The sequence below is a fragment of the Pseudomonas sp. Lb2C2 genome (assembly GCF_052112205.1).
In the GTDB taxonomy this organism is placed as follows: domain Bacteria; phylum Pseudomonadota; class Gammaproteobacteria; order Pseudomonadales; family Pseudomonadaceae; genus Aquipseudomonas; species Aquipseudomonas kilonensis.
Genome location: NZ_JAUTYW010000009.1, coordinates 225,431 through 280,643 on the forward strand (window position 1 = coordinate 225,431; position 55,213 = coordinate 280,643).

Annotated in this window: 55 protein-coding genes and 1 pseudogene (1 of these 56 only partly in view); 34 read left to right on the plus strand and 22 right to left on the minus strand. The window is 61.4% G+C overall.

Features of this window, described 5'->3' with window-relative positions; all coding sequences use genetic code 11:
• Nucleotides 1-196 precede the first annotated feature (196 nt).
• Nucleotides 197-418: pseudogene (locus Q7F16_RS25690) on the plus strand (GntR family transcriptional regulator); the annotation flags it as partial.
• 15 nt (nt 419-433) lie between these two features.
• Nucleotides 434-1,285: an urea carboxylase-associated family protein gene (locus Q7F16_RS25695; protein WP_409556534.1), complete on the plus strand. Its 852-nt coding sequence runs from the start codon at nt 434-436 to the stop codon at nt 1,283-1,285.
• A 177-nt stretch (nt 1,286-1,462) separates the two neighbouring features.
• Here the strand turns inward: Q7F16_RS25695 and Q7F16_RS25700 are convergent, their stop codons facing one another.
• A complete protein-coding gene (locus tag Q7F16_RS25700; RefSeq protein WP_014337248.1) occupies nt 1,463-1,630 on the minus strand; it encodes a DUF2897 family protein in 168 nt (55 codons plus the stop codon).
• 120 nt (nt 1,631-1,750) lie between these two features.
• Complete coding sequence (gene eat / locus Q7F16_RS25705; RefSeq protein WP_409556535.1) at nt 1,751-3,115, minus strand: ethanolamine permease; 1,365 nt, start codon at nt 3,113-3,115, stop codon at nt 1,751-1,753.
• 395 nt (nt 3,116-3,510) lie between these two features.
• Here eat and kdpF point away from each other — a divergent pair, with 395 nt between their 5' ends.
• The 6 genes from kdpF to Q7F16_RS25735 all read left to right on the plus strand — a co-directional run bounded on the left by kdpF (nt 3,511) and on the right by Q7F16_RS25735 (nt 11,832).
• The gene (gene kdpF / locus Q7F16_RS25710; protein WP_033033323.1) at nt 3,511-3,600 is read left to right on the plus strand and encodes a K(+)-transporting ATPase subunit F; all 90 of its coding nucleotides are present in this window, start codon (nt 3,511-3,513) and stop codon (nt 3,598-3,600) included.
• An 8-nt stretch (nt 3,601-3,608) separates the two neighbouring features.
• Nucleotides 3,609-5,303 carry a potassium-transporting ATPase subunit KdpA gene (gene kdpA / locus Q7F16_RS25715; RefSeq protein WP_046063041.1) on the plus strand — a complete coding sequence of 565 codons (1,695 nt, stop codon included), beginning with the start codon at nt 3,609-3,611 and terminating at the stop codon, nt 5,301-5,303.
• 11 nt (nt 5,304-5,314) lie between these two features.
• Nucleotides 5,315-7,369, plus strand: coding sequence for a potassium-transporting ATPase subunit KdpB (gene kdpB, locus Q7F16_RS25720; RefSeq protein ID WP_409556536.1), 2,055 nt, complete (start codon nt 5,315-5,317; stop codon nt 7,367-7,369).
• Between the two features lie 204 nt (nt 7,370-7,573).
• A complete protein-coding gene (gene kdpC, locus Q7F16_RS25725) occupies nt 7,574-8,119 on the plus strand; it encodes a potassium-transporting ATPase subunit KdpC (protein ID WP_409556537.1) in 546 nt (181 codons plus the stop codon).
• A 298-nt stretch (nt 8,120-8,417) separates the two neighbouring features.
• On the plus strand, nt 8,418-11,069 hold the full coding sequence (locus tag Q7F16_RS25730; RefSeq protein ID WP_409556538.1) for a DUF4118 domain-containing protein: 2,652 nt from the start codon (nt 8,418-8,420) through the stop codon (nt 11,067-11,069).
• Nucleotides 11,070-11,133: 64 nt separating this feature from the next.
• Entirely contained in the window at nt 11,134-11,832 is a 699-nt protein-coding gene (locus Q7F16_RS25735) for a response regulator (RefSeq protein ID WP_018603023.1), read from the plus strand.
• A gap of 182 nt (nt 11,833-12,014) precedes the next feature.
• Here the strand turns inward: Q7F16_RS25735 and Q7F16_RS25740 are convergent, their stop codons facing one another.
• Complete coding sequence (locus tag Q7F16_RS25740) at nt 12,015-13,052, minus strand: patatin-like phospholipase family protein (protein WP_014337255.1); 1,038 nt, start codon at nt 13,050-13,052, stop codon at nt 12,015-12,017.
• Between the two features lie 207 nt (nt 13,053-13,259).
• Between Q7F16_RS25740 and Q7F16_RS25745 the strand changes: the two genes are divergently transcribed.
• From Q7F16_RS25745 to Q7F16_RS25755, 3 genes are all read left to right on the plus strand, one after another.
• On the plus strand, nt 13,260-13,550 hold the full coding sequence (locus tag Q7F16_RS25745) for a hypothetical protein (protein WP_014337256.1): 291 nt from the start codon (nt 13,260-13,262) through the stop codon (nt 13,548-13,550).
• A 105-nt stretch (nt 13,551-13,655) separates the two neighbouring features.
• Nucleotides 13,656-14,411, plus strand: coding sequence for a CHAD domain-containing protein (locus Q7F16_RS25750; RefSeq protein ID WP_409557325.1), 756 nt, complete (start codon nt 13,656-13,658; stop codon nt 14,409-14,411).
• 149 nt (nt 14,412-14,560) lie between these two features.
• Nucleotides 14,561-15,358 (plus strand): acyl-CoA thioesterase, encoded by a 798-nt coding sequence (locus tag Q7F16_RS25755; RefSeq protein ID WP_046063748.1) that lies wholly within the window; start codon nt 14,561-14,563, stop codon nt 15,356-15,358.
• Between the two features lie 27 nt (nt 15,359-15,385).
• Here Q7F16_RS25755 and Q7F16_RS25760 read toward each other — a convergent pair whose 3' ends face one another.
• The 3 genes from Q7F16_RS25760 to Q7F16_RS25770 all read right to left on the minus strand — a co-directional run bounded on the left by Q7F16_RS25760 (nt 15,386) and on the right by Q7F16_RS25770 (nt 18,461).
• The gene (locus Q7F16_RS25760) at nt 15,386-15,760 is read right to left on the minus strand and encodes an Mpo1-like protein (protein ID WP_046063749.1); all 375 of its coding nucleotides are present in this window, start codon (nt 15,758-15,760) and stop codon (nt 15,386-15,388) included.
• Between the two features lie 258 nt (nt 15,761-16,018).
• Nucleotides 16,019-17,500 (minus strand): methyl-accepting chemotaxis protein, encoded by a 1,482-nt coding sequence (locus Q7F16_RS25765; RefSeq protein ID WP_409557326.1) that lies wholly within the window; start codon nt 17,498-17,500, stop codon nt 16,019-16,021.
• Nucleotides 17,501-17,651: 151 nt separating this feature from the next.
• Nucleotides 17,652-18,461 carry a TatD family hydrolase gene (locus tag Q7F16_RS25770; protein ID WP_409557327.1) on the minus strand — a complete coding sequence of 270 codons (810 nt, stop codon included), beginning with the start codon at nt 18,459-18,461 and terminating at the stop codon, nt 17,652-17,654.
• Between the two features lie 235 nt (nt 18,462-18,696).
• Here Q7F16_RS25770 and Q7F16_RS25775 point away from each other — a divergent pair, with 235 nt between their 5' ends.
• The 3 genes from Q7F16_RS25775 (at nt 18,697) to Q7F16_RS25785 (ending at nt 22,189) form a co-directional block, all read left to right on the plus strand.
• Nucleotides 18,697-20,118: a transglycosylase SLT domain-containing protein gene (locus Q7F16_RS25775; protein WP_046063752.1), complete on the plus strand. Its 1,422-nt coding sequence runs from the start codon at nt 18,697-18,699 to the stop codon at nt 20,116-20,118.
• Nucleotides 20,119-20,218: 100 nt separating this feature from the next.
• Entirely contained in the window at nt 20,219-20,653 is a 435-nt protein-coding gene (locus Q7F16_RS25780) for a DoxX family protein (RefSeq protein ID WP_018603042.1), read from the plus strand.
• Nucleotides 20,654-21,880: 1,227 nt separating this feature from the next.
• Nucleotides 21,881-22,189, plus strand: a complete 309-nt coding sequence (locus tag Q7F16_RS25785) for a hypothetical protein (protein WP_024618163.1) — start codon at nt 21,881-21,883, stop codon at nt 22,187-22,189.
• A gap of 8 nt (nt 22,190-22,197) precedes the next feature.
• Here Q7F16_RS25785 and greB read toward each other — a convergent pair whose 3' ends face one another.
• Genes greB through Q7F16_RS25800 form a run of 3 tightly spaced genes read right to left on the minus strand, consistent with a single transcriptional unit; the run spans nt 22,198 to nt 25,917 of the window.
• The gene (gene greB, locus Q7F16_RS25790; protein ID WP_003199337.1) at nt 22,198-22,695 is read right to left on the minus strand and encodes a transcription elongation factor GreB; all 498 of its coding nucleotides are present in this window, start codon (nt 22,693-22,695) and stop codon (nt 22,198-22,200) included.
• A gap of 34 nt (nt 22,696-22,729) precedes the next feature.
• Nucleotides 22,730-25,234, minus strand: a complete 2,505-nt coding sequence (locus Q7F16_RS25795) for an ABC transporter permease (protein ID WP_079304298.1) — start codon at nt 25,232-25,234, stop codon at nt 22,730-22,732.
• Entirely contained in the window at nt 25,234-25,917 is a 684-nt protein-coding gene (locus tag Q7F16_RS25800) for an ABC transporter ATP-binding protein (protein ID WP_003199342.1), read from the minus strand. Before Q7F16_RS25800 ends, Q7F16_RS25795 begins: the two co-directional genes overlap by 1 nt.
• Before the next feature lie 10 nt (nt 25,918-25,927).
• Between Q7F16_RS25800 and Q7F16_RS25805 the strand changes: the two genes are divergently transcribed.
• The 3 genes from Q7F16_RS25805 (at nt 25,928) to Q7F16_RS25815 (ending at nt 28,092) form a co-directional block, all read left to right on the plus strand.
• Nucleotides 25,928-26,533 carry an arylesterase gene (locus Q7F16_RS25805; RefSeq protein ID WP_014337266.1) on the plus strand — a complete coding sequence of 202 codons (606 nt, stop codon included), beginning with the start codon at nt 25,928-25,930 and terminating at the stop codon, nt 26,531-26,533.
• A gap of 56 nt (nt 26,534-26,589) precedes the next feature.
• Nucleotides 26,590-26,883, plus strand: coding sequence for a hypothetical protein (locus Q7F16_RS25810; protein ID WP_003199347.1), 294 nt, complete (start codon nt 26,590-26,592; stop codon nt 26,881-26,883).
• Nucleotides 26,884-27,120: 237 nt separating this feature from the next.
• Entirely contained in the window at nt 27,121-28,092 is a 972-nt protein-coding gene (locus Q7F16_RS25815) for a L,D-transpeptidase family protein (protein WP_046063754.1), read from the plus strand.
• A 124-nt stretch (nt 28,093-28,216) separates the two neighbouring features.
• Here the strand turns inward: Q7F16_RS25815 and oprI are convergent, their stop codons facing one another.
• The gene (gene oprI / locus Q7F16_RS25820) at nt 28,217-28,468 is read right to left on the minus strand and encodes an outer membrane lipoprotei OprI (protein ID WP_003183784.1); all 252 of its coding nucleotides are present in this window, start codon (nt 28,466-28,468) and stop codon (nt 28,217-28,219) included.
• 635 nt (nt 28,469-29,103) lie between these two features.
• Between oprI and Q7F16_RS25825 the strand changes: the two genes are divergently transcribed.
• Nucleotides 29,104-29,385, plus strand: a complete 282-nt coding sequence (locus tag Q7F16_RS25825) for a GNAT family N-acetyltransferase (RefSeq protein WP_014337268.1) — start codon at nt 29,104-29,106, stop codon at nt 29,383-29,385.
• Between the two features lie 83 nt (nt 29,386-29,468).
• Here the strand turns inward: Q7F16_RS25825 and Q7F16_RS25830 are convergent, their stop codons facing one another.
• Nucleotides 29,469-30,545: a 3-deoxy-7-phosphoheptulonate synthase gene (locus Q7F16_RS25830; protein WP_003183777.1), complete on the minus strand. Its 1,077-nt coding sequence runs from the start codon at nt 30,543-30,545 to the stop codon at nt 29,469-29,471.
• A gap of 267 nt (nt 30,546-30,812) precedes the next feature.
• Between Q7F16_RS25830 and Q7F16_RS25835 the strand changes: the two genes are divergently transcribed.
• The 4 genes from Q7F16_RS25835 (at nt 30,813) to cysB (ending at nt 34,375) form a co-directional block, all read left to right on the plus strand.
• Entirely contained in the window at nt 30,813-31,766 is a 954-nt protein-coding gene (locus Q7F16_RS25835; protein ID WP_409557328.1) for a putative 2-dehydropantoate 2-reductase, read from the plus strand.
• 21 nt (nt 31,767-31,787) lie between these two features.
• Nucleotides 31,788-32,693, plus strand: a complete 906-nt coding sequence (locus Q7F16_RS25840) for a 5'-nucleotidase (RefSeq protein ID WP_003199368.1) — start codon at nt 31,788-31,790, stop codon at nt 32,691-32,693.
• A 96-nt stretch (nt 32,694-32,789) separates the two neighbouring features.
• Nucleotides 32,790-33,290: a universal stress protein gene (locus Q7F16_RS25845; protein WP_014337270.1), complete on the plus strand. Its 501-nt coding sequence runs from the start codon at nt 32,790-32,792 to the stop codon at nt 33,288-33,290.
• Between the two features lie 110 nt (nt 33,291-33,400).
• On the plus strand, nt 33,401-34,375 hold the full coding sequence (gene cysB, locus Q7F16_RS25850) for an HTH-type transcriptional regulator CysB (RefSeq protein WP_003199376.1): 975 nt from the start codon (nt 33,401-33,403) through the stop codon (nt 34,373-34,375).
• Between the two features lie 7 nt (nt 34,376-34,382).
• Here cysB and Q7F16_RS25855 read toward each other — a convergent pair whose 3' ends face one another.
• Nucleotides 34,383-34,865, minus strand: coding sequence for a GreA/GreB family elongation factor (locus Q7F16_RS25855; protein WP_003199378.1), 483 nt, complete (start codon nt 34,863-34,865; stop codon nt 34,383-34,385).
• Between the two features lie 2 nt (nt 34,866-34,867).
• On the minus strand, nt 34,868-35,254 hold the full coding sequence (locus Q7F16_RS25860; protein WP_046063756.1) for a hypothetical protein: 387 nt from the start codon (nt 35,252-35,254) through the stop codon (nt 34,868-34,870).
• A 121-nt stretch (nt 35,255-35,375) separates the two neighbouring features.
• Between Q7F16_RS25860 and earP the strand changes: the two genes are divergently transcribed.
• Both earP and Q7F16_RS25870 read left to right on the plus strand, forming a co-directional pair.
• Nucleotides 35,376-36,509, plus strand: a complete 1,134-nt coding sequence (earP, locus tag Q7F16_RS25865; protein ID WP_409557329.1) for an elongation factor P maturation arginine rhamnosyltransferase EarP — start codon at nt 35,376-35,378, stop codon at nt 36,507-36,509.
• 48 nt (nt 36,510-36,557) lie between these two features.
• Nucleotides 36,558-37,127, plus strand: coding sequence for an elongation factor P (locus tag Q7F16_RS25870; RefSeq protein ID WP_003199385.1), 570 nt, complete (start codon nt 36,558-36,560; stop codon nt 37,125-37,127).
• Between the two features lie 218 nt (nt 37,128-37,345).
• Here the strand turns inward: Q7F16_RS25870 and Q7F16_RS25875 are convergent, their stop codons facing one another.
• The 3 genes from Q7F16_RS25875 to Q7F16_RS25885 form a co-directional block, all read right to left on the minus strand.
• The gene (locus Q7F16_RS25875; protein WP_409557330.1) at nt 37,346-38,359 is read right to left on the minus strand and encodes an alpha/beta hydrolase; all 1,014 of its coding nucleotides are present in this window, start codon (nt 38,357-38,359) and stop codon (nt 37,346-37,348) included.
• A 35-nt stretch (nt 38,360-38,394) separates the two neighbouring features.
• Complete coding sequence (locus Q7F16_RS25880) at nt 38,395-38,814, minus strand: organic hydroperoxide resistance protein (protein WP_003199389.1); 420 nt, start codon at nt 38,812-38,814, stop codon at nt 38,395-38,397.
• Between the two features lie 342 nt (nt 38,815-39,156).
• Nucleotides 39,157-39,618 carry a MarR family winged helix-turn-helix transcriptional regulator gene (locus tag Q7F16_RS25885; protein WP_003199391.1) on the minus strand — a complete coding sequence of 154 codons (462 nt, stop codon included), beginning with the start codon at nt 39,616-39,618 and terminating at the stop codon, nt 39,157-39,159.
• 145 nt (nt 39,619-39,763) lie between these two features.
• Here Q7F16_RS25885 and Q7F16_RS25890 point away from each other — a divergent pair, with 145 nt between their 5' ends.
• On the plus strand, nt 39,764-40,513 hold the full coding sequence (locus Q7F16_RS25890; RefSeq protein ID WP_409557331.1) for a sulfite exporter TauE/SafE family protein: 750 nt from the start codon (nt 39,764-39,766) through the stop codon (nt 40,511-40,513).
• Here the strand turns inward: Q7F16_RS25890 and Q7F16_RS25895 are convergent.
• Nucleotides 40,503-41,357 (minus strand): LysR substrate-binding domain-containing protein, encoded by an 855-nt coding sequence (locus tag Q7F16_RS25895; protein ID WP_027912697.1) that lies wholly within the window; start codon nt 41,355-41,357, stop codon nt 40,503-40,505. The genes Q7F16_RS25890 and Q7F16_RS25895 overlap by 11 nt on opposite strands.
• A 97-nt stretch (nt 41,358-41,454) precedes the next feature.
• On the opposite strand from Q7F16_RS25895, the gene Q7F16_RS25900 reads away from it, so the two are divergent.
• Together Q7F16_RS25900 and Q7F16_RS25905 are read left to right on the plus strand one after the other, a co-directional pair.
• Complete coding sequence (locus Q7F16_RS25900) at nt 41,455-41,673, plus strand: DUF1127 domain-containing protein (protein ID WP_046063760.1); 219 nt, start codon at nt 41,455-41,457, stop codon at nt 41,671-41,673.
• A gap of 64 nt (nt 41,674-41,737) precedes the next feature.
• Complete coding sequence (locus Q7F16_RS25905) at nt 41,738-42,967, plus strand: winged helix-turn-helix domain-containing protein (protein WP_046063761.1); 1,230 nt, start codon at nt 41,738-41,740, stop codon at nt 42,965-42,967.
• A gap of 133 nt (nt 42,968-43,100) precedes the next feature.
• Here the strand turns inward: Q7F16_RS25905 and Q7F16_RS25910 are convergent, their stop codons facing one another.
• Entirely contained in the window at nt 43,101-44,447 is a 1,347-nt protein-coding gene (locus Q7F16_RS25910; RefSeq protein ID WP_003199400.1) for a class II 3-deoxy-7-phosphoheptulonate synthase, read from the minus strand.
• Nucleotides 44,448-44,589: 142 nt separating this feature from the next.
• On the opposite strand from Q7F16_RS25910, the gene Q7F16_RS25915 reads away from it, so the two are divergent.
• Nucleotides 44,590-45,345, plus strand: a complete 756-nt coding sequence (locus Q7F16_RS25915; RefSeq protein ID WP_003199402.1) for a spermidine synthase — start codon at nt 44,590-44,592, stop codon at nt 45,343-45,345.
• Between the two features lie 497 nt (nt 45,346-45,842).
• A complete protein-coding gene (locus Q7F16_RS25920; RefSeq protein ID WP_014337279.1) occupies nt 45,843-47,516 on the plus strand; it encodes a DEAD/DEAH box helicase in 1,674 nt (557 codons plus the stop codon).
• Between the two features lie 200 nt (nt 47,517-47,716).
• Here Q7F16_RS25920 and Q7F16_RS25925 read toward each other — a convergent pair whose 3' ends face one another.
• Nucleotides 47,717-48,484, minus strand: a complete 768-nt coding sequence (locus Q7F16_RS25925; RefSeq protein ID WP_409557332.1) for a DODA-type extradiol aromatic ring-opening family dioxygenase — start codon at nt 48,482-48,484, stop codon at nt 47,717-47,719.
• Nucleotides 48,485-48,588: 104 nt separating this feature from the next.
• Between Q7F16_RS25925 and Q7F16_RS25930 the strand changes: the two genes are divergently transcribed.
• Nucleotides 48,589-49,242 carry a thiopurine S-methyltransferase gene (locus tag Q7F16_RS25930; RefSeq protein WP_409557333.1) on the plus strand — a complete coding sequence of 218 codons (654 nt, stop codon included), beginning with the start codon at nt 48,589-48,591 and terminating at the stop codon, nt 49,240-49,242.
• Nucleotides 49,243-49,565: 323 nt separating this feature from the next.
• On the plus strand, nt 49,566-49,862 hold the full coding sequence (locus Q7F16_RS25935) for a hypothetical protein (protein ID WP_409557338.1): 297 nt from the start codon (nt 49,566-49,568) through the stop codon (nt 49,860-49,862).
• 476 nt (nt 49,863-50,338) lie between these two features.
• Here the strand turns inward: Q7F16_RS25935 and htpX are convergent, their stop codons facing one another.
• Both htpX and Q7F16_RS25945 read right to left on the minus strand, forming a co-directional pair.
• On the minus strand, nt 50,339-51,226 hold the full coding sequence (gene htpX, locus Q7F16_RS25940) for a protease HtpX (RefSeq protein WP_003183732.1): 888 nt from the start codon (nt 51,224-51,226) through the stop codon (nt 50,339-50,341).
• 303 nt (nt 51,227-51,529) lie between these two features.
• On the minus strand, nt 51,530-52,741 hold the full coding sequence (locus tag Q7F16_RS25945; protein ID WP_046063764.1) for a pyridoxal phosphate-dependent aminotransferase: 1,212 nt from the start codon (nt 52,739-52,741) through the stop codon (nt 51,530-51,532).
• Between the two features lie 220 nt (nt 52,742-52,961).
• Between Q7F16_RS25945 and msrB the strand changes: the two genes are divergently transcribed.
• From msrB to Q7F16_RS25960, 3 genes are all read left to right on the plus strand, one after another.
• Nucleotides 52,962-53,357 carry a peptide-methionine (R)-S-oxide reductase MsrB gene (msrB, locus tag Q7F16_RS25950; RefSeq protein ID WP_046063765.1) on the plus strand — a complete coding sequence of 132 codons (396 nt, stop codon included), beginning with the start codon at nt 52,962-52,964 and terminating at the stop codon, nt 53,355-53,357.
• A gap of 184 nt (nt 53,358-53,541) precedes the next feature.
• A complete protein-coding gene (locus Q7F16_RS25955; RefSeq protein ID WP_409557334.1) occupies nt 53,542-54,027 on the plus strand; it encodes a glutathione peroxidase in 486 nt (161 codons plus the stop codon).
• The gene (locus tag Q7F16_RS25960; RefSeq protein WP_018603147.1) at nt 54,024-54,485 is read left to right on the plus strand and encodes a MarR family winged helix-turn-helix transcriptional regulator; all 462 of its coding nucleotides are present in this window, start codon (nt 54,024-54,026) and stop codon (nt 54,483-54,485) included. The genes Q7F16_RS25955 and Q7F16_RS25960 overlap by 4 nt, the downstream gene beginning before the upstream one ends.
• On the opposite strand, the gene Q7F16_RS25965 is transcribed toward Q7F16_RS25960, so the two are convergent.
• Nucleotides 54,469-55,213, minus strand: the final stretch of a protein-coding gene (locus Q7F16_RS25965; RefSeq protein WP_046063766.1) for a hybrid sensor histidine kinase/response regulator. The gene runs 1,577 nt beyond the window's last position; only the last 745 of its 2,322 coding nucleotides appear in the window; its start codon lies beyond the right edge, outside the window — the gene reads right to left on this strand; it ends in the stop codon at nt 54,469-54,471. The genes Q7F16_RS25960 and Q7F16_RS25965 overlap by 17 nt on opposite strands.

Here is a 55,213-nt window from a genome sequence, read left to right on the forward strand (position 1 = left end):
ACGCAAACCGAGGCTGCGTAGCGATATGTTCAGGAGCGCCACCGCCACCGCCAACGTGCACATCTATAGTCGGGTTCAATTTTCCCAAGCTCGACTAGGTTGGGGGAAAGCGCTTACCGCGAACACCATCCGCGAAGCGCTACAACGTCTCGGCCAGGAAGGGCTGACCCATTGTGTGCGCAACAAAGAGGTGATGCGCAGCCCATTACTTGATGAGTTTTTCACCAATGTGGTTGCACAACTGCGTCTGGTATTTAGCTCCGCACCCGACGAGGCGTGTTTCCAGGCGCCGTGGCTAGCGCGTGACCGGTACATCCACGATTGCCTGGCCGAGGGCGACAAGCTTGCGGCCCACGAAGCCATGAGCCTTTACCTCGATGATTCCGAGCAACTGCTAACTCCCACCCATCACCACTGATCAAGGACCCGCGCCATGTACAAAGACTACCCAGCCGCCTACCAGGTCAGCAAAGGTTCAGCCCTGCAAGTGGACAAACCCTTCTACGACCGCATCCGCACCGCTCAAGACAAGCGCACGCTGATCGAACAGTTCGAGGTACCCATCCGCACCGGCCGCGCTTGGCACGTACCTGCCGGTCATGTGTTCCGCGTCACGACCCCGGTGGGCCCGCAGGTAGGAGACTTCAACGTCTGGAATGCCCATGATCCACGGGAACGCTTGTGGGCAGCGCGCACGCGCCAGCTTCAAGGCGCCCACGTCAGCACCCATGATCGGTTGTGGTCGAACCTGCCATTCCTGCGGCCCTTGGTGACCATCACCGATGACAGTCTGGCCGGCTATGGCATCGACGAGCATGGTGGACGGCTGCACGATCTACTGGGGACGCGCTGTGATCCGTATGTGAACAGGATGCTGACGGGGGAGGACTTCCATCATCACTGTCACTCGAACCTGACCCGGGCGGTGTTGCCCCACGGCCTGACGGAGTTCGATGTGCATGACGTGCTGAATATTTTCCAGTGCACGGGGCTTAATCATGACGACATGTACTTCATGAAGGCCTGTCCGGCGCAGAAGGGCGATTACCTGGAGTTTTTTGCCGAGATTGATTTGTTGTGCGCCCTGTCCACCTGCCCGGGTGGTGACCTGTCGCTGGCGATGTGGGGGCCGGATGCGCAGGATCCCCTTAGCGTCTGTCGCCCGCTGGGGGTTGAGATCTATCGGTTGGAGGATTCATTGCTGGAGGGCTGGAGCCAGCCTGAGCGTGCGGCGTACAGGGGGTTGCATGGCTTGCATATCGCCAAGGCAGATTGGGAGAAGTGATGCAGTAGGTGCTGGCTTTTTTGTGGCGAGGGGATTTATCCCCGCTGGGGCGCGCAGCGGCCCTCTTTCAAAAACCCAACCAGTTCATCAGGCACACTGGGTTGTAGGTTTTGGGGCTGCTGCGCAGCCCAGCGGGGATAAATCCCCTCGCCACAAAAGCGCTGAGTAGTGAGGTAATCAACGATCCTTGGCTTCCTTCGCATCCATTTCCGCATTGCGCTCGGCAACGCGCTTGCGTTGCTCATCGGTCAACTCGACCTTGTGGGCGGTGTCGCGCAGCATCATCAGACCACCTACGATCGAGCCGATTGCAACAATCAGAATCAACCAGGCATACCAGGGCATAGGGTTCTCCTTGAGGGGGCGATGGACGGACGAACATTTCGCCGATCCATCGCACCTACCACTTATGAGCGAAGGTTGTTCGCAGTGGTTCAATACTACGCCCGTTCGGTCGGATTCACCTCAAAGCCCGGTCAGCATCGCATCGGCGGGAGCGTCTGCACGCAGTTGTGCGGTGAGGATGAAGTAGACGAAACCCACCGCCATGAAGCCTAGGAAGATCAGCCCGATCAGCGCGTTGAACCAGGCCATCGCCACCAGGCACACCACGGCCAGTGCCAGGGCGATGCCCGGCACGATCGGATAGCCCGGTGCGCGGAAAGTACGTTCCAGGTTGGGTTCGGTTTTACGCAATTTGAACAGGCTGAGCATGCTCATGATGTACATGACGATGGCGCCGAACACGGCCATGGTGATCATCGCCGCGGTCAGGGTCATGCCGCCGAGGTTGATCAGGCCGTCGCTGTAGATCGCCGCTATGCCGATCAGTCCACCAGCGATGATGGCCCGGTGCGGGGTCTGGAAGCGTGACAGTTTGGCCAGGGAGGCGGGCAGGTAGCCGGCGCGGGCCAGGGCGAAGAACTGGCGCGAGTAGCCCAGGATGATGCCGTGGAAACTCGCCACCAGGCCGAACAGGCCGATCCACACGAGCATGTGCAGCCAGCCGGAGCTTTCACCGACCACGGTTTTCATGGCTTGGGGCAGGGGATCGTTGATGTTCGACAGGGTGCGCCAGTCGCCGACGCCGCCGGCAAAGAACATCACGCCCATCGCCAGGATTACCAGGGTCAGGATGCCGCTGATGTAAGCCTTGGGAATCGTGCGTTTCGGATCCTTGGCTTCTTCGGCGGCCATGGCCGCGCCTTCGATGGCCAGGAAGAACCAGATGGCGAAGGGAATCGCGGCGAACATGCCGGCGATGGCCGGTGCGCCGAATACATCGGAACCGGCCCAGCCGTTCAGGGCAAAGCTGCTGAAACTGAACGCCGGGGCCACGACGCCCATGAATACCAGCAGTTCGGCTACCGCCAAGACGCAGACAATCAGCTCGAATGTCGCGGCCAGCTTGACCCCGAGGATGTTCAGGCCCATGAATACGATATAGGCGCCGACCGCTGCGTGTTTCGGATCCAGCGCCGGGAATTGCACGTTCAGGTAGGCGCCAATGGCCAGGGCAATGGCCGGCGGGGCGAAGACGAATTCGATCAGCGTCGCCAGCCCGGCGATCAACCCGCCTTTTTCGCCGAAGGCCCGACGGCTGTAGGCAAACGGCCCGCCGGCATGGGGAATGGCGGTGGTCAGTTCGGTGAAGCTGAAAATGAAGCAGGTGTACATGGCCGCGACCATGAATGACGTCACCAGAAAGCCCAGCGTCCCGGCCACGCCCCAGCCGTAGCTCCAGCCGAAATACTCGCCGGAAATCACCAGGCCGACGGCAATACCCCATAAATGCAGGGTGCCCAGGGTGGGTTTGAGTTGTGTGTTCATCAGTGGCTCCCCTCGATCCATAGCAAAAGCGCTGGGGAGGGGCAGTGCAGTGGGCGTGCCAGTGTGGCGAGGGCGGTCGTAATGGGTGAAATCGTGTCGTATCGGGGATGTTCGCTGCCGGATGGCTTGGTTTTGTGCCCCAGTTCAGAGCGTCGGCGCCTGGGCTGGCCTCATCGCGAGCAAGCTCGCTCCCACAGGAGGGCTTCAGTGAACACAAATTCTCTATTCACCACAGATCCCATGTGGGAGCGAGCTTGCTCGCGATGAGGCCAGCCCAGCCAACACTTTTTACGGATTCTTTATCCGCCAACCTATCTCTCGATCTCGTTCCTTTACAGCCTCCCTGTCGACAATCACTCCACACACGGCACGACGCCGTACCACGGAGAAATCCCATGAATGTTCTGGATGGGGTGTCGCTGCTGCTGGCAGTGGCGCTGTTCATTTATCTGCTGGTTGCGCTGTTGCGCGCCGATCGGAACTAGGAGCGGCTATGCACGGTTATGACTACGGGCTGATCCTCGGCTTTTTCGCCCTGGTGCTGATTCCAGCACCGTTTCTGGGGCGTTTTTACTACCGGGTGATGGAAGGCCAGCGTACTTGGCTTTCGCCGATCCTCGGCCCGGTGGAGCGCGGTTGCTATCGCCTGGCCGGTGTCGACGCCACCGTTGAGCAGAGCTGGCAGAAATACACCCTGGCCTTGCTCGCCTTCAACCTGGCGGGTTTTGTCTTGCTGTTCGCCATTCTGCTGCTGCAGGGATATTTGCCGCTAAATACCGAGCAACTGCCCGGCATGGAGTGGACCCAGGCCTTCAACACGGCCGTGAGTTTCATGACCAACACCAACTGGCAGTCCTACAGCGGTGAAGCGTCCTTGAGCTACCTGAGCCAGATGGTCGGCCTGACCGTGCAGAACTTCGTCAGCGCCGCCACCGGCCTGGCCGTGCTCGTGGCGTTGTGTCGCGGCATCGGGCGCAAGTCCGCTGCGACGCTGGGTAACTTCTGGGTCGATATGACCCGCGCCACTCTCTACGGGCTGTTGCCGCTGTGCCTGCTGCTGGCATTGTTCCTGGTCTGGCAGGGCGTACCGCAGACCTTTGCGCACTATGTGCACGGGGTCACGCTGCAGGGCGTCGACCAGGTCATCCCGCTGGGGCCGGCCGCCAGCCAGATCGCGATCAAGCAATTGGGCACCAACGGTGGCGGTTTCTTCGGCGTCAACTCGGCGCATCCGTTCGAAAACCCGACGGCATGGAGCAACCTGTTCGAAGTCGCTTCGATCATCCTGATTCCCGCCGCGCTGGTGTTCACCTTCGGTCATTACGTCAAGGACCTGCGCCAGAGCCGGGCGATCATCGCCTGCATGCTTGCCCTGTTCCTGATTGGCGGCGCCACGTCACTGTGGGCCGAATACCAACCCAACCCGGCCCTGAACAACCCGGCCGTCGAGCAAGCGGCACCGCTGGAAGGCAAGGAGGCGCGCTTCGGCACCACCGCCACGGTGCTGTGGTCGGTGACCACCACGGCGGCTTCCAACGGCTCGGTCAACGGTATGCACGACAGTCTCAACCCACTCAGCGGCATGGTGTCGCTGGTGAACATGATGGTCGGCGAGGTGATCTTCGGCGGCGTTGGGGCCGGGCTCTACGGAATGCTGTTGAACGTGTTGATCGCGGTGTTCCTGGCCGGCTTGATGATCGGTCGCACCCCGGAATACCTGGGCAAGAAGCTGGGCGCCCGGGAAGTGCAACTGTTGGTGGCAACCCTGCTGGTGATGCCCGTCAGCGTGCTGGTGCTGGGGGCCGTCGCCGCAAGCCTGCCCGGGCCGGCCGCAGCGGTGAGCAATCCGGGTGCCCATGGTTTCAGCCAGTTGTTGTACGCCTACACCTCGGCGGGGGCGAACAACGGTTCGGCATTCGCCGGGTTTGGCGCTAACACACCTTTCCACAACCTGATGCTGGGCCTGGGCATGTTGATCGGCCGGTTCGGCTACATCCTGCCGGTGCTGGCATTGGCCGGTAGTTTGGCCTTGAAGAAGACCGCGCCGATTGGCCAGAACAGTTTTCCCACCCACGGCCCGCTGTTCGTGACCCTGTTGACCGTGACCATCCTGTTGGTGGGCGGCTTGACCTTCCTGCCGACCCTGGCCCTGGGGCCGATTGCCGAACACTTGAGCCTGGGCTTCTGAGGGATATGAAGATGAATATGCCGATGAGCAAAACCGTCGCCGCCAAGGCACCGGAACAACCGAAGACCCACCTGTCGGCCCTCTGGCGGCCGGCGCTGGTGCAAGCCTTCGTCAAGCTCGATCCACGCCAGTTGCACCGCGCACCGGTGATGCTGGTGGTGGAACTGACCGCGATCCTCACCACCGTGTTGTGCTTCATCCCCGACAGCGCCGTGCCGACGTTTGTCGCCGCGCAAATTGCGCTGTGGCTGTGGTTCACCGTGCTGTTCGCCAACTTCGCCGAAGCCTTGGCCGAAGGCCGCGGCAAGGCCCGGGCCGACAGCCTCAAGGCCGGCAGCGAAGGCCTCAACGCACGTCGCCAGACCGCGAGCGGTTTTGAAATCATCCCCGCCACCCGATTGCGCAAAGGCGATGTTGTACGCGTCGAGGCCGGCGACATGATCCCGGGCGACGGTGAAGTGATTGAAGGCATTGCTGCGGTCAATGAGGCGGCGATCACCGGCGAATCGGCGCCGGTCATCCGCGAGTCCGGCGGCGATCGCTCGGCCGTCACTGGCAATACGCGGCTGGTCTCCGACTGGTTGCTGATACGCATCACCAGCAATCCCGGCGAATCCACCCTGGACCGCATGATCGCCTTGGTTGAAGGCGCCAAGCGCCAGAAAACACCGAACGAGGTGGCGCTGGATATCCTGTTGATCGGCCTGACGCTGATCTTCCTGTTGGTGGTGGTGACGCTGCAACCGTTCGCCCATTTCGCCAACGCCAGCCTGCCGCTGGTGTTTCTGGTGGCGCTGCTGGTCACCTTGATACCCACCACCATCGGCGGGCTGCTGTCGGCCATCGGCATCGCCGGGATGGACCGGTTGGTGCGCCTGAACGTGATCGCCAAATCCGGCCGTGCGGTCGAGGCGGCGGGGGATGTGCATGTGCTGATGCTGGACAAGACCGGCACCATCACCTTTGGCAATCGTCGCTGTACAGCGGTCTATGCCGCCCCCGGTGTGAGTGCCAAGGAACTGGCCGAAGGCGCGCTGTTCGCCTCGTTGGCTGACGAGACGGCCGAGGGCAAGTCCATCGTCGAGTACCTGCGAGGTTTGCATTCACAGCCCGAGCCTGGCGTCGAAGCGCTGACGGCCGTGCCGTTCAGTGCTGAAACCCGTTTGTCCGGGGTCGACTATCAGGGCCGTATCTACCGCAAGGGCGCCGTGGACTCGTTGCTGGATTTCATCGGCTTTGCACGCAATGAGTTGCCGTCGGCACTGGCGCGGGAGGTCGACAAGATCGCCCAGAGTGGCGGCACGCCGTTGCTGGTGTGCGTGGACGGCAAGCTGCTCGGCGCGATCCACCTCAAGGATGTGGTCAAGCCCGGCATCCGCGAGCGCTTTGCCGAGCTGCGCAAGCTGGGGATTCGCACGGTGATGGTCACCGGCGACAACCCGTTGACCGCCGCGGCGATTGCCGCCGAGGCCGGTGTCGATGACGTGCTGGCAGAGGCCACGCCGGAGAAAAAACTGGCGCGTATCCGTCATGAGCAAAATGACGGTCGGCTGGTGGCCATGTGCGGAGACGGTGCCAACGACGCCCCGGCCCTGGCCCAGGCCGATGTCGGCATGGCGATGAACGACGGCACCCAGGCCGCGCGGGAGGCGGCCAACATGGTCGACCTCGACAGCGACCCGACCAAACTGCTGGACGTGGTGCAGATCGGCAAGGAACTGCTGGTGACCCGTGGGGCGCTGACCACCTTTTCCATCGCCAATGACATCGCCAAGTACTTCGCGATCCTGCCGGCGCTGTTCGCCTCGATTTATCCACAGCTCGGCGTGTTGAACGTGATGCACCTGAGCAGCCCGCAGAGCGCGATCCTGTCGGCCATCGTCTTCAACGCATTGATCATCGTCGTACTGATCCCCCTGGCCTTGCGCGGCGTGCGAGTGCACGCGGCAAGTGCGGCGGCGCTGTTGCGACGCAATCTGTTGATCTATGGCCTGGGCGGGATCGTGGTGCCGTTCGTGGGGATCAAGGCGATCGATATGTTGCTGACGGCGTTGGGTCTGGTTTGAGTCGTTGTGGCAGGTGAGGCCGTTGTGGCGAGGGAGCTTGCTCCCGCTGGGCTGCGAAGCAGCCCCAAAAAGCTGAATGCTATCTGCCCTGCACACCGCATTCGCTGATTTTCAGGGCTGCTGCGCAGCCCAGCGGGAGCAAGCTCCCTCGCCACAAATAGGTATGCCTGGAAATCAGCTGTTTTCTTATTCGAGGGTTTTGAGATGTCCACTCTGATTCGCCCGGCCTTGAGCCTGTTATTCCTGATGACCTTGATCACCGGTGTCGCGTACCCGCTGGTGGTCAACGGCGTGGCGCAAGTCGCCTTTCCCGTCCAGGCCAATGGCAGTTTGGTCGTCGATGCCGCCGGCAAGGTCCGTGGTTCGACGCTGATCGCCCAGGATTTCACCGGCGATGCCTGGTTTCATCCACGGCCATCGGCCGGTGCCTTTGCCACGGTCGCCAGCGGCGCCAGCAACTTTTCCCCGAGCAATCCGGCCCTGGCCACCCGAGTGATCGATGACGCTCACCAACTCCTGGTGCCCGGCCAGGGCCCGGTGCCGCTGGCATTGCTGACCACCTCCGCCAGCGGGCTGGATCCGCACTTGCCTCCGGCGGCGATTGCCTATCAACTGGCGCGTGTCGCCGCAGCGCGCAACCTGCCGGCCTCGACCTTGCAGCAACTGCTTGACGACAACACCGAGCAACCCTTGGTGGGACCTCCAGTGGTGAATGTACTGGCGCTGAACCTGGCCCTGGAAAAACTGTAAAACCTGTGGGAGTAGCGCCTGTGGGAGCAAAGCTTGCTGCAGCAAAAGCCTGCTGTAGCAAAGCTTGTGGGAGCAAAGCTTGCTCGCGATCAAGGCGACACGGTTCAACTGATGAACCGCGTTATCGTTCATCGCGAGCAAGCTTTGCTCCCACAGGTCCAGCTCCCATAAGCTTTGCTCCCACAGGTCCAGCTCCCACAGGCTTTGCTCCCACAGGTCCAGTTCCCATAAGCTTTGCTCCCACAGGTCCGACTCCCCACAGGGTGTTTGATCAATATTTGAAAGAGATTTCCACGCCATGAGCGACTCCGGCCGCGCCGACGCACTGTTAGCCAATCTGCCCCGCAACGACCGTGGTCGACTCAAGGTCTTTCTTGGCGCGGCCCCAGGTGTCGGCAAGACCTACGCCATGCTGCAAGCGGCCCACACCCAACTGCGTCAAGGCGTGAAGGTCATCGCCGGAGTGGTGGAGACTCACGGTCGAAGCGAAACCGAAGCGCTGCTCGGCGGCCTGGCGCAGCAGCCGTTGGTGCGCTCGGAATATCGCGGTGTGATGCTTGAGGAAATGGACCTCGACGGCCTGCTCGCCGCCCACCCGACCCTGGTTTTGGTGGACGAACTGGCCCACAGCAACGCGCCCGGCAGTCGCCATGCCAAGCGCTGGCAGGACATTCAGGAACTGCTCACGGCTGGCATCGATGTCTACACCACCGTCAATGTCCAGCACCTGGAAAGCCTCAACGACCAAGTGCGCGGCATCACCGGTGTGCAGGTGCGCGAGACGTTGCCGGATTGGGTCCTGCAGGAGGCCGATGAACTGCTGCTGATCGACCTGCCACCGCGTGAGCTGCTGGAGCGCCTGCGTGATGGCAAGGTCTACGTGCCGGAACAGGCCCGGGCGGCGATCGATGCGTTTTTCACCCAGACCAACCTCACCGCATTGCGTGAGCTGGCCATGCAGACCGCCGCCGCTCAGGTCGACAATGACCTGGCCCAGGGTTATCGACAACTGGGCCAGGCCGCGCCCGCGGTACGCGGACGCTTGCTGGTGGGGGTGGACGGTGACGTGCAGGCTGAACGTTTGGTGCGTCATGCCAGCCGCGTTGCACAGCGTCGGCATCTGCCGTGGAGCCTGGTGCATGTGGACAATGGCAGCGCCCGTGACGAGCCCTCGCGCCAGCGCCTGCAGAATGCCCAGCAACTGGCCGAACGCCTCGGGGGTGAAGTGGTGCTGCTGCGGGCCGGCGAAGTGGCCAGGACGCTGATCCAGCATGCCAGCGAGCGTCGCGCCACGCTGCTGCTGGTGGGGCAGTCCCGGCCGCGTTTGCGGCGGCGGATGTTCGGCGGGGGGTTGGCTTCACGCTTGCTGCGCGATGCCCGGGGCCTGGAAATCAACGTGCTGGACAGCGATGAACAGCCCCGTCCCGCCCGCGTGCGTTCGAACGCCGTCCAGACCGGGTTCGACTATGTGTTGGCGCTGACCGCGACCGTGGCGGCCAGCGCATTGGCCTGGGGTATTTCAGGGTGGCTGGCGCTGCCCAATATCTCCCTGGTGTTCCTGATGGCGGTGCTGCTGGTGGCGGTACGCAGCAGCCTCGGCCCGGCGCTGGCCTGCGCGGCGATGTCGTTCCTGGCCTATGACTTCCTGTTCATCCCGCCGAATTTTTCCTTCACCATCCAGCGCGAAGAAGACGTGCTGACGCTGGTGTTTTTCCTGCTCATGGCCGCCCTGACTGGCAACCTTGCCGCTCGTCAGCGTCGCCAGTTGCAGGCCCTGCGCGACACCCAGCAGGAAACCGGCGAGTTGCTCGACCTGTCCCGCAAACTCACGGCCGCCACCGACCGCCAGGCGGTGATCAGCGCTGCGGCGCAGCACCTCAACGGTTGGCACGACTTGCAACTGTGCCTGCTCAACCGCGACAACCAGGGCGGTTGGAAAATCGAGAGCGGTGAGCCGTTGACGTTCACCGAGGCCGAGCGCGCGGCGGCCGACTGGTCCTGGCAGCATGATCAGCCGGCCGGCGCCGGCACTGGGACATTGCCTTCCGGGCGTTGGTGGTGGTGGCCATTGTCGGCGGAGGGCGGGCCGCTGGCCTTGCTGGGCGTATGCCCGAAAGAAGGCAAGCCGTTGAGTGGCCAGCGTCGGCGTTTGCTGGCGGCCCTCAGTCAACCATTGGCCCAGGCGTTGGCCCGGGCGCAACTGGCTCAGGATCTGGAAGCGGCGCGCCTGCACGGTGAAACCGAGCAACTGCGCAGCGCCTTGCTGGCTTCAGTGTCCCACGATCTGCGCACACCGCTGACCGCCATGCGCGGCAGCATCGACAGCCTGTTGGCGCTGGGGGAGGCGATCCCGTTGGCCGATCGCCGTGAACTGCTCGAAGGCACCCGCGATGAGGCCGAGCGGCTGGATCGCTACATCCAGAACCTGCTGGACATGACCCGTCTCGGTCACGGTGCCCTGAAGCTGGCGCGGGACTGGGTAGCACCGGCCGACATCGTCGGCAGCGCGCTGAACCGCCTGCGGGCGGTGTTGGCACCGCTGGCGCTCAGTGTCGAGGTGCCCGCTGAATTACCCTTGCTCTATGTTCATGCGGCGTTGATCGAACAGGCCCTGGTGAACGTGCTGGAGAACGCTGCGCGATTTTCGCCGGCCCAAGGGCGGCTGTTGCTGAGCGCCGGGGCGACCGACAGCGAAGTGTTTTTTGCCGTGGCCGACGAGGGGCCTGGGATCCCTGAAGAGGAGCGGGCGAAAATCTTCGATATGTTCTATACCGCCGCGCGCGGTGATCGGGGCGGGCAGGGCACGGGGTTGGGATTGGCGATCTGCCAGGGCATGGTCGGTGCCCATGGCGGGCGCATCAGCGTGGCCGATGGTCTCGACGGGCGCGGCACCTGCATCACGTTGCACCTGCCCTTGCAGGCACAACCGGGCATGGACGATGAAGCTTGAGCGGCGCTGAGTTACTCTCGTCCTACCTGCTTGCCTTTTCACCTGAGTGCAACGAACGAACCCCATGAGCCAGACCGCGACCCTTTTGGTCATCGATGACGAACCGCAAATCCGCAAATTCCTGCGCATCAGCTTGAGTTCCCAAGGCTACAAGGTGCTGGAAGCCGGCACCGGCGCTGAAGGCCTTGCCCAGGCGGCGCTGAACAAACCCGATCTGCTGGTGCTCGACCTGGGCCTGCCAGACATGGACGGTCAACAAGTGTTGCGCGAGTTTCGCCAATGGTCGGCGGTGCCGGTGCTGGTGCTCTCGGTACGGGCCAGCGAAGCGCAGAAGGTCGAGGCGCTGGACAACGGTGCCAACGATTATGTGACCAAGCCGTTTGGCATCCAGGAGTTCCTTGCCCGCATCCGCGCCTTGTTGCGCCAGGCGCCGGCGGGCGAGCCACAGGAAGCCGCGCTGAAGTTTGGCCCGCTGACGGTGGACCTGGCCTATCGACGGGTGCTGCTGGACGGCAGCGAAGTGGCCCTGACCCGCAAGGAGTACGCCGTACTGGCGCAACTGGCGCGCCACCCGGGGCGGGTCATCACCCAGCAGCAACTGCTCAAGGACATCTGGGGCCCGACCCACACCGAAGACAGTCACTACCTGCGGATCGTGGTCGGTCACCTGCGCCAGAAACTGGCCGACGACCCGACCCGACCGCGGTTCATTGTGACCGAGGCGGGGGTGGGGTATCGGTTGTTGGGGGAGGGTGCTGTTTAGCCAAAAAGTTTCAAGCCAAGCACTGTTGTGGCGAGGGGATTTATCCCCGCTGGGCTGCGAAGCAGCCCCAAAAAAAGCTTCAGACATGATTTTTACCTGACACACCGAGTGTTCAGGTTTTAGGGCTGCTTCGCAGCCCAGCGGGGATAAATCCCCTCGCCACAGGAGGCCTGCGATCACATTCAGTTCTGTTCACTCTCATACCGATCCAGGGTGTCGCTGGCAATCTCCCGCCCCAACGCGATCAACTCCGGCGCCTTGTAGAACTCGAAGAACCGGCACACCCGTTTCGGCACGTTGATCAGCACATCCGGTGGGTAACCGGCGATTTTGTACTGGGCCAGCGAGGTCTGCATCACTTCGAAGCTCTGGTTGATCAAGTCCAGCAACGACGCCGGGCCGACGTTGTCGATGATGAACGAGCCAGTGGCGGATTTCGGTGCGCCTTCGTTCTCTGGCGCGGCGGCCGGTTGTTGGCCTTCGGGCTCGGCCGAGTCGATCCACGGGTTGATGTCCGCCGCTTCGGCCTTCAGGGCTTCCTGCTCCAGCAGCAACAACTGCTCGGCCTGCTTGCGGCGAAACGGCAGGCGCGAACCCAGGGAGCTGACCAGGGTGTCGAAGCGCCGCCGGAACGCGGCGGGGCGCGGGATCACCGGTAATCGGTACTGTCTCTGGTTGGTGGCGTTGAGGTTGACCGCGATGATCAGGTCGCAGTGGCTCGACACCACCGGCACGATCGGCAACGGATTGAGCAGGCCACCATCCACCAACATGCGGTTGCCTTGCATCACGGGCGTGAACAGGCTGGGAATCGCCGCCGAGGCGCGCATTGCCTGATGCAGGCAACCTTCCTGAAACCAGATTTCCTGCTGGTTGGTCAGGTCGGTGGCCACGGCGGTGTAGGGAATGCGCAGGTCCTCGATATTGATGTCGCCGACGATCTTGTGGATCTGCCCGAAAACTTTCTCACCGCGAATCGCCCCCAGGCGAAAGCTGACGTCCACCAGCCGCAGGACATCCAGGTAGTCGAGGCTTTCGATCCAGTCGCGGTAATCCTTGAGCTTGCCCGCGGCATAGATTCCGCCGACGACAGCGCCCATGGAACAACCGGCGATGCAGGCAATGTCGTAGCCACGTCGTTCGATTTCTTCGATCACCCCGATATGGGCATAGCCTCGGGCGCCACCGGAACCCAATACCAATGCGACACGTTTTGTCATGACCCGGCCTCTTGTCGAACAGACTTCAACAATGCACCCATCGACGGCTCGGCTCAATCGTTGTGGTGCAGGCGTCGTTTTTTGACACGCCGGCGTGGCATTTGCGTATTCTCATCCACACTGAATTTACACGGTCGGGTCTTGGCACTTTTTGCCGGCGCGACCGTCTTACCAGCACGACTGTTTTCCTGACTTGAGGTGTAATCGATGAAAGCCCGGATCTGCCTGCCCCTGGTGGCATCCCTGATGGTTCTGGCCCTGGCCGGTTGCGCAGGCAAAACCGCTTACCGTGACAGCTGCGGCAGCCAACTCGACAGCGCCTGGCGTGAACTGGACCTGGCCAAGGCCGAAGGTTTTGCCGGCACCGTCAGCTACTCCAAGGCCCTGTCCCTGCTGACGGGCGCCAAGACCCAGCAGCAATTCGAAGCATTCGAAGGCTGCGCCAAGAAAGCCGAGAAGGCACGTTTCTACATCCGCGAGTCCCGCGCCGGACGATAAAGGCCGCGACAAGCAATCAGCGGCAAGCTACAAGGGAAGGATGCAAAATCGCTTTCCACTTGTAGCTTGCGGCTTGATGCTCAAGGCTGTGTACGGAGTACGTCCATGATTGATCGGCTGGTGGCCCGCATACTGGGCCTGGAAGTCCGCCTGTTGGCCTGTCAGGCCCGCCTGAATGCCCATACCGACAGCGAAGCGCTGCATGACCTGCGCACCACGGTTCGCCGTTTGCGCAGCCTGCTTCGTCCATTGCGTGGGTTGCCCGGCGTCGAACAACTGGAAACGGCTGCTTCGGCGGTCGGCACCCTGACCACGCCTTTGCGCGATAGAGAAGTGTTGGCCGCTTACCTGGAGCAGCATGGCCAGGCCGAGGCGGCGCGGCGACGCCAGGTGCAAATGGCCGAGGCTTATCCCGCCGTGGCCGCGAGTGTTGAACTGGCGCAGTTGCTGATGATCCTCGACGCCTTCCCGCGCTTCATTCGCGCCGCCCAGCGTGAGGGGTTGCTGAAGGGCTTGCGCAAACGCATCGAAAAGCGCCTGGACAAACAGTGGAAGAAACTCGGCGAAGCCCTGCGCGATCCAGCCCATGACCGCCATCGATTGCGCTTGCTGATCAAGCGCGTGCGCTACGCCATCGAAGCCTACCCAGAACTCGACCGCCTGCCCGAAGCAGCCATGCCCCGGCTCAAGTCCGCCCAGGCCGCGCTGGGCGATTGGCACGATTGCTGGCAATGGCTGGCCAGGGCCAAGGAAGAAACCGATCTGCACGCTTGTGTGCCCACCTGGCACGCCACGATGGACAAGGCTGAGGCCAGGTCCGACAAGGTGCTCGACAAGCTGCTTGTCAGTTGCTTCAAATAATCCTGAACCCAGCACATCCCCCTCTGTGGGTTGGGGTTAATTCAAAGACTGCGGCTTTTCTGTCAGTCTCTTTGGCCGGAATGAGCCCTGTGCCGCCAGCCCGGGCTGGTTAAGATCCGTTCATCTTTTTCCCTGTTTTCGAGGTCGTCATGCGCTTTTCCGATTTGATCGATGCCGTGCGCCGGCAGCCAGGTGCGGTGAGCATTGCGCCTGAGTGGGGCCAGGGGCGGGCCAGTTTTGGTGGGTTGGTGGCGGCACTGCAATATGAGGCGATGCGTGCCCAAGTGCCGGCGGATCGCCCGGTGCGCTCGCTGGCGATCACTTTTGTCGGCCCGGTCGAACCCGATGTGCCTGTCAGTTTCGAAGTCGACGTGTTGCGTGAAGGCAAGGCAGTGAGCCAGGTGCTGGGGCGCGCGGTGCAGAACGGCCAGGTGGTGACCGTGGTGCAAGGCAGTTTCGGCGCATCGCGCTCGTCCGTAGTGGCGGTGCAGGCCGACCCCGCGCCAGAATTCAAAAGCGTGGAGCAATGCCAGGAACTGCCTTACGTCAAGGGCATGACCCCGGAATTCATGCGGCACCTGGCGATGCGCTGGAGTGTTGGCGGCTTGCCGTTCAGCGGCAATAAATCCCGGAGCATGGGCGGCTGGGTGCGCTTGCGCGGCGATGTGCAGGAGGAGCCGCTGAACGAAAGTCATATCCTGGCCTTGGTGGACGCCTGGCCGCCGGCCTTGTTGCCTCACCTTTCGCAAATGGCCCCGGGCAGCACGCTCACGTGGACCATCGAGTTCGTCCAGCCGCTGCTGGAGCTCACGACACTGGACTGGTGCAAGTACCTGGCTGAGATCGAACATGCCCAGGACGGCTACGGCCATGTCGCCGCGAAGTTCTGGAGCGCAGATGGCCGCTTGATCGCCCTGAGTCGGCAGACGGTCACGATCTTTGGGTAAGGCTGCTCCGGTTAAGACTTGCTTCGGTCAAGGCTTGCGGTGGTGACGGTGGCGCTCCCGCCAGGCGCGCCACCAGCCACCGCTGAGAAAGAACCGCGGAAAAGTCAGGAACTGTTCCACCAGCAGGCGTGACACGGCATCCTTGCGATCGCTGAACGGCTCGGAGGCCTGGGCCTCCAGGCTGTGTCCGTGACGTTGCAAGCCGAGCGCCGCGACCAGGCCGATGATGCCGATGGCGATATCACCCAGGCTCAAGCTGAACACCCCCGACACAATCAGCAGAAACGCGATGATGAACAGCGGCACGGCAATCAGGTGCAACACCAGGTTGGTGGGGTGCCGATGATTGTTGGGGTAGGCGCGCCATTGCCAGGCCGGAAGATTGGGGTGACGTTTGCCCATGATGCTGTTCCTTGAATGAAACTGAATAATCCAAGGATAGGTCCGGTCGGGCGGGGCGGCGAATGGCGGTTGGCTATCGAAGCGATAGGCGGCCATACAGTTTTGCTGTTGTGGCGAGGGACTTATCTGTGGGAGCAAGGCTTGCCCGCGATGGGCGCGATGCGGTCTTTGGTGAACCGAGGTTCCCCCATCGCGGGCAAGCCTTGCTCCCACAGAGAGAATCTCCTCACCACAGTGGGACTAGGGCAAGCCAGCGTTCTACAGTTTCAACTGCCCAATCGCCTTGCTCAACTCGCCCGCCAACGTCGCCAATTCGTGGCTGGTGGTGGCTGAGTCGACGGTCTGGCGCACGGTGTTCTCGGTCACGTCGCGAATGCTCACCACTGCTCGGTTCATTTCCTCGGCGACTTGGCTCTGCTGTTCGGCCGCGACAGCGATCTGGGTGTTGCTCTCGCGCATTTGCGCAACCGCTGCGGTGATCTGTGCCAACGCATCGCCGGCCTCGCGGGCCTGTTGCACGCAATCGTCGGCCTTGAGCGAACTCTCCTGCATGAAATCCACCGCGTCTCGAGTCCCGGCCTGCAGGGCCGAGACCATGGTGGTGATTTCATCGGTGGAGGTCTGTACCCGCTTGGCCAGGTTGCGCACCTCGTCGGCCACCACGGCAAAACCCCGGCCCATTTCTCCAGCCCGTGCTGCTTCGATCGCTGCGTTCAGGGCCAGCAGATTGGTTTGTTCGGCGATGCTGTGGATCACGCTGACCACCCCGTTGATCTTCTGGCTGTCTTCGGCCAGGCGCTGGATCATTTCGGCGGTCTGCTGCACACCCGAAGACAGCCCGGTGATCGATTGCTGCACCCGACCGACCACTTCCTGACCGTTGCCGGCCAGGGTGTCGGCGGTTTTCGACAGGTCGCGGGTGGCGCCGGCATGCTGGGCGATGTGATAAACCGTGGCGGACATTTCGTTGATCGCCGTGGCCGCCTGATCGGTTTCGCTTTGCTGGCCGAGCATGCCGTGACGAACATCGTTCATGCTCGACGCCAGGCGCGCCGCACCGCTGTCCAACTGCCGGGCGGTGCTGGCAACGGTGTCGACCACCCGTTGATAACCGGCCTGCATGGCGTTGAACGCCGCCGCCATCTGGCCCACTTCGTCCTTGCAGGCCAGGGGCACGCGGGCGGACAGGTCACCGGTTTTTTCCACGTGCAGCATTACGTCTTTGAGTGTGTTGAGCTGGCTGAGCAGAAAACGGATCAACAGCTGCGAGGCGCCCAGCATCGCCAGCATCAACACGAACACGGCTGCGGCGTATTGGCTGAAGCGTTCACCGAACACTTGGCTCAGGCTCACACCTTGGGCCAGCACGGCGATTTGTTGGCCGTCACCTCGACGGATCACTTGGGCGCCCAGCAGCGGGTCGTCGCCAAACAGCAGCGCGCTGTCGAGTTTGACCCAGCCGTTGGCCTGGGCCAGTGAGGGCAACGGTTGTTTGTTGAACACTGGGACTTGGTCGCGCTGGAATACCAGGAGGTCATCGGCCTTGGGCAGGGGTTGGCTGGCCGGCCAGGCAGCAAGCACGTGTGCCTGGGCCTGGGCATTCGCCTGGGCTGCGTGGTTGCGCGCCTGCTGTTCGAGGTGCACCGCGTAGAGCACCAGCAGCAATGTGGTGACAAAGGCGACCGCATTGACCGCCCAGAATTTGTATTTCAACGAGATATTGCTAAGCCAGGCACCCATGGAAGGTCTTCTCTGATAGCGGAAACAGCATTGGCAAGGTGCCATTATTCTGCCGCTACTCAGGTGACGGGATTTTGATGTGGGTCAACAGACAACATCGAACCCAGGGGGTTGTGTGGATCAACAGACAATCAGATCCCTTTGTGGGAGGTCAGGAGGAGAGTGTGGGCAACCCGAAAAACGCCCGGGCGCAGGCAGTGCTGTGGGCTGCCAGGTCTTCCTGGGTTTCGCCCCGGTGCAAGGCCACTTCGCGCAGGACCTCCGTCAGGTAGGCTGGTTCATTGCGGCCATTCTTGGGTTTGGGCCTCAGCGTGCGGGGCAGCAGGTACGGTGCGTCGCTTTCGAGCATCAGCCGACCACGAGGTATCTCGCGTACCAACGGGTGCAGGTGCGTGCCCCTGCGTTCGTCGCAGATCCAGCCGGTGATGCCAATGTGCAGGTCCAGATCGAGGTAGCTGAACAGTGCCTTTTTTTCACCCGTGAAGCAGTGCACCACGGCCGCCGGCAACTGATCGCGAAAATCCCGGAGGATGTCCAGCAAGCGCTGGTCGGCGTCGCGTTCATGCAGGAACACCGGCAGTTGCAATTGGACTGCCAAGGCAAGGTGCTCCTCCAGGACCTTTTCCTGCTGCGGTCGGGGGGAGAAGTCCCGGTTGAAATCCAGTCCGCATTCACCCACCGCGCGGACTCGGCTGTGCATCAGCAGCTCCTTGAGGTGCCGGGCGCTGTCGGCGGTCCACTCGCTGGCGCTGTGGGGGTGAATGCCGGCGGTGGAAAACAGCCGCTCACCCGTGTCGTCGAGGTGTTGGCACAGTTCCAGAGCCTGTTCGCTGCCCTCGATACTGGTGCCGGTCAAGACCAGTTGGCAGACCCCGGATTCATAGGCGCGCTCGAGCACCGCTTGATGTTTGTCGGCGAAACTGGGGTTGGTCAGGTTGACGCCGATATCGATGAGTTGCATGGTGCTACCTCGGCCCAAAGGCTGGAAAGCATATCAGAGCTGTAGATTTATAAGAAAAGCCAAGAACTACAACGAGTTGAGGCTGTCTGTTAAGGCCGCGAGACACATCGGGTTGGTATAAAAGCCATCACTGTGCCAGTCTTCCGCACTTTTTCAGCGCCCCAGGCGCTCTGTTTCTGTCGACTCAGCCTCGTTTTCAAGGGAGGCGGTCCGCAGTATTCCTTCCGGAGAGTGGATGACACGTCCCCAGGTATTGCTACTGTTGTGTTGTTCGCTGTTGTTGCCAATGCCGGCCGAAGCACGGCTGCCCGGACCGGTGCAGGCGGTAGCGCCGGGCACGGTGCGCGACCTGGCGCAAATCCGCAGCAGTCGCGTGTTGAAGGTGTTGGTCAACCAGAGCCGCAACAGCTCCGGTGAAGTCCAGGGGCAACCCATCGGCGTCGAATACCATCGGCTGCGTGCTTTCGAGCAATACCTCAACGGCCACGCCCGGGATGGCCAGGAAATCACCCTCAAGATCATTCCCAAGGCCAAGGACCAACTGCTCGGTGCCTTGCAGCGCGGGGAGGGCGACCTTGTGGCGCCGGGTGAGCTGCTCGAGCCCCAGGCTGGCCAGGCGGTCAGCGCCAGCAATCCGATCCGTACCGGCGTGCCGTTGCTGCTGGTGGGTATCAAGGGCGAGAAGCGCTACACCCGCGTGGAACAACTTTCCGGCAAGACCCTGGCCCTGCCCAACGGCAGCGCAGCGGGCGACGCCGTGGGCCAGATCAACCAGAAGCTGGCGCTGCTCAAGCTGCCGCCGGTGAAGATCGAATGGGTCGATCCCACCCTGGCGGTGGAGGATGTCCTGGAAATGGTCCAGGGCGGGATTTTTCATTTGACCATCGTCGAGCAGCCCATCGCGGAGCGCTGGGGCAAGATCCTGCCCAAGCTGCGCTTCGACCGCCAGGTGCTGATCGGCGAGCCGGGTGACGAGTATTGGTTCGTTCGCCGTGACGCCGCCATGCTGCGGGCGAGCATCGATCGATTCCTGGTGACCTATAAGGTGCCCTCCAACCAGGACGCTGCATTCCTGCGTATCTACCGGCGTTTGTACCAGGTCCACTATCCGTTGGCCCGGGCCAATCGACAACGCCTGGAAAAACTGCGCCCGGTACTGCAAAAACATGCCGATGCCCAAGGCATGGACTGGCTCAACCTGGCGGCCCTGGCCTTCAAGGAGTCAGCCCTGCAACCCAACGCCCGCAGCGGTGCAGGCCCCACCGGCCTGATGCAGATCACCCCGTCGGCGGCCCAGCGGGTCGGGGTCGGTAATATCCAGAACCTGGATGCCAATGTGCAGGCCGGCGCCAAGTACCTGGCCCTCATCCGCCGCAAGTTCTTTGCCAGCCCCAAGCTCAACGAGCGCGAGCGCATGGCCTTCGTCCTGGCCGCCTACAACATGGGCCCCGAACGCGTCCAAGGCATGCGAGCCGAGGCCCGGCGGCGGGGGCTGAACCCCAACCAATGGTTCTTTCAGGTTGAGCGCATTGCCATGGAACAGGTGGGAATGGGCGCCGTCAGCTACGTTAATAGTGTGAATAAGTACTACTTGGCGTTTGACCGTGAACGCGAGTCGCTGGAGCCTGGAGATCAAAAGGTTGCCCTGCGTAAATAATCGATTAATTCGATTTTTATCTCGCATTTTTTGCGCTTTTAGTACAAGTTTTTTTGATTAATATAGCGACCAACAACCACACACCTAGGGATGAACCCGCATGAGCTCGTTGATCAATAAAGTCTTGTTTACTCGCGCTGGCTACGGCCTGACTGTCCTGCGCATTGTCGTCGGTATTATTTTCGCCGCCCACGGCTCGCAGAAACTCTTCGGCCTGTTCGGTGGCTACGGCCTGGCAGGCACGGCGCAGTGGATGGAAAGCATCGGCCTGACCCCGGGCTACGTGATGGCGACACTGGCGGGCGGTACTGAGTTTTTCGCCGGGTTGGCGCTGATCATCGGCTTGCTCGCGCGTCCTGCAGCACTGGGCCTGGCCTTCCTGTCGCTGGTGGCGATTTTCTCTGTGCACATCGGTAACGGCTTGTTCATGGCCAACAACGGTTATGAGTTTGCCCTGGCGTTGCTGGCGGGCAGTATTGCCGTGCTGATCGAAGGGGCGGGCAAGCTGTCGGTCGATCGTGCCATTGCGGGTTGACTGCACGATTTGAACCCGTCTTGTACGTGATGCTGTTCACTTCGGAAAAACGGCGCTTCTTCCAGAAATGGGAAAGCGCCGTTTTTTTGGTTTTGTTGTTTTGGTGTGTATATCCGTTTTTTGCGTAACGGCGGCTTATGGTTCCGCTCTTACAGCGGGTCACTTTTGAGAAGCGCAAAAGTAACCAAAACGCTTCTGCCCCACCACTTGGCACCTCGCTTAGGCTCGGTGTGCCCTCACTCCGGCATTGCTCCGTGGGCCCGCCGCGAAGGACCATCCATGGCCCAGCGCGGCTATCCCGGCATCCATGCCGGGATGCCCACTCCACAATGCCTGCGTTCGGCCAGCGTGGTTAACGGGGCGCCGAGATCAACGTCCACCGCGAGGCGGCCTTATAGCCGACCTGGTTCTTGGTGGGACCGTGTTTTTCCTGTGGGAGCGGGCTTGCTCGCGAAGGCGGTGTGTCAGTTTGCGGTGATGTTGGATGTGCCGGCCTCATCGCGAGCAAGCTCGCTCCCACAGGTTTTTATATCGTGTGCAAATGTTGTGAACGCCCACAACCCCCTGTGGGAGCGAGCTTGCTCGCGATAGCGGTGGTTCAGTCACATAGATGCCGACATGTGCCCCGCTCTTGCTCTTGCTTTGGATCTTGATCTGGGGCGCCCCGTTAACCACGCTGGCCGAACGCAGGCATTGCGCAGTGGGCACCTCGGCATGGACGCCGAGGTAGGCCGCGCTGGGCCATGGATGGCCCTTCGCGGCGGCCCACGGAGCAATGCCGGAGTGAGGGCATGCCGAGCCTAGGCGAGGCACCGAGTGGTGGGGCAAAGCGCTTTTGGTTACTTTTGGCTGGTCCGGCTCCCGGCTCTTCCAAAAGTGACCCGCTGTAAGAGCGGAACCCTAAGCAGCCGTTACCGCAGCAATGGATATACACACCAAACCATGCCTCTCGGAACAGATAATCAGAATCTTCAATAATGGTGGCTTAGGTGAACAGCATTAGGTACAAGACGGGCCTTTTTATGCGGAGTGATTCTTGACACTGGCCAGTCAGCTTCTCTAGGATGCCGCTCATGCGCCGATTTAAACAGCTACTTGCGGGGCGCCAGGTGACTCATCCAGTTGCCGATAGAAGCCGGAAGACAAGGCTTCGAAATACCGCTAAAGCGCTGGTTCGGTGTTGCCTCTCACCTGCCATGCAGACTTTTGAGGCAGAGACACGACACGATGAACGCACCCAGCCCCCTTGTACGTCTTGCGCCGATCACGGCGAACCTTGTGCAACGCAACCCGAAAATTCTCCTGGGCGGCACTCACCAGCCAACGCTCTTGCGCTATCTCGACGGTTGGCCGCGTCGCAACCACGGGCCCGCCGCTTTCCTGATCCAGTTTGTCGAAGACGGTGAGTCGCTGGCGCGGTTCGCCAATGACAGTTTCGACCTGGCCGTCATCCAGTCCCCCAGCGCGGCGGACGCTCCTGAAATGATCCGGCAACTGACCCGTGTCGCCCGGCAGGGCTTGATCACGCGCCGCTGAGGCGAGGATTACGGATACGCGATGTCCACGATGTAGACCCGTTTCTCGCCGGTAGGCGTCTGGACGCTGACCTCGGCATCCAGGGCCTTGCCGATCAGGGCCCGGGCCAACGGTGAGTCGATACTGATCAGGTTCTGCTTCAGGTCCAGCTCGTCCGGGCCGACGATGCGATAGCGTGATTCCTTGCCATCCTCATCTTCGACCGTCACCCAGGCACCAAAGTACACCTTGTTCGGATCGCTGGGTTTTTCACTGACCACTTTGAGCGCTTCAAGGCGCTTGGTGAGGAAGCGCACGCGACTGTCGATTTCCCGCAGCATTTTCTTGCCATAGGTGTATTCGGCATTTTCCGAACGGTCACCCTGGGCCGCCGCCTCGCTGACCGCCTGGGTCACCTGGGGACGGCGCACATGCCACAGTTCATGGAACTCAGCGCGCATCCGCGCTTCACCCTCGGGGGTGATCAGCGCGGTGCCGGCGGTGCGGGGTGGGCGATAACGGCTCATGGCAACTTCTTGTAATAGCGAAGCCGGGAGTCTATCAACCCTCGCGCAATACTGTCAGCGGGCTGGCGTTGAGCGCTCGACGGGTGCCAAACACCCCGGCCGCACCGATCAACAACGCCCCCAGCAGCGGCAATGCCAACAGCCATGGATGCGGATGCCAGGGCAGGTCGAAGGCGTACCGATAAAGCACCAGGCTCACCAGCTCCGAACCCAGGGCCGCAAGCAGGCCGCTGACCGCGCCCAGCAGGCCGAACTCGATGCGCCGGGCCTTGACCAGCAGAGGCCGTTCGGCGCCCAGTGCGCGCAACAGCGCGCCTTGGTGAATCCGCTCGTCGAGCGTCGCCTGCAGGCCGGAAAACAGCACCGCCATCCCCGCCGCCAGCACAAACAGCAACACGTACTCCACCGCCAGGGTCACCTGGGCCAGAATGCTGCGCAGTTGCTCGAGCAGGGCTTCGACTTGCAGGATCGTCACCGCCGGAAAGGCCCGGGACAGGTCGACGATCTGTTGGTCGTGGCCCGGCGCCAGGTAGAAACTGGTGAGATAGGTCGCCGGCAGATCCTTCAATGTGCCTGGCTGGAAGATCATGAAGAAGTTGGGCTGGAAATTGTCCCAGTTGATCTCCCGCAGGCTGGTGACCTTCGCTTCACGGTTGACACCCCCCACGCTGAACACCAGGCGGTCGCCCAGTTTGATCTTGAGGTTCTCGGCCACTTTGCCTTCCACCGAAACCCCGGGGATATCGTCCGGTGGCTGCTGTGGCCACCAGGTCCCTGCGGTGACGATGTTGCCCGCCGGCAGGTCTTCGGCCCAGGTCAGGCTCAGGTCACGTTGCAGCGCCCGGTCACCGGCCGATTCCTTGGTGACGAACTCTGTGGCCGGCTCGCCATTGATGCTGATGAGACGCCCGGGTACCACGGGGTAGAGCGGGGCCGATTGCGCCGACAATGCCAGCAGCTTGTCGGTGAAGGCCTGCTTGTCGTTGGGCAGGATATTCAGGGCGAAATAGTTCGGGGCGTTTTTTGGCAACTGGTTTTGCCAGGTGTCCAGTAATTCACCGCGTAACAGCGCGATCAGCGCCATGGACAGCAGGATCAGGCCGAACGCCAGGGCCTGGCCCGCCGCCGCCAAGGGATGGCGCAGCAATTGGCCGAGGCCCAGCCGCCAGGGCAAGGCGGCGCGGGCCAGCAGGCGACGCAGGCTCTGGAGCAGCAGCAACAACAAGCTGCCGAGCACCAGTGCGGCAACGACGCCACCACCGAGCAGGGCGAAGGTCAGGACCAGATCCAGGCTCAGGCGCCACATGATCAGGCCCAGGGCACCCAACGCGGCACCGTAGATCACCCAGGAGCTGGAGGGGATCGGCAGCATGTCCCGGCGCAGCACGCGCAACGGTGGTACCCGGCCCAGCGCAGCCAGTGGCGGCAGGGCGAACCCTGCCAGCGCCACCAGCCCGGTGCCGATCCCGGCGATCGCCGGCAGCAGGCCACCCGGCGGAACGGTGGTGGGCAGCAGGTCATGCAGCAGGGCGAACAGGCCCAGTTGGGCGATCCAGCCGAGCAGGGCGCCACTGATGCTGGCGAGCAGGCCCAGCACCATCAATTGCAGGCTGAACAGCGCCATGGTTTCCCGGCGTGACAGGCCCAGGCAGCGCAGCAGCGCACTGGCATCGAAACGTCGGGTGGCAAAGCGATTGGCCGAGAGCGCGACGGCGACACCGGACAGCAACACCGCCACCAGGCTGGCCATGTTCAGGTAGCGTTCGGCCTTGCCCAGGGCCCCACCGATCTGCCGGTTGCCGTCGCGGGCATCCTGCAGGCGTTGGTTGGCTTCAAGGCCCGGCTTGACCAGGTCGCGATAGGTTTGCAGCGCCGGCGCCGGGCCACGCCACAGGTCGCGATAGCTGACACGGCTGCCCGGTTGGACCACGCCGGTGGCCTCCAGGTCCTTGAGGTTGATCAGCACCCGCGGGGTGAGGCTGTAGAAGTTGCCGGCGCGGTCGGGCTCGTAAGTCAGTACGCGGCTCAGGCGCAAGGTCTGGTTGCCGACGTCGATGCTGTCGCCGATCTTCAGGTCCAGTGCCGTCAGCAGTCGTGCTTCGACCCAGGCCTCGCCAGGGTTCGGACGTCCGCCGATTTCTTCCGGGGCGAACGGGGTTGGGGTGCTTTTCAGCTCGCCTCGCAGGGGGTAGCTGTCATCGGCCGCCTTGACGCTGGACAGTTGGATGCCATTGTCGGTGGCCACGACGCTGGAGAACTCCACGACCCGGGCGTGTTCCAGGCCCAGTTCGGTGCCGCTGCGGATCTGCTCCGGGCGGGCGGGGGAGCTGCCTTCGAGCAGCAGGTCGGCACCGAGGAACTCGGTGGCGCGCATCATCATCGCGCCGTTGAGGCGCGCGCCGAAGTAACCGATGGCGGTACTTGCCGCCACCGCCACCAGCAGGGCGAAGAACAACACCCGCAACTCACCGGCGCGGGCATCGCGAAGCAATTGACGGACAGCGAGACTGAACAGGCGCAACAGCGGCAAGCGTGCCATCAAGGCTCCAGAGGGGCGACCATCTCGCCGGCTTCAAGTCGGATCAGGCGCCGGCAGCGATGGGCCAGGCGTTCATCATGGGTCACCAGCACCAGGGTCGTGCCGCGTTCCTTGTTCAATTCGAACAGCAGGTCGCTGATGCGCTCGCCGGTGTGGCTGTCGAGGTTGCCGGTGGGTTCGTCGGCAAACAGCACGTCGGGCTCGGCGGCAAAGGCGCGGGCAATCGCCACCCGTTGCTGTTCGCCACCGGAGAGCTGGCGCGGCGAGTGGGTCAGGCGCTGGCCCAGGCCAACGCGCTGCAACAGTTGCGTGGCACGTTCGCGGGCATCCTTGCGCCCGTCCAGTTCCAGCGGCAGCATGACGTTTTCCAGTGCGTTGAGGCTGTCGAGCAACTGGAACGACTGGAAGACGAAACCGACATGCTCGGCGCGGATCCGCGCGCGCTGGTCTTCATCCAGTGCGCTGAGGGCCTGGCCGGCGAGCGTCACCTCGCCGCTGCTGGGCAGGTCGAGGCCGGCCAGCAGACCCAGGAGGGTGGATTTGCCGGAACCGGACGCGCCAACGATGGCCAGGCTGTCGCCCTTGTTCAGTTCCAGGCTGAGTTCGTGCAGGATGGTCAGTTCACCTTCCGCGCTGGAGACCACTTTGCTAAGGTCCGTCGCGGTGAGAATGCTTGAGCCCATGGAGAATCCGATGCGTGTGTGGTTTTTGAGTGCCGGCCTGGCCTTGATGTGCATGGCCCAGAACGCAGCGGCGGGTACAGTCCTGATCGTTGGCGATAGTATCAGCGCGGCTTTCGGCCTGGATACCCGGCAAGGGTGGGTGTCGTTGCTCGAACAACGGCTCAAGGCCGAGGGTTTTGACGATAAAGTGGTCAATGCGTCCATCAGTGGCGACACCAGCGCCGGAGGCCAGGCGCGGCTGCCGGCGCTGCTTGCAGCCCATAAGCCGGACCTGGTGATCCTGGAACTGGGTGGCAACGATGGCTTGCGCGGACAGCCGCCAACACAATTGCAACAAAACCTTGCAGCGATGATCGACAGCGCCCGCGCCAGCGGAGCCAAGGTGCTTTTGCTGGGCATGCAACTGCCGCCCAATTACGGGCGGCGCTACACCGAGGCCTTTGCCCGGGTCTACAGCACCGTGGCCGAGGAGAAGAAAGTCCCGTTGGTGCCGTTTTTCCTCAAGGACGTCGGTGGCATCCCGACCATGATGCAAGGCGACGGATTGCACCCGTCCGTCGCGGCCCAGGGCCAGTTGCTGGAAAATGTCTGGCCGACGCTGAAACCGCTGCTTTGACGCTTTTCTACGGGCGGGCTTTCGGCTAATGTGGCGCCCCCGATTTGGAGCCCCCGATGCCGCGTCCCGCCTGGTCCCTGTTTGCCTACCAACTGATCGAGCCTGACGAGCAGCTGGATCTGTTCGCCTGCCAGGAAGTACGGGTGCACCTGGTGACCCGGCAGTTGGAGCTGGGTGGCTCGGCCGACCGGACCCTCTGCGGCAGCCTGCTGCCGGCCCAGCCGCGCTGGTCGAGCGTCGATCGCAAGATTTTCCAGGATCATCGCCTGTGCTCGCTGTGCCGGGCGATCCTGGAATCCCAGAAGCGCGGCACTTCGCCGATCTGGCCGGAGCTGCGGTTCGAGCTGTAGTCCCCTGACTCCCCACATGTCCCTTGTGGGAGCGAGCTTGCTCGCGATGGCGGCGGCACATTCAACATTGATGCAAGCAGACCCACCGCTATCGCGAGCAAGCTCGCTCCCACAGGTTTCATTTCAGTTCCAGACATGCTGCGCATCGGACGCCTGCCACCGCTCTCCCCGAAATAACAGGTGGCAGTGTACAATCGCCGTTTTCATACCCTGTTCGATCTGCGAAGGATTTCCCGGATGTTGCCGCGCTTGCCTGCCGTCGCCCGCTGCCTGTCTCTTGCCGCCCTGTGTATGGCGGGCCCCGTTGCCGCCCTGGAGCTGCCTCTGCCACCGCCGGGTGAAGACATCATTGGCCAGGTGCAGGTCATCAAGGCCAAATACGAAGACACCTTCGCCGACCTGGGCACCACCTATGACCTGGGCTACAGCGAGATGGTCGCCGCCAACCCGGGGGTCGATCCCTGGTTGCCGGGCGCTGGCACCGAGATCGTGCTGCCGACTCGCTTCATCCTGCCACCGGGCCCGCGCGAAGGCATCGTGATCAACCTGGCCGAGTACCGTCTCTACTATTTCCCCAAGGGGCGGAACGTGGTCTACACCTTCCCGCTGGGGATTGGGCGTGAGGGCTGGGGATCGCCGATCGCCCACACCAGCATCATCGCCAAGACACCGAACCCGACCTGGACCCCGCCGGCATCGATCAAGGCCGAACACGCCGCCGACGGCGACCCGCTGCCGAATGTCGTGCCGGCCGGTCCCGATAACCCGCTGGGCCCGTTCAAGTTCACCCTGGGCACCCCGGGCTACCTGATCCATGGTTCGAACAAGAAGTTCGGCATCGGCATGCGGACCAGCCACGGCTGCTTCCGGATGTTCAACAACAACGTCCTGGAAATGGCCGGCATGGTGCCGGTGGGTACATCGGTACGGATCATCAACGACCCTTACAAACTTGGCTTGAGCGGTGGCAAGGTGTACCTGGAAGCTCACACACCGTTGGACGACAAGGGCAACCCGTCGGTGGTGGACAAGCACACCGCAGTGATCAACGCGATGCTCAAGCGTGAAGACATCACCAGCAACTTGCGCATGAACTGGGACGTGGTGCGGGACGTGGTAGCGGCCGAAGATGGCCTGCCGGTGGAAATCGCTGTTCCGAACACCTCGGCACCGATGGTTACGAGCGCGCCGATCGACTTGCAGCAGTAAAAAGCTCGAAAACAACCCGCCGACGTTTCGCGATGTCGGCGGGTTTTTTATTGCCTGCTAAAACTCAAGCAATAAAAAAGCCGACCCAAAAATGGGTCGGCTCGATAACAATCCCGAGGGACTATTACTTGCGGCTAGCTTTTTCCAGCATGCGCAGAGCACGCTCGTTAGCTTCGTCAGCAGTCTGTTGTGCTTTTTGAGCAGCAGCCAGAGCTTCATCAGCTTTACGGTAAGCTTCGTCTGCACGAGCCTGGGAGCGAGCTGCTGCGTCTTCGGTAGCAGTCAGACGTGCTTCGGTTTCTTTCGATGCGCTGCTGCAACCGGTAGCCAGAACTGCGGCCAGGGCCAGAGCAGAGAATTTCAGAACGTTGTTCATCGGTTTCCCCTTCAAGGACTTTCTATTAGTGACTGTCTCCCCAGACTGAGGAGTTAGCCGGCGTACATACTACCCATTACTTGTAGTAAGTAAACTGACGTAGCGCAAGAAGCAAAAAAATTGTAGGCGGTGATTCTTTTTCGAGCAACTTTTCTTAGGGTTGTTTAAAAAATATACAGTCCCAAGCCCTTGGCTGGAGCGCGTCGGCGGAAAAAAGTTCCGCAGCGGGGCGAACTCTTGCAGCCCTCGCTAACGTCGTTGTTTATTGATTCACCTACACTTTTGTACATTTTTTGTGCAGTCCTCCAGGCATCTTTATTGGTATTGGCGGTGACTTTAACTACGCGCGCTCGTCTCAAGACTCAACAACTGGCGATGTTCAGCTATTTGCACCGTGACCGACTACAGCGCGACGATGGCGCTCAATCGATAAACCCGACCAGGTTTACCCCCTTCGATGACAGGCGTGCCTTGAGCATTTGCGTCATTGGTGCCTACTATTCACGACGTGCTCGGGTTTGAGCGGATCGGTTTTGGCGCTCGGTGACCAGGAAGGCACGGGGTGGCGTAGATGTTCCTTCGCCGGAAAAACATCGGTAAGGTAGGGGTCGCATTCAGACCCGCGAGGAGTAGTGATGAGCGAGGCGGTTTCCATCCACCATGACCAGGCTGGTCATCAGTTCGAGACCAATGTGGACGGTCATCGTGCCTATCTGACCTATATGGACCTGGGCAAGCAGACCCTGGACATCTATCGCACCTTCGTGCCCAACGCCTTGCGTGGCCGAGGCATCGCAGCCGCGTTGACCGAACGGGCGCTGCAATACGCCGAAGAAATGGGCTACACGGTGATCCCGTCCTGCTCCTACGTGGAGCGCTACATGGAGCGTCACCAGCGGCACGCGGCGAAACTCTGAGAAAACGGATTCCCAAAAAAACGCCGGGCTGAAGAGCCCGGCGTTTTTTTATGTGTTGCTTTTTATGCGTTGAAGCAGGCCGATCAGCTGCGTTGACGCTTCGGCAATACATCCTTGAGCTTGGCATGCATGCTGCGCAGGGTGTTCTCGGTCGCGCTCCAGTCGATGCAGGCATCGGTGATGGAGACGCCGTACTGCAAGTCGGCGAGGTCTTTCGGGATCGCCTGGCAGCCCCAGTTCAAGTGGCTTTCGACCATCAGGCCGATAATCGACTGGTTGCCTTCCAGGATCTGGTTGGCCACGTTCTCCATCACCAGCGGTTGCAGTGCCGGGTCCTTGTTGGAGTTGGCGTGGCTGCAGTCGACCATGATGTTCGGCTTGATCTTGGCTTTGTTCAGCGCCTGTTCACACAGCGCGACGCTGACCGAATCGTAGTTCGGCTTACCGTTGCCACCGCGCAGTACCACGTGACCGTAGGCGTTGCCCTTGGTGGTGACGATCGACACGCCACCTTCCTGGTTGATGCCCAGGAAGCGGTGTGGGCTGGAAACCGACTGCAAGGCGTTGATCGCCACGGTGAGGCCACCGTCGGTGCCGTTCTTGAAGCCCACTGCCGACGATAGGCCAGAGGCCATTTCGCGGTGGGTCTGGGATTCGGTGGTGCGCGCGCCGATGGCCGACCAGCTGATCAGGTCCTGCAAGTATTGCGGCGAGATCGGGTCCAGGGCTTCGGTGGCCGTGGGCAGGCCCATTTCCGCCAGGTCCAGCAGCAATTGGCGACCGATGTGCAGGCCGTCCTGGATCTTGAAGGAGTCGTCCAGGTACGGGTCGTTGATCAGGCCTTTCCAGCCGACGGTGGTCCGAGGCTTCTCGAAATACACCCGCATGACCAGGTACAAGGTGTCGGAGACTTCCGCAGCCAGCACCTTGAGGCGCTCGGCGTATTCGTGGGCGGCCTTGATGTCATGGATCGAGCAGGGCCCGATGACCACGAACAGGCGATGATCGGTGCCGTCCAGGATGTTGCGGATGACTTCCCGGCCCTTGGTCACGGTGCGTAGGGCAGCGTCGCTCAGGGGAATATCGCGCTTGAGCTGGTCAGGCGTGATGAGGGTCTCGTTGGAGGCGACGTTAAGGTCATTGATCGGTAAATCAGCCATCGTGTTACTCGTCAGGTCACGGGTGCCGGCCGCCAGCGATCCCCGCGCGGCGGTGCACAGCGGATTTTAAGCGCGTCGGGGAGCCGAACCTTATCGCGTTACGAGGCTGCTCGACAATGGGCTGGGACGGGTTTAATGCCCCATAGGCTGGGGAAAAGGCCTTGGAGATGGCTCTGCAACAGATTCGTGAGCAGATGTATTGAAGATTGCATGCCATGCCGCTCGCGCTGATAGTGTGCAGGGACTTTTACCAGGAGAGTTGCAAAGATGCAGGCAGGCGTGAAACCGCGGATCGGGATGATCGGCACCGGGGCGATCGGTGGGTTCTACGGCGTGATGCTGGCGCGTGCCGGTTTTGACGTGCACTTTTTACTGCGCAGCGAATTTGCTGCCGTGGCCGAAGCCGGTTTGCGGATCGACAGCGCGGTTCACGGTACGCTGACCCTAAACCCCGTCCAGGCGTATCGCTCGGCAGCCGATATGCCGCCCTGCGACTGGCTGCTGGTCGGCGCCAAGACCACCAGCAATGCCGAGCTGGCCCCGGCCATTACCCAGGCTGCCGCTGATGGTGCAAAAGTCCTGTTGCTGCAGAACGGCCTGGATGTCGAAGACGATCTTCGACCGTTGTTGCCCGATTCGTTGCACCTGTTGGGTGGCCTGTGCCTGATCTGCGTGCATCGCGTCGGCCCTGGTGTCGTCACCCACCAGGCCCTTGGTGCGGTCAACGTCGGCTATCACAGCGGTCCTTGCGCCGATCAGGCACAACGCATGGTGATCGTCGAAGAGGCAGCGACGTTGTTCCGCAGCGCCGGTATCGACGCCCAGGCCATGCCGGGCCTGCAACAGGCCCGCTGGCAGAAGCTGGTATGGAATGTGCCATACAACGGTCTTTCGGTTCTGTTGGGCGCCAGTACCACGCCGTTGATGGCCAACGACCATAGCCGCGAATTGATCCAGGCGCTGATGGGGGAGGTGGTCCGCGGTGCGCAAGCCTGCGGGCATCACATCGCGCCGGGTTATGCCGAGTATCTGTTCACGATGACCGAGAAGATGCCCGACTACTGGCCGAGCATGTACCACGATTATTCCCACAAGCGTGCGCTGGAGCTGGACGCGATCTACGGCCGGCCATTGGCGGCAGCGAAAGCGGCAGGGTGTGAGCTGCCGAAAATCGAAGCTTTGTACCAGGCGTTGGCGTTCGTGGACCGATATAACCGCTGAGCGGGCGAAAGGGGGAGCGGTATGGCAAACAATATCGACGACAAACTGGTGCTGGCGATTTCGTCGCGGGCGCTGTTCGACCTGCGGGAAAGCCACAAGGTGTACTTGTCGAGTGGCGTCGAAGCCTATCGGCAATACCAGATCGAGCATGAAGACGAAGTCCTGGCGCCCGGTGATGCGTTCGCCCTCGTGCAAAAGCTGCTGAACCTCAACGAGCACCTGGGGCGTGCCCGGGTCGAGGTAATTCTCGTTTCGCGCAACAGTGCCGACACCGGCCTTCGAGTCTTCAACTCGATTCATCATTATGGGCTGGCGATTTCCCGCGCGGCCTTCGTTGGCGGCCGCAGTCCTTACCCTTACCTCAAGGCATTCGGTTGCGATCTCTTTTTGTCCACCCACGCTGAAGACGTGCGCAGCGCCCTGGACGCCGGATTTGCCGCCGCGACCATCCTGTCGGGTGGTGCCAGTCGCGCGGCCAGCGAGGAACTGCGCATTGCCTTCGATGGCGACGCCGTGCTGTTTTCCGATGAATCGGAGCGCGTCTATCAGGCCGATGGGTTGGAAGCTTTCCAGGCCAGCGAACGACAGGCCGCCCGCGAGCCGCTGCGAGGCGGGCCGTTCAAGGGCTTCCTGGCGGCGCTCAATGCACTGCAGCGCGAGTTTCCCGAGGACGCCTGCCCCATTCGTACGGCGCTGGTGACGGCCCGTTCGGCACCGGCTCACGAGCGGGTTATCCGGACCTTGCGTGAGTGGGATATTCGTCTGGACGAGTCGCTGTTCCTGGGCGGCCTGACCAAATCGGCTTTCCTCGAAGCCTTCGCCGCCGATGTTTTTTTCGATGACCAGACCGGCCACTGCGAACTGGCCCGAGAGGTGGTTGCCACCGGCCACGTGCCCCACGGTATCAGTAATGAAATGAAGCCCTGACTGCCCTTGGTCCGGGACGTCAAGCCGCACGTCGCAGTCCCCGAGGCGCTGCTAAGCTGAATCAATCTCCGCCATTTTGGCACGCGAGGAGGTCACATGATTCGTTCGATGCTGTACGCCACAGACCTGGGCCTCTATGCCCCTTATGTGATGCAGCATGCCTTGGCGTTAGCACGGACGTTTGAAGCCGAGTTGTATGTGGTGCATGCGGTAGAACCGATGGGGTTGTTCGCCGAGTCGGTGTTGCAAAGCTATCTTGACGAGCAGGCGCTGAACGAATTCCACCGCCAAGGTCTGAATACGGTGATGGCCAATATCGAACAGCGGGTGCTCGACAGTTTCCGCGAGGAGTTGGGGGAAGGGCAGCAGGACTTGAAACTGATCAAGTCGGTCAGGGTGTACCAGGGCGATCCTTCCCAAGTCATCCTGGAGCAGGCTGCGAAACTCTCCGTCGACTTGCTGATCGTAGGCAGTCATTGCCAAGGGGCAAGCGGTGAAACCCCCTTGGGCCGAACCGCTGCACGGGTATTGCAGTTATCCCGGGTACCGGTCTACCTGGTACCGCTGGTACAGCGCCGACGCCAGGGAGAGGCCTGAGGCGAAATGATGGCTTTTTATAAAAAGTTCTAGATTTATTGTCGAAACCTTTCATATAGTTATATACCGTCGCTGATGCCCGTGGCGTCCAACTGCTTTGAGGGATACATATGAAGCTTCAACAACTGCGCTACATCTGGGAAGTGGCGCACCACGACCTCAACGTTTCCGCTACTGCCCAAAGCCTCTACACATCGCAACCCGGCATCAGCAAGCAGATCCGCCTGTTGGAAGATGAACTGGGCGTCGAAGTCTTCGCCCGCAGCGGCAAACACCTGACCCGCGTGACACCGGCCGGCGAGCGCATCATCACCACCGCTGGCGAGATTCTGCGCAAGGTCGAAAGCATCAAGCAGATCGCCCAGGAATTCTCCAACGAGAAAAAAGGTACCCTGTCGATCGCCACCACCCACACCCAGGCCCGCTACGCGCTGCCGCCGGTTATCAGCAATTTCATCAAGCAATACCCCGACGTGGCGCTGCATATGCACCAGGGTTCGCCGATGCAGATCGCCGAGATGGCCGCCGATGGAACAGTGGATTTCGCCATCGCCACCGAGGCCCTGGAATTGTTCGGGGACCTGGTGATGATGCCGTGCTATCGCTGGAACCGCTGCGTGGTCGTGCCCCAGGGCCATCCGTTGACCAAGCTGCCGAAGCTGACCCTCGAAGCCCTGGCCGAATACCCGATCGTGACCTACGTATTCGGTTTTACCGGGCGTTCCAAGCTCGACGAAGCTTTCAGCCATCGTGGCCTGACGCCGAAAGTGGTGTTCACTGCCGCCGACGCCGACGTGATCAAGACTTACGTTCGCCTGGGCCTGGGCGTGGGCATCGTCGCGAAGATGGCCGTCGATACCAAGCTCGACAGCGACCTGGTGGTACTGGATGCCAGCGAATTGTTCGAATCCAGCGTGACCAAGATCGGCTTCCGTCGTGGCACTTTCCTGCGGGGTTTCATGTGCGATTTCATCGAGAAATTTGCACCGCACCTGACCCGGGAAGTCATGGCCAAGGCCATTCAGTGCCACAACAAGCAAGAACTCGAAGAGTTGTTCGACGGTGTCGAACTACCGGTGCACTAAGACCCTTCTAGATCGCCTCGGTGACAGCGAACTGTTGCCGGGCGCCCGCTACCACGATCTCCACTTCATCCCCTTCGAACTTGCCCAAAAGGCCGCGGCCCAGCGGTGAGCGAGGGGTGATGACGGTGATCGGCTGGCCCACCAGCGAGACCTTCAAGCCCGCCGCATCCGGCCCCAGGAAGAGCCATTGCTGGCGACCGTCCTCATCTTCCAGCCCGATCAAGGTGCCGACCTGAATACCGCGCTGTTCGTCGTAAGGCCTTAGCGTCAGGTTCTGGCAGAGGGTGAGGGCCTGGCGGATTTCCTCCACGCGCCTGGCTTGTCCGGCGGCGAGGTAGGAAGCCTCGAGGCCCAGGGTGTCGTACTTGTTCTCGGCGATGTTTTCTTCGTGGGTCGCGGTTTCGTAGGCGGTCTGCGCGGCGCGTTCGGCGATGTCGAGATCAATCTTGAGCTTGTCGAGAATCAGCTGGTGGACGGTCTGTTTGTTCATGGTCATTCGCAGAATTGCAGGACGTTGGCGCGGCTTTTTTCACTGGGCGCATTCTGGTCCTGTTGCAGCCAGAACTGGCACTTGGGGTTGGACAGGTTGCGCGGATTGTTGCGGGCCTGATCGAGCGCTTGGCGCTGCTCGTTCCTCTGCAAGTTCTGCTGGTACTGCTCGAACATCGGTGTGGGCGGCTCTGGGGGTGGTTGCACCGCCGGTGGTTGCGCCAGTTGATGGACGGCGGCGGCCACGGGTGCCAGTTGTTCGTTGAACAGAAATCTGGACAGCAGCCAGCCCGTCAACACGATGGCGAGGAACCCCAGCCACAGGCCCAGGGCGATGCTGAGGGTCAATTGCAAAGCCGTGAGGCGCGAGGGTGTCGAGTGATCGGGCATGGCTGCTTCCTGGCAGTGTCATGGGCAGGCGGTGATTGTCGCATGAAGATTAATCGCCGTCGGCTCTTCTGCGTGATCGGTTTATTCGGGACAATCAGGCCTTTGCCACAGGGAGTCGGGAATGACCGTGCGTTGGGATATTTTTTGCACCGTCGTCGATAACTTTGGCGACATTGGTGTCACGTGGCGCCTGGCTCGGCAGTTGGTGGCCGAACATCGATGCGCGGTGCGGCTATGGGTCGACGACCTGCGTGCCTTCGAACGACTGTGCCCGGAAATCGACATCACCCTGTCCGAGCAATGGCAGCAGGGCGTGCAAGTGCGTCACTGGCCCGGGGAGTGGGCGGCCACCGAAGCCGCCGACGTGGTGATCGCTGCGTTTGCCTGTCAGCTGCCGAGCGCCTACATGGATGCGATGGCCGCGCGCCAGACGACGCCCCTGTGGATGAACCTCGATTATTTGAGCGCCGAGGACTGGGTGATCGGTTGCCACGGCTTGCCGTCGGTGAAATACAAGCACGTGCAGAAATATTTCTTTTTCCCGGGCTTCCAGGAGGGAACCGGCGGCCTGCTGCGTGAGGCGGGTCTTCTGGAGCGCCGTCGGCACTTTCAGCAGGACGCCGAAGCACAACGCGTTTTCCTGCAAGGATTGGGCGTCGAACGGGCGCCGCAGGCCTGCCTGATCTCGCTGTTTGCCTACGAGAACGCCGGGTTGGCGAGCTGGTTTGACGCTATGGCCGCCGATACCCAGGCGTTTCATGTGCTGGTTCCCGAAGGGCGGGTGCTGGGTGATGTCGAGCGTTGGCTTGGGGTCGATGACCTGGCGGTCGGTGCGGTACATCGACGCGGCGCACTGACGGTGCAGGTGTTGCCGTTCATCCGCCAGGACCAGTACGACCAACTGCTATGGTGCTGCGATTTCAACGCCGTGCGTGGCGAAGACTCTTTCGTGCGCGCCCAATGGGCTGGCCGGCCGTTGCTTTGGCATATCTACCAGCAGGAAGAAGACGTCCACCTGGAAAAACTCGAGGCGTTTCTCAGGCTCTACAATCAGGGGCTTTCGCAGGCGGCGCAAAAAGCGACCAGCGGTCTTTGGCGGGCCTGGAATGCCGGCCAGGACATGACCGAACATTGGAAAGCCACCCGTGAACAGCAGCAGGAACTGGCCGAACATGCCCAGGCGTGGTGTCTGGAACAGGCCTCGCGAGCCGATCTTGCCGCAGCGCTGGTGAAGTTTTATGTAAATTGGATATGATACGCGGCCTAGATTTTTGTAAATCCCATCCAAATTCGGATATTCGCAATGAAAACTGGTAAAGAACTGAAACCCGGGACCGTGATCCGTCTCGAAAACGATCCTTGGCTGGTTCAGAAAGCTGAGTTCACCAAGTCGGGTCGTAACAGCGCGATCATGAAGACCAAGCTGAAGAACCTGCTGACCGGTTACAAGACCGAGATCGTCTACAGCGCCGACGACAAACTGGACGACGTGATCCTCGACCGCAAAGAAGCGACCCTGTCCTTCATCAGCGGCGACACCTACACGTTCATGGACACCACTGACTACACCATGTACGAGCTGAACGCCGAAGACATCGAAAGCGTTCTGCCGTTCATCGAAGAAGGCATGACCGACGTCTGCGAAGCCGTGTTCTTCGAAGAGCGCCTGGTTTCCGTAGAGCTGCCGACCACCATCGTGCGTCAGGTTGACTACACCGAAGGCTCCGCTCGCGGTGACACTTCCGGCAAGGTGATGAAGCCTGCCAAACTGAAGAACGGTACCGAGCTGTCGGTAGCTGACTTCATCGAAATCGGCGACATGATCGAGATCGATACCCGCGAAGGCGGTTCCTACAAAGGCCGCGCTAAATAAGCGAAGTCTTGTGTATGAAAAAGCCCGACCATTGAGTCGGGCTTTTTTATGCGTGCGGATCATGTTCAGACCAAGGGACAGGATGGGGTCTGTGGTGAGGGGATTGATCCTTGCCCTGTGGGAGCAAAGCTTGCTCGCGATACAGGCGCCTCGGTTCCAGAGACACCGTGCTGTCGTCATCGCGGGCAAGCCTTGCTCCCACAGTGTTTCGCCACAAGTCACTTAAGGTGTTGCTTGAGCTCTTGCGACACCTGCAACATCGCCGAGCGCACCGCGGGCACCTGGCTGACCACGTTGAGCAAGCCATAGTCGTGGATCATGCCGTTGTAGCGTACGGCCGTGACGGGTACACCGGCCGCGTCCAGCTTGCGGGCATAGGCTTCACCTTCATCGCGCAAGACGTCGGCCTCGGCGGTCTGTACCAGCGCGGGCGGCAGACCCTTGAGTTGTGCGGTGCTGGCGCGTAACGGTGAGGCATAGATCTCGCTGCGTTGCCCGGCATCGGTGGTGTAGTTGTCCCAGAACCACTTCATCATGTTTTTACTGAGGAAGTGCCCCTCGGCGAACTGGTTGTAGGACGCCGTCTCGAAGCTGGCATCGGTCACCGGCCACAGCAACGCCTGGAAACGGATCGCCGGCGTGCCTTTGTCCTTCGCCATCAGGGCCACGACCGCCGCCATGTTGCCGCCGACGCTGTTGCCCACCACGGCCAGGCGCTTGCCGTCGACGTTGATCTGCTTGCCGTGTTCGGCCACCCATTTCGTGGCGGCGTAAGCCTGGTTGATCGCGATCGGGTAATGCGCCTCGGGTGAGGGCGTGTAGTTGACGAACACCGCGACAGCGCCCGAGCCCGCCACCAGATCCCGAACCAGGCGTTCGTGGGTTGGGAAGTCGCCCAATACCCAGCCACCGCCGTGGAAGAACATGAACACGGGCAACTCACCCTTGACCCCGGCTGGGCGAACGATGGTCAGGCTGATCGGCTGGCCATTGACCTGGATGGTTTTCTCGCTGACGTCGGCCTTGGGCAGGGTCAGTTTTACCCCCGCCTGGGCGCCCACCAATACGGCGCGGGCGTCCTTGGGCGACAGTTGCTCCAGGGGCTTGCCGGTGCCGGCATTCAGTGCGTCGAGAAACGCCTGGGTGTTGTGTTCGACGATGCCGTCGGCGAAGGCACTGCTGACGCTGAGGGCGAGAAGGGTGGCGGTCAAGGCTTTGCTGAGCGTGTTCATGTGCATCTCCTTAGGTTCGGGTCCAGGGTCGGTGGTCAGACGGTGACGTGCAGGCGCACATCAACGTTGCCGCGGGTGGCGTTGGAGTACGGGCAGACTTGGTGAGCCGCATCCACCAGGCTTTGCGCATCGGCCTGGTCCAGCCCTGGCAGGCTGATGTGCAGGTCGATGTCGAGGCCGAAACCGCCAGGGATCTGGCCGATGCCGACATGGGCGGTAATCGAGGCGTCGTCCGGGATCTTGCGTTTGCTTTGGCTGGCAACGAATTTCAGCGCACCGATGAAGCAGGCCGAGTAGCCGGCGGCAAACAGTTGCTCAGGGTTGGTCGCCGCCCCGCCTGCACCACCGAGTTCCTTGGGCGTGGCGAGTTTGACGTCGAGGATGTTGTCACTGGAGATCGCACGACCATCACGGCCGCCGGTGGAGGTTGCGATTGCGGTGTAGAGAGTTTGCATGATGAGAGCCTCGTTTCTGGGTGGGTGTTGTTGCGCTAAATGTTTGCGCGCTAAGTAGGTGTGAAAAGAATGTATAGTGCTAATATTTTGCGCGCAAGTTAAATTTTCGAGGCGAGTTGGATTTTCGAAGCTGAAAGTGGGTGTAACCCTTGAGCTAGAACGTTTAGCGCAGCAAAAAAAATTTAGATGGGCGAGTTACAGATCAGGGAGCGGCAGGACTGCCGCCATCGCGAGCAAGCTCGCTCCCATATTAGATTTGCGTCGGACGCAGATTTATAACCACTGAGCATCAAGTGTGGGAGCGAGCTTGCTCGCGATAGCGGTGGGTCAGTTGGAGGTAAGTCAGAGGCTGTCTTGCAAATGCCCGCGCAATGCCTGCAGGTCAAGTTGCAGCTTCTTCAACTGCTCCAGGGTCAGGCCGCTGGCGGCGAGGATGCATTGGGGGATGTCGAGGGCTTTTTCGCGCAGGGCGCGGCCCTGTTCGGTGAGTTCGACAATCACCACGCGTTCGTCTTCACGGCTGCGGGTGCGGCTCAACAGGCCTTCGGCTTCCAGGCGTTTGAGCAGTGGCGTCAGCGAGCCGGGGTCTGTCAGCAAGCGTGTGCTGATTTCACCGACGGTCAATCCGTCCTTTTCCCACAACACCATCATCGCCAGGTATTGCGGATATGTCAGGCCCAAGGCCTGTAGCAGCGGCTTATAGACTTTGGTCATCAGCAGCGACGTGGAGTGCAGGGCGAAACAGACCTGGTTGTCGAGCAACAGGGCTTCGCAAGCTTCGGGGGTGTCACGCAGGGTGTTCATGGCAAAACCTTCAATCAATGATCGTTACGAATCTAGCGGGCGAATCTTTAATGCGCCAGATAATTCTGACGTCATGAGCAGATGTTACGTTTCCCCGCTGGCGCCGACTGCGTAGGATAAGCACCCTGATGAAAGGGGAATCGTCTTGTTCGAATTTGTGCAGTTTTTGGTGTTTGGTGCCGTGTTGGGCACCCTGGGGGGACTGTTCGGGATCGGCGGCGGCTTGATTGCCATTCCGGTGCTGGGCGTCTGGTTCGGCCTCGACCAGCAACTGGCCCAAGGTACGGCGCTGGTCATGGTGGTACCCAACGTGATGCTCGCGTTGTGGCGCTATCACCAGCGCAATCGCATCGAATTGCGCCATGTCCTGCCGTTGGCTTCCATGGGTTTCTGCTTTGCCTGGCTGGGTTCGATCTGGGCCGTGGGGATCGACGCGAACAGCATGCGGATCGGCTTCGTCGCGTTCCTGATCGCGCTGACCCTCTACAACCTGGCCCGCATGTTCGCCGCCAACGCACCGGCTTCGGCGCAGATGCGTTATGGCTGGCCATTGCTCGGCGTGTTGGGGGCGGCATCCGGGACCATGGGTGGTTTGTTCGGTGTTGGCGGGGCCGTGGTCGCGACGCCGATCCTGACCAGCATCTTTGGCACCAGCCAGGTGGTCGCCCAAGGGTTATCCCTGGCGCTGGCCTTGCCCAGTACCGGCGTGACCCTCGCCACTTATGCGTTTCACCATGAGGTGGACTGGAGCATCGGCCTGCCGCTGGCCGTCGGTGGCCTGCTGAGCATCAGTTGGGGGGTGAAGGTCGCCCACGCCTTGCCGGAGCGGCTGTTGCGCGGGCTGTTCTGCGGTTTCCTGGTGCTGTGCGCGGTGCTGCTCGCCTTTAAAGTTTGAAGCCTTCGACGATGTGCTCGGCCAGGCACTCGGTGATCGGCGAGGGGTTATGCAGGTTGCGGATCAGCATGATGCTGGCCTCGGGCAGTTCCGGCAGGTCTTCAGCTTCGCCCAGTACGCGCATGTCCGGGGTCAGCAGGCTTTCGAGTTGCGCCGTGATTGCCAGGCCGGCGCCCACCACCGCCATGAGCGCCGAGAGGCTTGAGCTGTTGTATGCCACGCGATAATCGCGGCCCATGGCATCCAGCGCATTGCAGGCCCATTGCCGGCAAAAACAGTCACTGTTGAACATCGCCAGCGGCAGCGGGGTTTGTTCATGGACGTTGAAGCAGGCGGCTTCGGCCCAGACAAAGCGCTCCTTGCGCAGCAACTGGCCGATTTCGTCCCCGGGTTTACGGGTGACGATGGACAGGTCCAGGTCCTGGCGCAACAGCAACTGCTTGGACGATTCGCAGTGCACTTCAATTTCGATCAGGGGGTAGAACTGAGCGAAGCGCTGCAGGATGCCTGGCAGGAAGCGCATCACGTAATCGTCCGGTGTGCCGATGCGCACTGTGCCGACCATGTGCGGTTCACGCAGGGTATTGAACACCTCGCTGTGCAGCTTGAGGATCCGCCGCGCGTAACCCAGCAGCACCTGGCCTTCGGCGGTGAGCTTGACCTGGCGCCCATCACGCTCGAACAGCCGTCGCTGTAATACATCCTCTTCCAGCCGCTTCATCTGCATGCTGACGGCAGACTGGGTGCGATTGACCAATTCCCCGGCCCGGGTGAAACCGCCCTGGTCGGCGATGGCGACAAAGGTCCGCAGCACTTCCGTATCGATGCTCGGGTAACTCGACAATTGATCAATCTCCGAGATGTATTGCATAAGAAACATTCGTTGGATTGATCTTAGCGTTAGCGCGAGACTTGAGCCATCCCCAACGGAGGACATCACGATGAAAGGTCAAAAAGGTTATCTACTGATAGACAAACTGTCCCACGGCTTATCCGTCAGCGCCTTGCTGCACAAGTTTAGCCGCTGGTACGAATTGCACCACGAACGCGAACAACTGGCCGGGATGAGCGACGAGGCGCTCAAGGACATCGGCGTGAGTCGTGCCGACGTGGAGCAGGAAGTGGTCCGGCCATTCTGGGATGACCCAATGCACAAATGAGCCATCCTTTCCTACACAAACCCCTTATTGGTGAGGTAGGTTGCGAGCAGACAAGGAGATCTCCATGCCCGCGACTGTGTCCTTTACCCTCAAACAGGCCCGACGTATGGCGTTGGCCGCCCAAGGATTCGATGGGCGGTCACCGCCAGCTTCGGTGCAACCCTCGCGCCTCAACCGCCTGATCGAACGCCTCGGCGTCCTGCAGATCGACTCAGTCAATGCGTTGGTGCGCTCGCATTACCTCCCGCTGTTCTCCCGCCTCGGTCACTACAATCGCGATTTGCTCGATCAAGCAGCCTGGAGCCAGGGCCGGCGTCGCACGCTCTTCGAATACTGGGGTCATGAAGCGTCGCTGCTGCCGATGTCGATGTATCCGCTGATGCGCTGGCGTATGGATCGGGCTTCGGGTGGCGAAGGGATCTACCAGCAGTTGGCGCGTTTCGGTCAAGAACGCCAGGATGTCATCCGCCGCGTCCTGGCCGCGGTTCAGGAACAGGGCGCCCTTGGCGCAGGCAGTTTGTCTACGCGCAAGGAAAAGGCCGGGCCGTGGTGGGACTGGAGCGCGGAGAAACATGCGCTGGAATGGCTGTTCGCCGCGGGCGAAGTCACGGTGGCGGGGCGACGCGGGTTCGAGCGGCTCTACGACTTGCCGGAACGGGTACTGCCGGCCGCGATCCTGCAGCAACCGTTGCCGGACGAGGCCCAGGCCCAACGCGGCTTGCTGATGCATGCTGCCGACGCCTTGGGCATTGCCACCGAGAAAGACCTGCGCGACTACTTTCGCCTCGCTCCGGCCGACTGTCGCGGGCGCCTGGCCGAGCTGGAGGAGGCCGGGGAACTGCTGCGCTGCCAGGTGCAAGGCTGGAAACAACCGGCCTGGTGCCGACCTGCGGCGAAAATTCCTCGCAAGGTCGCCGCCAGTGCCTTGTTGTCGCCGTTCGACTCGCTGGTCTGGGAGCGCGGCCGTACCGAGCGGTTGTTCGACTTTCGCTACCGGTTGGAGATCTACACCCCCGTGCACAAGCGGGTGTATGGCTATTACGTGTTGCCGTTCCTGCACCACGAACGCATTGCCGCGCGGGTGGACCTGCGGGCAGAACGGGCCTTGGGGCAGTTGGCCGTGCATGCCGTGCACGAGGATGCGTCGGGGCTGGACGAGGAGGGGATGCAGGCCCTGGCGCTGAACCTGAGGCGTATGGCCCGGTGGCTGGGGCTGGAGCGGGTGCAGCTCAATTGCCAGCGAGTGAGTGGGGGGCGGTTGGCGGTGGCGTTGGCCCAATTAAGTGGTGACTGACCTGGCCTCATCGCGAGCAGGCTCGCTCCCACATTTGATTTGCCGTGGACACAAAAGCTGTGGTCACCGCATATCCCTGTGGGAGCGAGCCTGCTCGCGAGGCGATTGAACCGGCGAAGAAGGATCTACTGATTCACCGCCGAACCTGCTTCAACGTCTCAGCAATCAGGAAAGCCAATTCCAGCGACTGATCGGCATTCATCCGCGGGTCGCAGTGAGTGTGATAGCGGTCCGACAGCCCATCCTCGGTAATCGGGCGTGCGCCGCCGATGCATTCGGTGACGTTTTGCCCGGTCATTTCGATGTGAATCCCGCCGGCATAGGTGCCTTCGGCTTCGTGGACCTGGAAGAACTGCTTCACTTCACCGAGGATCTGCGCAAAGTCCCGGGTCTTGTAGCCGCTGCTGGCCTTGATGGTGTTGCCATGCATCGGGTCTGAGCTCCACAGCACTTGCTTGCCTTCACGCTGCACGGCGCGCAATAGCGGCGGCAAGTGTTCGCCGACCTTGTTGGCGCCCATCCGGGCGATCAGGTTCAGTCGGCCGGGGTCGTTCTGTGGATTGAGCACGTCGATCAGGCGTATCAGATCGTCCGGGTCCATGCTCGGGCCGACCTTGACCCCGATCGGGTTGTTCACCCCGCGCAGGAATTCGACATGGGCGCCGTCCAGCTGACGGGTGCGGTCGCCGATCCACAGCATGTGGGCCGAGCAGTCGTAATAGTCGTTGGTCAGGCTGTCACGGCGCACGAAGGCTTCTTCGTAATTGAGCAGCAACGCTTCGTGGGCAGTGAAAAAGCTGGTTTCGCGCAGTTGCGGCGAGCTGTCCATGCCGCAGGCGCGCATGAATGCCAGGGTTTCGTCGATGCGGTCGGCCAGATGGCTGTACTTTTCCGCCAGGGCCGAATTGGCGATGAAGTCCAGGTTCCACTTATGCACCTGGTGCAGGTCGGCGAACCCGCCCTGGGCGAAGGCGCGCAGCAGGTTCAAGGTGGCGGTGGACTGGTGGTAGGACTGCAGCAACCGCTCCGGGTCCGGTACGCGGCTTTTCTCGTCGAAACCGATACCGTTGACGATGTCGCCACGGTAGGCCGGCAGGGTCACGCCGTCGATGGTTTCGTCGTTGGCCGAACGCGGCTTGGCGAACTGCCCGGCCATGCGCCCGACCTTCACCACCGGGCAGCCGGCGGCAAAGGTCATGACGATCGCCATCTGCAAGAGCACCTTGAAGGTGTCGCGGATCTTGGCCGCCGAGAACTCGGCAAAGCTTTCGGCGCAGTCGCCGCCTTGCAGCAGGAACGCCCGGCCCTGGGTCACCTCGGCGAACTGACGGCGCAACTCCCGGGCTTCACCGGCAAACACCAGTGGCGGATAACTGGCCAGGGTCTGCTCCACCTGCAACAGGTGCGCGGCGTCGGGGTAGCGGGGTTGCTGCTGGATCGGCAGGGCGCGCCAGCTGTCAGGGCTCCAGGGTTGGCTCATCATGATCTCTAGGTGATTTACGCTCGGACGGCCATGTTATCAGCAAATTAGTGCGTGACCTGCTCCGGTCGCTTCGCGGACAATCGCGCCTTTGTCCCGTATTCGCAGGCTCAAGCCGGCACGGCCACCATCAGGAGATGAAATGACAGAGGAGCGCGTCGAGCATTTGCTCGCCGAGGTGCACGACGAGTTCGGCATGATTCGCGTATTCGAAGTGGCCGATTACCGGTTTCTCGAGTTTGGCGATGCCATCGAGCAGAGTTGCGTGTTCACAGCCGATCCGAGCTGGCTCGAATATGACTATACCCGCGCCATGCTCATCGGCGCGTTGTGTCACGAGCAGCCGGAAAGTGCGCTGTTCCTGGGGCTGGGCGCCGGTACGTTGACCCAGGCCTGCCTCAAGTTCCTGCCGTTGGAAGATGTCGAGGCCATCGAATTGCGTCCCGACGTGCCGCGCCTGGCCATCGAATACCTGGGGCTGGATGACGATCCGCGCCTGTACATCCGCGTCGGCGATGCACTGGAACTGCTTGAAAGTGCAGAGCCGGCGGACCTGATATTCGTCGACCTCTATACCGATGTTGGTCCTGGTGTCGGGCACCTGGCCTGGGGCTTTCTGGAAAATTGCCAGAAACGCCTCAACCCGGGTGGCTGGCTAGTGATCAACCAGTGGGCCACCGATGACGGCAAGCCATTGGGGGCGGCGCTGTTGCGCGGCTTGTACCACCGGCATTATTGGGAGCTGCCGGTGAAGGAGGGCAATGTGATCCTGATCGTGCCGGCGGACCTGGACCAGGAACTGGACATGCAGGGACTGGTCGCCAGGGCCGAAGGGCTGGCGCCGCGACTGGGTTATTCGTTGCAGTCGTTGATCAAGGCCATTCGCCCGGCGACGTGACACAAACCCTGGGCATGACGAAGATCCTGTGGCGAGGGGATTTATCCCCGCTGGGCTGCGAAGCGGCCCCCCGACTTATCTGAGACATTTGCGAATGACTGAGCCTCGATAGGGCCGCTACGCGCCCCAGCGGGGATAAATCCCCTCGCCACAAAGAAGTCTGTGACGTCTGGAGATGAATCGTTTTAGCTGGCTGCCCCAAGGCCTTGTGACAGCGAGCCCCATAACGGGGTCAGGCAATAAAAAAAGCTCCCTTTTTGGGCGAATTCCGGTATAGTGCGCGCCGGCCTTTAGCCGGGCCGCGTCAAGGTAGCGCAATTCCCCGAAGTCAGCTTCGGTTGCATGTCCGCACAACGGATGCTTCCACGACGTTCTTTTTCATTCATTCGTTTTCGCAAATCCCCGCCGACAAAGCAGCCAGGGCGACTCTTGAGTCTCAACACGGCACGCGCAGCTTTGGAGCATGGGTCTTTGCGGATGCACTTAGAGGCAGACCCATGACCCAGGAAACCGGCGGCTTCGCCGCTTTTAATCTCAACCCGAACATTCTTGCTGCCGTCACTGCGACCGGCTACGAAGAACCTTCGGCGATTCAGCAGCAATCGATCCCGATCATCATGGCCGGCCACGACATGATTGGCCAGGCGCAAACCGGTACGGGTAAAACCGCTGCGTTCGCCCTGCCGATCCTGCATCGCATCGATCCTGCCAAGCGCGAACCGCAAGCCCTGATCCTGGCGCCAACTCGTGAGTTGGCGCTGCAAGTAGCAACCGCTTTCGAAACCTATTCCAAGCAGATGCCTGGCGTTACCGTTGTGGCCGTTTACGGCGGTGCCCCGATGGGCCCACAACTGAAAGCCATCCGTAATGGCGCGCAGATCGTTGTCGCCACGCCGGGTCGTCTGTGCGATCACCTGCGTCGTGACGAAAAAGTCCTGGCTACCGTGAACCACCTGGTTCTCGACGAAGCCGACGAAATGCTCAAGCTGGGTTTCATGGATGACCTGGAAGTCATCTTCAAGGCCCTGCCAGCGACTCGCCAGACTGTATTGTTCTCGGCCACCCTGCCGCAATCGATCCGTGCCATTGCCGAGCGCCACCTGCGCGATCCGCAACACGTGAAGATCCAGACCAAGACCCAGACCGTCACCGCGATCGAGCAGGCTCACCTGCTGGTTCACGCTGACCAGAAGACGTCTGCTGTTCTCAGCTTGCTGGAAGTGGAAGACTTCGACGCCCTGATCATGTTCGTGCGCACCAAGCAAGCGACCCTGGACCTGGCCAGCGCCCTGGAAGCCAAAGGCTACAAAGCCGCTGCGCTGAACGGTGACATTGCCCAGAACCAGCGTGAGCGCGTGATCGACTCCCTCAAGGATGGCCGCCTGGACATCGTTGTGGCGACCGACGTCGCTGCCCGTGGCCTGGACGTTCCGCGCATCACCCACGTATTCAACGTGGACATGCCGTACGATCCGGAATCCTACGTTCACCGTATCGGCCGTACTGGCCGTGCCGGTCGCGAAGGCCGTGCGCTGCTGCTGGTCACCCCGCGTGAGCGTCGCATGCTGCAAGTGATCGAGCGTGTAACTGGCCAGAAGGTAGCTGAAGTTCGCCTGCCGGACGCCCAGGCCGTTCTCGATGCTCGCATCAAGAAACTGACCAACAGCCTGTCGCCACTGGTGGCTGACGCCGAATCGACCCACGGTGATCTGCTCGATCGCCTGACCGCCGACATCGGTTGCACCCCACGCGCCCTGGCCGCCGCACTGCTGCGCAAGGCCACCAATGGCCAAGCGCTGAACCTGGCTGCAATCGAGAAGGAACGTCCCCTGGTGCCGAACAACGCACCGCGTGGCGATCGTCCTGAGCGCACCGGTGATCGTCCGGACCGTGGTGATCGCGAGCGTCGTGCTCCGATCCCGCTGGCCGAAGGTCGTGCTCGCTGCCGTACCGCGCTGGGTGCCCGTGACGGCATCGCTGCCAAGAACCTGCTGGGTGCCATTCTCAACGAAGGCGGCCTGGCCCGCGAAGCGATCGGCCGCATCCAGGTGCGTGACAGCTTCAGCCTGGTAGAGCTGCCGGAAGATGGTCTGGAGAAGTTGCTGACCAAGTTGAAAGACACTCGTGTAGCTGGCAAGCAGCTCAAGCTGCGTCGCTATCGCGAAGATTGATCGGCTCTTGGGCTGATTGATCGAACATAAAAATCCCCGACTGGTTCGGGGATTTTTTTCGCCTGTCGTTTGGTGTTCTGTCAGGGAGAGTGGTGTGACGGCCAATCGCGAGCAAGCTCGCTCCCACAGGGGGAGGCGTGAGCGGCGAAATCCAATGTGGGAGCGAGCTTGCTCGCGATTGCAGCGACGCGGTCAATCAGTCAGTCAAACCGATAGATGTCCATCCCCAGCGTCCCCATCGTGAACCCGGCATGGGTAACACTGAACTTGCCCCCCGCACCCCGGGCAAAATACAGCGGCAGCAAGTGCTCATCGCTGGGGTGGCTGCGCACGGCGTTCGGCGCCTGGCGACGGTAATCATGCAGCGCGGCCTCGTCGTCGGCCGCCAGCTTCTCAACCATCCAATCGCGAAAGTCCTTGGCCCAGGGCTCAATGCTGTCGGGGCCGGCGTTCCAGTCCAGGTCGCGCAGGTTATGGGTGATGCTGCCGGAACCGATCAGTAAGATGCCCTGCTGACGCAGGCTCGCGAGGGCCTGGCCGACCTGTGTCTGCAACACCGGTCCCTGGCGGCTGGGCAGGGAAACCTGCACCACCGGGATGTCGGCCTCGGGGTACATCAAAGACAATGGCACCCAGACGCCATGGTCGGACGGCCGTTGAGGGTCGAGGCGTGCCGGCAGGTGCGCGGTGTTGAGCATGGCTGCGACTTGCGTCGCCAGTTGAGGATCGCCAGGCGCGGGGTACTGCACCTCATACAGGGCTGGTGGAAAGCCGCCGAAGTCGTGCCAGGTGCGCGGCTGCGGATTGGCGCTGACCAGCAGTTCGTTGCTTTCCCAGTGGGCGGACACGATGACGATGGCCTTGGGCTTGGGCAATTGAGCGGCCAGGCGAGCCAATGCCGGACCGCTATCGCCGGGCTCCAGGGCGAGCATCGGTGAGCCATGGGAGATAAACAGGCTGGGCAGCATGAACGGACTCCTGAGCGTTAAGATGGAGTCATCTTCCGTCAGGTCAATGATCTAAATCTAATATAAGTTTTAGCCCATTTTGATCGAATTTTTTGGAGCGAATCATGGAGCCCGAGTTTTGGCACAAGCGCTGGTCATCGAACCAGATTGGTTTTCACTTGCCGGAGGTGAACCCCTACCTTCAGCGTTTCTGGCCGCAATTGGGCTTGGCCCAGGGCAGTTGGGTGCTGGTGCCGTTGTGTGGCAAAAGCCTGGATCTGCTGTGGCTTGCCCATCAGGGGTATTCGGTGTTGGGCGTGGAACTGTCGGAAAAAGCCGCCACTGATTTTTTCCTTGAGCATCAACTTGAGCCGGTTGTGAGTGAAGAGGGTGCTTTCAGGGTGTTCCGTGCCGGTGATATCGAGATTCGCTGTGGTGATTTCTTTGCCCTGGGCCCGCAGGATGTGGCCGATTGCACGGCACTGTATGATCGCGCCGCATTAATCGCGTTGCCCGTGCCAATGCGGGAACGGTACGCGGCTCATCTGCAGAAGATCCTGCCCGATGGGGTCGGTTTGTTGATTACCTTGGATTACAACCAGGATGAAATGCCTGGCCCACCGTTCTCTGTCGGGGATGATGAGGTGCAGCGGCTGCTGGGAGGTGTCTGGCAGTTGGAGGTGTTGCAGGAGCAGGATGTGTTGGGGGAGAGCTGGAAGTTTTTGCAGGCGGGTGTGAAGCGGCTGGATGAGCGTGTTTATCGGCTGTCCAGAGGTTGAAGCGGTGGTTGTGCTGATGCCATCGGGAGCATGCTCGCTCCCACATTGGATCTGCTGTGAACATAAAACCTGTGGTCACCCAAGTTCCCTTGTGGGAGCGGGCTTGCTCGCGAAGGCGGCCTGGCAGGTGGCTTGGATTTGTTGATCGAGTACATATCCGTTGCTGCGGTAACGGCCACTTAGGGTTCCGCTTTTACAGCGGGTGACTTTTGAAGAGCGCAAAAGTAACCAAAACGCTTTTGCCCCACCACTCGGCACCTCGCTTAGGCTCGGTGTGCCCTCACTCCGGCATTGCTCCGTGGGCCCGCCGCGAAGGGCCATCCATGGCCCAGCGCGGCTATCCCGGCATCCATGCCGGGATGCCCACTGCGCAATGCCTGCGTTCGGCCAGCGTGGTTAACGGGGCGCTCCAGATCAAGGTCAAGATCCAAAGCAAGAGCAAGAGCAAGAGCAAGAGCGGGGCACATACCGGCATCTATGTGGCTGAGCCACCGCTATCGCGAGCAAGCTCGCTCCCACATTGGATCTTCAGCAGACCCAAAGCCCATGTGCACCGCAAAACCTGTGGGAGCGAGCCTGCTCGCGATGAGACCGGCACATACGGCATCACCGCAAACTGACACATCGCCTTCGCGAGCAAGCCCGCTCCCACAGGAGAAACGCGGCCCCATCAAGAACCAGGTCGGCTATCAGGCCGCCTCGGGGAGGACGTTGATCTCGGCGCCCCGTTAACCACGCTGGCTGAACGAAGGTATTGCGCAGTGGGCACCTCGGCATGGATGCCGAGGTAGCCGCGCTGGGCCATGGATGGCCCTTCGCGGCGGCCCACGGAGCAATGCCTTCGTTCAGGCATGCCGAGCCTAGGCGAGGCACCAAGTGGTGGGGCATGAAGCGTTTTGCTTACTTTTGCGCTTCTCAAAAGTGAGCCGCTGTAAGAGCGGAACCCTAAGCCGCCGTTACCGCAGCAACGGATATACACACCAAAGCAAGTAGATACCGCAAAAAAACGGCGCTTCCCATCTCTGAAAGAAGCGCCGTTTTCTCTAAGCTGAACCAGCATTACGCATTTCTGCGGGTTTTCTCTTGAGGCTAACGATCAGCCCCGACGACGCAGTGCGTCGATACGCTCTTCCAGCGGCGGGTGGCTCATGAACATGCGTGCCAGGCCCTGCTTGATGCCACCGTTGATGCCAAAGGCATTCAGGGTGTCAGGCATGTGCACCGGCAAGCCTTGCTCGGCGCGCAGGCGCTGCAGGGCACCGATCATGGCACTGGTGCCGGCCAGGCGTGCACCGGCGTCGTCGGCGCGGAACTCGCGCTTGCGCGAGAACCACATGACGATGGCGCTGGCGAGGATGCCCAGTACCAGCTCGGCGAAGATGGTCGCCACGTAGTAGGCGATGCCCTGGCCTTCTTCGTTCTTGAAGATCACCTTGTCGACGAAGTTGCCGATGATGCGGGCGAAGAACATCACGAAGGTGTTCACCACGCCCTGGATCAGCGCCAGGGTCACCATGTCGCCGTTGGCGACGTGGCCGATCTCGTGGGCCAGCACGGCCTTGACTTCATCGGGCGAGAACCGCTCGAGCAACCCCTGGCTGACGGCGACCAGTGCGTCGTTCTTGTTCCAGCCGGTGGCGAAGGCGTTGGCCTCGTAGGCCGGGAAGATCCCGACTTCCGGCATCTTGATACCGGCTTCGCGGGACAGTTGCTCGACGGTCTGCAGCAGCCATTGTTCGTGACGAGTGCGCGGCTGGCTGATGATCTGGGTGCCGGTGCTCATCTTCGCCATCCACTTGGAGATGAACAGCGAGAACAGGGAACCGGCGAAACCGAACACCGCACAGAAGATCAGCAGCTGATTGAGGTTGAGGTCAACCCCATTGGCCGCCATGAACCCGTTGAAGCCGAAGAGGCTCAGGGTGATGCTGGCAATCAGCACGACCGCCAGGTTAGTGGCCAAGAACAGCAGGATGCGCATCATGGTTGTGAAAATCTCCTCGTGCTAAAGATGTAGCGTTATGCGGGGTATATAAGGTGCTGCCGCAGGCTATTCAACTCGCCGACTATTTCAAACTGTGTCCTACAGGCGTCCTAAATGTTTGAAAGACTTTTCTGAAAGTGAATGGGGAAAAGAAATACGACGCTTGCACCCCGTGAACGTTGAGCCTGGGGGGGGCGTCGGCGGTCCAACCCGTAGTGTAGAAGGCCTTGCAGAGTCGGCAGAACGGATATGTTGCTGAATCAAACAGCGTGCGAGGCGACGGCTCCCCGCACGCTGTCTGGCTTATTGACGGTAGGACTTGAGGAAGTTGCCGATCCGGCCAATGGCCTGGTCGAGGTCATCGACCCGCGGCAGGGTCACGACGCGGAAGTGATCCGGCCACGGCCAGTTGAACGCCGTACCCTGGACCACCAGCAGCTTTTCGGACAGCAGCAGGTCGAGGACGAATTTTTCATCGTTGTGGATCGGGCAGACCTTCGGGTCGATCCGCGGGAAGGCATACAGCGCGCCCATCGGCTTGACACAACTGACGCCGGGGATGTCGTTGAGCAGTTCCCAGGTGCGATTGCGCTGTTCCAGCAGCCGGCCCTGGGGCAGGACCAGGTCGTTGATGCTCTGGTAGCCGCCCAGCGCCGTCTGGATCGCATGCTGGCTCGGCACGTTGGCACACAGGCGCATGTTGGCCAGCATGTCGATGCCTTCGATGTAGCTCTGGGCATGGTGCTTGGGCCCGGAGATGGCGATCCAGCCGGAGCGGAAACCAGCGACCCGATAGGACTTGGACAGGCCGTTGAAGGTCAGGCACAGCAGGTCTGGCGCCAGGGACGCGGTGCACACATGCACGGCATCGTCGTAGAGGATCTTGTCGTAGATCTCGTCGGAGAACACCACCAGGTTGTGCTGGCGGGCCAGTTCCAGCATGTCCAGCAACACTTCCCTGGAATACACGGCGCCGGTCGGGTTGTTCGGGTTGATGATCACCAGTGCCTTGGTATTGGGCGTGATCTTGGCCTTGATGTCCGCCAGGTCGGGAAACCAGTTGGCCTGTTCGTCGCACAGGTAATGCACCGGGTTGCCACCGGACAGGCTCACGGCAGCGGTCCACAGCGGATAGTCCGGTGCCGGCACCAGCACTTCGTCGCCGTTGTTGAGCAGGGCCTGCATGGACATCACGATCAGCTCGGACACGCCGTTGCCCAGGTAGATGTCCTCGATGCCGATCCCTTCGACCTGCTTCTGCTGGTAGTACTGCATCACGGCCTTGCGGGCACTGAACAGGCCCTTGGAGTCGCTGTAGCCCTGGGCGGTTGGCAGGTTGCGGATGACGTCCTGGAGGATTTCATCGGGCGCTTCGAAACCAAAGGGGGCCGGGTTGCCGATGTTCAGCTTGAGGATGCGATGGCCTTCCTCTTCCAGGCGTTTGGCGTGCTTGAGCACCGGGCCGCGAATGTCGTAGCAGACGTTGGCGAGCTTGTTCGATTTGCTGACCTGCATGGCGATGTGTTCCCGAAAATGAACGATCCAGGTGGCGTATGAACGGCCGTACTGGGGATCCTGCGTCTGTGCCCAGGCCTGACGCGGTACATGCGTCACAATCCGTTTGAATGCGCATGACGTGGCTGCCAGACTGGCGTCTGACGAGGCGCAATCATACGTGCCGCCCGATCTGCGGAAAAGCGTCGGATCGGGCTTTTTCAATTGCCGAGGTGGGACGATGGAAAAGTTGGAGAAAACCCTTGAAGAATGGCATGCCATGCTCGACCCGGAGCAGTACAACGTCTGTCGATTGAAGGGCACCGAACGGCCGTTCTCCGGTAAATACAACGCCACCAAGACCGACGGTGTGTACCACTGCATCTGCTGCAACGAACCGTTGTTCGATTCGCAGACCAAATTCGATTCCGGCTGCGGCTGGCCGAGTTTCTACGCGCCGATCGAGGGCAGCGCGGTGGTGGAGGTGCGGGACGTCAGCCACGGCATGGTTCGCACCGAGGTGGTCTGCGCCAGATGCGACGCCCACTTGGGCCACGTCTTCCCCGACGGCCCGCCGCCCACGGGGTTGCGGTACTGCATCAACTCGGTGTGCCTGGATCTGGTCCCCCGAGAATAATTTGGTGGGAGCAAAGCTTGCTCGCGAAACAGGGCATCTCGATTTCTGAACGACCGTATCGCCTTCATCGCGGGCAAGCCTTGCTCCCACAGTTTGTGGTGTGGGTATTTTTGATAATTAAATTGCATACAATTTAATTGCTAGCTATCTTCAGCGTTCTGTTCTTCCCATCTGGAGCCTTGCCATGAGCGACAATCTGCTGAGCATCCCGTGCACCACCATCAAGGGTGAGCAAAAGACCCTCGCCGATTTCGCCGGCAAGGCGGTGCTGGTGGTCAACACGGCCAGCCAGTGCGGGTTCACCCCGCAGTACAAGGGGCTTGAGGCGCTGTGGCAGACCTACAAGGACCAGGGCCTGGTGGTGCTGGGCTTTCCCTGCAATCAGTTCGGCAAGCAGGAGCCGGGCAGCGAAGGGGCGATTACCGAGTTTTGCGAGCTGAACTTCGGTGTGAGTTTTCCGCTGTTCAAGAAAATCGAGGTCAACGGTGCCAACGCCCACCCCCTGTTCGTCCAGCTTAAACAGCGGGCGCCTGGCGTGCTGGGGTCCAAAGGCATCAAGTGGAATTTCACCAAGTTCCTGATCGGCAAGGACGGTCAGGTGGTCAAGCGTTTTGCCCCGACCACCAAGCCCCAGGACCTGACTGGTGAGATCGAAGCGCTGCTCAAATGAATGACCTGTCAGCCGATTCGCTGAAGCTCGACAGCCAGTTGTGCTTCAAGCTGTACGCCGCTTCGCGTGCGGTAATCCGCGGCTACAAGCCAATGCTCGATCAGCTCGGCCTGACCTATCCGCAATACCTGGTGATGCTGGTGTTGTGGGAATGGCAGGACACGGCCCCGCAGCAGCCGACGGTCAAGGCCCTGGGTGAGCGTTTGGCGCTGGATTCCGGCACGCTGACGCCACTGCTCAAGCGCCTGGAACAGCTGGACCTGGTCCAGCGCCAGCGTTCGGCCCGGGACGAGCGGGAGGTGCACTTGAGCCTGTCGGCTGCAGGGCGAGCCTTGCGTGAACAGGTCGGCCCGCTCAAGGCCCGCCTGTTGTGTGACAGCGGCGTTGACCTGGACCGCCTCGGAACGTTGCGAGACGGTCTCGATCACCTGCTGGGCCAGATCAAAGCGCTGACGTAGTCGGCACCCACTGGTCCAACACTGCGGCCAGTTCTTCGCGGCGAAACGGCTTGGACAGGTAATCGTTCATGCCGGCCGCACGGCAGCGCTCGCGCTCCTCGGGCATCGCGTTGGCCGTCAGGGCCACAATCGGCAGGTCCGACCAGCTCCCGCTGCGGCGGATCTGCCGGCTGGCTTCGTAACCATCCATCACCGGCATGTTGCAGTCCATCAACACCAGGTCGAACACCCGCTGTTCCAGTTGATCCAGGGCTTCGACGCCATGGGCCGCGACAGTGACTTCGCAGCCCAGCTTCACCAACATCCCCTTGGCCACCAGTTGGTTGACCGGGTTGTCCTCCACCAGCAGCACCCGTCCACGCTTGGCTGGCGCCAGGGCTTCGATCTGTGCGTCATTGATGATGGTCGCCTCGCTTTGCATGGCGCGTCGCAGAATCTGGTACAGCGCATGGCGCGCCAGCGGCCGGGCCTGTTGTATCAGCGGGGCGAGGGCGGCGGCTTCCTCGCCAGGCATGAAACTGCCATAGGCGGTCACCAGCAGGATCGGCGCGTCAAAGGTCGGCCGCAGGTTGAACAGGCATTCCGGGCAGTCGGTAATCAGTACGTCAGGCGTGAGCCCCAGCAACCCGTCGTCGATGGAGCGCTGCACATAATCCAGGCCCCATCCCGGCAACAGCATGCCTAGCAACTCGGCCAGCCCGCTGCTGCTGGCGGTGATGGCGACGACG

Coding starts and splice junctions, on each gene's coding strand:
- Q7F16_RS25695 (WP_409556534.1), top strand. CDS start 434: ATGTACAAAGACTACCCAGCCGCCTACCAGGTCAGCAAAGGTTCAGCC.
- Q7F16_RS25700 (WP_014337248.1), bottom strand. CDS start 1,630: ATGCCCTGGTATGCCTGGTTGATTCTGATTGTTGCAATCGGCTCGATC.
- eat (WP_409556535.1), bottom strand. CDS start 3,115: ATGAACACACAACTCAAACCCACCCTGGGCACCCTGCATTTATGGGGT.
- kdpF (WP_033033323.1), top strand. CDS start 3,511: ATGAATGTTCTGGATGGGGTGTCGCTGCTGCTGGCAGTGGCGCTGTTC.
- kdpA (WP_046063041.1), top strand. CDS start 3,609: ATGCACGGTTATGACTACGGGCTGATCCTCGGCTTTTTCGCCCTGGTG.
- kdpB (WP_409556536.1), top strand. CDS start 5,315: ATGAATATGCCGATGAGCAAAACCGTCGCCGCCAAGGCACCGGAACAA.
- kdpC (WP_409556537.1), top strand. CDS start 7,574: ATGTCCACTCTGATTCGCCCGGCCTTGAGCCTGTTATTCCTGATGACC.
- Q7F16_RS25730 (WP_409556538.1), top strand. CDS start 8,418: ATGAGCGACTCCGGCCGCGCCGACGCACTGTTAGCCAATCTGCCCCGC.
- Q7F16_RS25735 (WP_018603023.1), top strand. CDS start 11,134: ATGAGCCAGACCGCGACCCTTTTGGTCATCGATGACGAACCGCAAATC.
- Q7F16_RS25740 (WP_014337255.1), bottom strand. CDS start 13,052: ATGACAAAACGTGTCGCATTGGTATTGGGTTCCGGTGGCGCCCGAGGC.
- Q7F16_RS25745 (WP_014337256.1), top strand. CDS start 13,260: ATGAAAGCCCGGATCTGCCTGCCCCTGGTGGCATCCCTGATGGTTCTG.
- Q7F16_RS25750 (WP_409557325.1), top strand. CDS start 13,656: ATGATTGATCGGCTGGTGGCCCGCATACTGGGCCTGGAAGTCCGCCTG.
- Q7F16_RS25755 (WP_046063748.1), top strand. CDS start 14,561: ATGCGCTTTTCCGATTTGATCGATGCCGTGCGCCGGCAGCCAGGTGCG.
- Q7F16_RS25760 (WP_046063749.1), bottom strand. CDS start 15,760: ATGGGCAAACGTCACCCCAATCTTCCGGCCTGGCAATGGCGCGCCTAC.
- Q7F16_RS25765 (WP_409557326.1), bottom strand. CDS start 17,500: ATGGGTGCCTGGCTTAGCAATATCTCGTTGAAATACAAATTCTGGGCG.
- Q7F16_RS25770 (WP_409557327.1), bottom strand. CDS start 18,461: ATGCAACTCATCGATATCGGCGTCAACCTGACCAACCCCAGTTTCGCC.
- Q7F16_RS25775 (WP_046063752.1), top strand. CDS start 18,697: ATGACACGTCCCCAGGTATTGCTACTGTTGTGTTGTTCGCTGTTGTTG.
- Q7F16_RS25780 (WP_018603042.1), top strand. CDS start 20,219: ATGAGCTCGTTGATCAATAAAGTCTTGTTTACTCGCGCTGGCTACGGC.
- Q7F16_RS25785 (WP_024618163.1), top strand. CDS start 21,881: ATGAACGCACCCAGCCCCCTTGTACGTCTTGCGCCGATCACGGCGAAC.
- greB (WP_003199337.1), bottom strand. CDS start 22,695: ATGAGCCGTTATCGCCCACCCCGCACCGCCGGCACCGCGCTGATCACC.
- Q7F16_RS25795 (WP_079304298.1), bottom strand. CDS start 25,234: ATGGCACGCTTGCCGCTGTTGCGCCTGTTCAGTCTCGCTGTCCGTCAA.
- Q7F16_RS25800 (WP_003199342.1), bottom strand. CDS start 25,917: ATGGGCTCAAGCATTCTCACCGCGACGGACCTTAGCAAAGTGGTCTCC.
- Q7F16_RS25805 (WP_014337266.1), top strand. CDS start 25,928: ATGCGTGTGTGGTTTTTGAGTGCCGGCCTGGCCTTGATGTGCATGGCC.
- Q7F16_RS25810 (WP_003199347.1), top strand. CDS start 26,590: ATGCCGCGTCCCGCCTGGTCCCTGTTTGCCTACCAACTGATCGAGCCT.
- Q7F16_RS25815 (WP_046063754.1), top strand. CDS start 27,121: ATGTTGCCGCGCTTGCCTGCCGTCGCCCGCTGCCTGTCTCTTGCCGCC.
- oprI (WP_003183784.1), bottom strand. CDS start 28,468: ATGAACAACGTTCTGAAATTCTCTGCTCTGGCCCTGGCCGCAGTTCTG.
- Q7F16_RS25825 (WP_014337268.1), top strand. CDS start 29,104: ATGAGCGAGGCGGTTTCCATCCACCATGACCAGGCTGGTCATCAGTTC.
- Q7F16_RS25830 (WP_003183777.1), bottom strand. CDS start 30,545: ATGGCTGATTTACCGATCAATGACCTTAACGTCGCCTCCAACGAGACC.
- Q7F16_RS25835 (WP_409557328.1), top strand. CDS start 30,813: ATGCAGGCAGGCGTGAAACCGCGGATCGGGATGATCGGCACCGGGGCG.
- Q7F16_RS25840 (WP_003199368.1), top strand. CDS start 31,788: ATGGCAAACAATATCGACGACAAACTGGTGCTGGCGATTTCGTCGCGG.
- Q7F16_RS25845 (WP_014337270.1), top strand. CDS start 32,790: ATGATTCGTTCGATGCTGTACGCCACAGACCTGGGCCTCTATGCCCCT.
- cysB (WP_003199376.1), top strand. CDS start 33,401: ATGAAGCTTCAACAACTGCGCTACATCTGGGAAGTGGCGCACCACGAC.
- Q7F16_RS25855 (WP_003199378.1), bottom strand. CDS start 34,865: ATGAACAAACAGACCGTCCACCAGCTGATTCTCGACAAGCTCAAGATT.
- Q7F16_RS25860 (WP_046063756.1), bottom strand. CDS start 35,254: ATGCCCGATCACTCGACACCCTCGCGCCTCACGGCTTTGCAATTGACC.
- earP (WP_409557329.1), top strand. CDS start 35,376: ATGACCGTGCGTTGGGATATTTTTTGCACCGTCGTCGATAACTTTGGC.
- Q7F16_RS25870 (WP_003199385.1), top strand. CDS start 36,558: ATGAAAACTGGTAAAGAACTGAAACCCGGGACCGTGATCCGTCTCGAA.
- Q7F16_RS25875 (WP_409557330.1), bottom strand. CDS start 38,359: ATGAACACGCTCAGCAAAGCCTTGACCGCCACCCTTCTCGCCCTCAGC.
- Q7F16_RS25880 (WP_003199389.1), bottom strand. CDS start 38,814: ATGCAAACTCTCTACACCGCAATCGCAACCTCCACCGGCGGCCGTGAT.
- Q7F16_RS25885 (WP_003199391.1), bottom strand. CDS start 39,618: ATGAACACCCTGCGTGACACCCCCGAAGCTTGCGAAGCCCTGTTGCTC.
- Q7F16_RS25900 (WP_046063760.1), top strand. CDS start 41,455: ATGAAAGGTCAAAAAGGTTATCTACTGATAGACAAACTGTCCCACGGC.
- Q7F16_RS25905 (WP_046063761.1), top strand. CDS start 41,738: ATGCCCGCGACTGTGTCCTTTACCCTCAAACAGGCCCGACGTATGGCG.
- Q7F16_RS25910 (WP_003199400.1), bottom strand. CDS start 44,447: ATGAGCCAACCCTGGAGCCCTGACAGCTGGCGCGCCCTGCCGATCCAG.
- Q7F16_RS25915 (WP_003199402.1), top strand. CDS start 44,590: ATGACAGAGGAGCGCGTCGAGCATTTGCTCGCCGAGGTGCACGACGAG.
- Q7F16_RS25920 (WP_014337279.1), top strand. CDS start 45,843: ATGACCCAGGAAACCGGCGGCTTCGCCGCTTTTAATCTCAACCCGAAC.
- Q7F16_RS25925 (WP_409557332.1), bottom strand. CDS start 48,484: ATGCTGCCCAGCCTGTTTATCTCCCATGGCTCACCGATGCTCGCCCTG.
- Q7F16_RS25930 (WP_409557333.1), top strand. CDS start 48,589: ATGGAGCCCGAGTTTTGGCACAAGCGCTGGTCATCGAACCAGATTGGT.
- Q7F16_RS25935 (WP_409557338.1), top strand. CDS start 49,566: ATGGCCCAGCGCGGCTATCCCGGCATCCATGCCGGGATGCCCACTGCG.
- htpX (WP_003183732.1), bottom strand. CDS start 51,226: ATGATGCGCATCCTGCTGTTCTTGGCCACTAACCTGGCGGTCGTGCTG.
- Q7F16_RS25945 (WP_046063764.1), bottom strand. CDS start 52,741: ATGCAGGTCAGCAAATCGAACAAGCTCGCCAACGTCTGCTACGACATT.
- msrB (WP_046063765.1), top strand. CDS start 52,962: ATGGAAAAGTTGGAGAAAACCCTTGAAGAATGGCATGCCATGCTCGAC.
- Q7F16_RS25955 (WP_409557334.1), top strand. CDS start 53,542: ATGAGCGACAATCTGCTGAGCATCCCGTGCACCACCATCAAGGGTGAG.
- Q7F16_RS25960 (WP_018603147.1), top strand. CDS start 54,024: ATGAATGACCTGTCAGCCGATTCGCTGAAGCTCGACAGCCAGTTGTGC.